Source organism: Collinsella aerofaciens, assembly GCF_028209625.1.
Taxonomy (GTDB): domain Bacteria; phylum Actinomycetota; class Coriobacteriia; order Coriobacteriales; family Coriobacteriaceae; genus Collinsella; species Collinsella aerofaciens_AM.
The window spans coordinates 1-57,671 of sequence record NZ_JAQLDU010000006.1; the positions used below are offsets into that span (position 1 = coordinate 1).

At 57.6% G+C, this 57,671-nt stretch carries 56 protein-coding genes (1 of these 56 running past the window's edge); 18 read left to right on the forward strand and 38 right to left on the reverse strand.

The window, feature by feature from the left end:
• Positions 1-168: 168 nt before the first annotated feature.
• The 7 genes from PMW70_RS03955 to PMW70_RS03985 all read right to left on the reverse strand — a co-directional run bounded on the left by PMW70_RS03955 (position 169) and on the right by PMW70_RS03985 (position 8,994).
• Positions 169-1,119: an L-lactate dehydrogenase gene (locus PMW70_RS03955; RefSeq protein ID WP_215693637.1), complete on the reverse strand. Its 951-nt coding sequence runs from the start codon at positions 1,117-1,119 to the stop codon at positions 169-171.
• Positions 1,120-1,320: 201 nt separating this feature from the next.
• Positions 1,321-2,484, reverse strand: coding sequence for a pyridoxal phosphate-dependent aminotransferase (locus tag PMW70_RS03960; protein WP_118260583.1), 1,164 nt, complete (start codon positions 2,482-2,484; stop codon positions 1,321-1,323).
• Positions 2,485-2,602: 118 nt separating this feature from the next.
• A complete protein-coding gene (locus PMW70_RS03965) occupies positions 2,603-4,603 on the reverse strand; it encodes an NAD(+) synthase (RefSeq protein ID WP_271743944.1) in 2,001 nt (666 codons plus the stop codon).
• A 312-nt stretch (positions 4,604-4,915) separates the two neighbouring features.
• On the reverse strand, positions 4,916-6,679 hold the full coding sequence (locus PMW70_RS03970; RefSeq protein ID WP_271743945.1) for a B12-binding domain-containing radical SAM protein: 1,764 nt from the start codon (positions 6,677-6,679) through the stop codon (positions 4,916-4,918).
• Between the two features lie 564 nt (positions 6,680-7,243).
• Complete coding sequence (locus tag PMW70_RS03975; protein WP_082435530.1) at positions 7,244-8,428, reverse strand: MFS transporter; 1,185 nt, start codon at positions 8,426-8,428, stop codon at positions 7,244-7,246.
• Positions 8,406-8,687, reverse strand: coding sequence for a DUF2087 domain-containing protein (locus PMW70_RS03980; protein WP_055251466.1), 282 nt, complete (start codon positions 8,685-8,687; stop codon positions 8,406-8,408). Before PMW70_RS03980 ends, PMW70_RS03975 begins: the two co-directional genes overlap by 23 nt.
• A 100-nt stretch (positions 8,688-8,787) precedes the next feature.
• Positions 8,788-8,994, reverse strand: a complete 207-nt coding sequence (locus tag PMW70_RS03985; RefSeq protein ID WP_271743946.1) for a hypothetical protein — start codon at positions 8,992-8,994, stop codon at positions 8,788-8,790.
• A gap of 186 nt (positions 8,995-9,180) precedes the next feature.
• Here PMW70_RS03985 and PMW70_RS03990 point away from each other — a divergent pair, with 186 nt between their 5' ends.
• On the forward strand, positions 9,181-10,125 hold the full coding sequence (locus PMW70_RS03990; RefSeq protein WP_117758546.1) for a hypothetical protein: 945 nt from the start codon (positions 9,181-9,183) through the stop codon (positions 10,123-10,125).
• A gap of 138 nt (positions 10,126-10,263) precedes the next feature.
• A complete protein-coding gene (locus tag PMW70_RS03995; protein WP_271743947.1) occupies positions 10,264-11,571 on the forward strand; it encodes a hypothetical protein in 1,308 nt (435 codons plus the stop codon).
• Between the two features lie 213 nt (positions 11,572-11,784).
• On the opposite strand, the gene ettA is transcribed toward PMW70_RS03995, so the two are convergent.
• From ettA to PMW70_RS04010, 3 genes are all read right to left on the reverse strand, one after another.
• A complete protein-coding gene (ettA, locus tag PMW70_RS04000) occupies positions 11,785-13,464 on the reverse strand; it encodes an energy-dependent translational throttle protein EttA (RefSeq protein ID WP_118094517.1) in 1,680 nt (559 codons plus the stop codon).
• Between the two features lie 184 nt (positions 13,465-13,648).
• Positions 13,649-14,353 carry an SdpI family protein gene (locus PMW70_RS04005; RefSeq protein ID WP_271743948.1) on the reverse strand — a complete coding sequence of 235 codons (705 nt, stop codon included), beginning with the start codon at positions 14,351-14,353 and terminating at the stop codon, positions 13,649-13,651.
• Positions 14,346-14,624, reverse strand: a complete 279-nt coding sequence (locus PMW70_RS04010; RefSeq protein ID WP_117776433.1) for an autorepressor SdpR family transcription factor — start codon at positions 14,622-14,624, stop codon at positions 14,346-14,348. The genes PMW70_RS04005 and PMW70_RS04010 overlap by 8 nt, the downstream gene beginning before the upstream one ends.
• A gap of 461 nt (positions 14,625-15,085) precedes the next feature.
• On the opposite strand from PMW70_RS04010, the gene PMW70_RS04015 reads away from it, so the two are divergent.
• Positions 15,086-15,880 carry a tRNA threonylcarbamoyladenosine dehydratase gene (locus PMW70_RS04015; RefSeq protein ID WP_271743949.1) on the forward strand — a complete coding sequence of 265 codons (795 nt, stop codon included), beginning with the start codon at positions 15,086-15,088 and terminating at the stop codon, positions 15,878-15,880.
• Positions 15,881-15,894: 14 nt separating this feature from the next.
• Positions 15,895-16,677 (forward strand): TatD family hydrolase, encoded by a 783-nt coding sequence (locus PMW70_RS04020; RefSeq protein WP_271743950.1) that lies wholly within the window; start codon positions 15,895-15,897, stop codon positions 16,675-16,677.
• Between the two features lie 276 nt (positions 16,678-16,953).
• On the opposite strand, the gene PMW70_RS04025 is transcribed toward PMW70_RS04020, so the two are convergent.
• From PMW70_RS04025 to deoC, 9 genes are all read right to left on the reverse strand, one after another.
• Positions 16,954-17,817, reverse strand: coding sequence for a PfkB family carbohydrate kinase (locus tag PMW70_RS04025; protein WP_271743951.1), 864 nt, complete (start codon positions 17,815-17,817; stop codon positions 16,954-16,956).
• A 13-nt stretch (positions 17,818-17,830) separates the two neighbouring features.
• Positions 17,831-18,799 carry an SIS domain-containing protein gene (locus tag PMW70_RS04030; protein WP_271743952.1) on the reverse strand — a complete coding sequence of 323 codons (969 nt, stop codon included), beginning with the start codon at positions 18,797-18,799 and terminating at the stop codon, positions 17,831-17,833.
• Between the two features lie 62 nt (positions 18,800-18,861).
• Positions 18,862-19,713, reverse strand: coding sequence for a sugar phosphate isomerase/epimerase family protein (locus PMW70_RS04035; protein WP_117840177.1), 852 nt, complete (start codon positions 19,711-19,713; stop codon positions 18,862-18,864).
• Between the two features lies 1 nt (position 19,714).
• Complete coding sequence (locus PMW70_RS04040; RefSeq protein WP_271743953.1) at positions 19,715-21,298, reverse strand: amidohydrolase; 1,584 nt, start codon at positions 21,296-21,298, stop codon at positions 19,715-19,717.
• Positions 21,299-21,307: 9 nt separating this feature from the next.
• Complete coding sequence (locus PMW70_RS04045) at positions 21,308-22,771, reverse strand: YfcC family protein (protein ID WP_271743954.1); 1,464 nt, start codon at positions 22,769-22,771, stop codon at positions 21,308-21,310.
• A 218-nt stretch (positions 22,772-22,989) separates the two neighbouring features.
• Positions 22,990-23,733, reverse strand: coding sequence for a GntR family transcriptional regulator (locus PMW70_RS04050; protein ID WP_271743955.1), 744 nt, complete (start codon positions 23,731-23,733; stop codon positions 22,990-22,992).
• A 150-nt stretch (positions 23,734-23,883) separates the two neighbouring features.
• A complete protein-coding gene (locus PMW70_RS04055) occupies positions 23,884-24,543 on the reverse strand; it encodes an HAD family hydrolase (protein ID WP_334203908.1) in 660 nt (219 codons plus the stop codon).
• A 64-nt stretch (positions 24,544-24,607) separates the two neighbouring features.
• Positions 24,608-25,450 (reverse strand): Cof-type HAD-IIB family hydrolase, encoded by an 843-nt coding sequence (locus PMW70_RS04060; RefSeq protein WP_271743957.1) that lies wholly within the window; start codon positions 25,448-25,450, stop codon positions 24,608-24,610.
• 149 nt (positions 25,451-25,599) lie between these two features.
• Entirely contained in the window at positions 25,600-26,274 is a 675-nt protein-coding gene (gene deoC, locus PMW70_RS04065) for a deoxyribose-phosphate aldolase (protein WP_271743958.1), read from the reverse strand.
• 615 nt (positions 26,275-26,889) lie between these two features.
• Between deoC and PMW70_RS04070 the strand changes: the two genes are divergently transcribed.
• The 3 genes from PMW70_RS04070 to PMW70_RS04080 all read left to right on the forward strand — a co-directional run bounded on the left by PMW70_RS04070 (position 26,890) and on the right by PMW70_RS04080 (position 29,920).
• Positions 26,890-27,936: a hypothetical protein gene (locus tag PMW70_RS04070; protein ID WP_271743959.1), complete on the forward strand. Its 1,047-nt coding sequence runs from the start codon at positions 26,890-26,892 to the stop codon at positions 27,934-27,936.
• A gap of 63 nt (positions 27,937-27,999) precedes the next feature.
• Entirely contained in the window at positions 28,000-28,617 is a 618-nt protein-coding gene (locus PMW70_RS04075) for an ATP-dependent Clp protease proteolytic subunit (RefSeq protein WP_271743960.1), read from the forward strand.
• Positions 28,610-29,920: a VirD4-like conjugal transfer protein, CD1115 family gene (locus PMW70_RS04080; protein WP_271743961.1), complete on the forward strand. Its 1,311-nt coding sequence runs from the start codon at positions 28,610-28,612 to the stop codon at positions 29,918-29,920. Before PMW70_RS04075 ends, PMW70_RS04080 begins: the two co-directional genes overlap by 8 nt.
• A gap of 99 nt (positions 29,921-30,019) precedes the next feature.
• Here PMW70_RS04080 and pgi read toward each other — a convergent pair whose 3' ends face one another.
• Positions 30,020-31,714: a glucose-6-phosphate isomerase gene (gene pgi, locus PMW70_RS04085; protein WP_271743962.1), complete on the reverse strand. Its 1,695-nt coding sequence runs from the start codon at positions 31,712-31,714 to the stop codon at positions 30,020-30,022.
• A 200-nt stretch (positions 31,715-31,914) separates the two neighbouring features.
• Positions 31,915-32,439 carry an iron-containing alcohol dehydrogenase gene (locus PMW70_RS04090; protein WP_271743963.1) on the reverse strand — a complete coding sequence of 175 codons (525 nt, stop codon included), beginning with the start codon at positions 32,437-32,439 and terminating at the stop codon, positions 31,915-31,917.
• 200 nt (positions 32,440-32,639) lie between these two features.
• Between PMW70_RS04090 and PMW70_RS04095 the strand changes: the two genes are divergently transcribed.
• Both PMW70_RS04095 and PMW70_RS04100 read left to right on the forward strand, forming a co-directional pair.
• A complete protein-coding gene (locus PMW70_RS04095; protein WP_416378075.1) occupies positions 32,640-34,166 on the forward strand; it encodes a Y-family DNA polymerase in 1,527 nt (508 codons plus the stop codon).
• The gene (locus PMW70_RS04100) at positions 34,159-34,581 is read left to right on the forward strand and encodes a hypothetical protein (protein WP_271743964.1); all 423 of its coding nucleotides are present in this window, start codon (positions 34,159-34,161) and stop codon (positions 34,579-34,581) included. Before PMW70_RS04095 ends, PMW70_RS04100 begins: the two co-directional genes overlap by 8 nt.
• Here PMW70_RS04100 and PMW70_RS04105 read toward each other — a convergent pair.
• The 3 genes from PMW70_RS04105 to PMW70_RS04115 form a co-directional block, all read right to left on the reverse strand.
• Entirely contained in the window at positions 34,578-35,804 is a 1,227-nt protein-coding gene (locus PMW70_RS04105) for a hypothetical protein (protein WP_271743965.1), read from the reverse strand. The genes PMW70_RS04100 and PMW70_RS04105 overlap by 4 nt on opposite strands.
• Positions 35,805-35,834: 30 nt before the next feature.
• Positions 35,835-37,076, reverse strand: coding sequence for a hypothetical protein (locus PMW70_RS04110; protein WP_271743966.1), 1,242 nt, complete (start codon positions 37,074-37,076; stop codon positions 35,835-35,837).
• A 273-nt stretch (positions 37,077-37,349) separates the two neighbouring features.
• The gene (locus PMW70_RS04115; protein WP_271743967.1) at positions 37,350-37,733 is read right to left on the reverse strand and encodes a heavy-metal-associated domain-containing protein; all 384 of its coding nucleotides are present in this window, start codon (positions 37,731-37,733) and stop codon (positions 37,350-37,352) included.
• A gap of 174 nt (positions 37,734-37,907) precedes the next feature.
• Here PMW70_RS04115 and PMW70_RS04120 point away from each other — a divergent pair, with 174 nt between their 5' ends.
• Together PMW70_RS04120 and PMW70_RS04125 are read left to right on the forward strand one after the other, a co-directional pair.
• Positions 37,908-38,612 (forward strand): DUF3793 family protein, encoded by a 705-nt coding sequence (locus PMW70_RS04120; protein WP_271743968.1) that lies wholly within the window; start codon positions 37,908-37,910, stop codon positions 38,610-38,612.
• Between the two features lie 45 nt (positions 38,613-38,657).
• Entirely contained in the window at positions 38,658-39,077 is a 420-nt protein-coding gene (locus PMW70_RS04125) for a flavodoxin (protein ID WP_271743969.1), read from the forward strand.
• Between the two features lie 132 nt (positions 39,078-39,209).
• On the opposite strand, the gene PMW70_RS04130 is transcribed toward PMW70_RS04125, so the two are convergent.
• The 9 genes from PMW70_RS04130 to PMW70_RS04170 form a co-directional block, all read right to left on the reverse strand.
• Complete coding sequence (locus PMW70_RS04130) at positions 39,210-39,962, reverse strand: amino acid ABC transporter ATP-binding protein (protein ID WP_271743970.1); 753 nt, start codon at positions 39,960-39,962, stop codon at positions 39,210-39,212.
• Positions 39,963-39,974: 12 nt separating this feature from the next.
• Complete coding sequence (locus PMW70_RS04135; RefSeq protein WP_271743971.1) at positions 39,975-41,336, reverse strand: ABC transporter permease subunit; 1,362 nt, start codon at positions 41,334-41,336, stop codon at positions 39,975-39,977.
• Between the two features lie 116 nt (positions 41,337-41,452).
• Positions 41,453-42,313 (reverse strand): ABC transporter substrate-binding protein, encoded by an 861-nt coding sequence (locus tag PMW70_RS04140; protein ID WP_271743972.1) that lies wholly within the window; start codon positions 42,311-42,313, stop codon positions 41,453-41,455.
• A 147-nt stretch (positions 42,314-42,460) separates the two neighbouring features.
• Positions 42,461-43,327: a deoxyribonuclease IV gene (locus tag PMW70_RS04145; protein WP_271743973.1), complete on the reverse strand. Its 867-nt coding sequence runs from the start codon at positions 43,325-43,327 to the stop codon at positions 42,461-42,463.
• A gap of 144 nt (positions 43,328-43,471) precedes the next feature.
• The gene (locus tag PMW70_RS04150) at positions 43,472-44,491 is read right to left on the reverse strand and encodes a Gfo/Idh/MocA family protein (protein ID WP_271743974.1); all 1,020 of its coding nucleotides are present in this window, start codon (positions 44,489-44,491) and stop codon (positions 43,472-43,474) included.
• Positions 44,492-44,581: 90 nt separating this feature from the next.
• Positions 44,582-45,772, reverse strand: a complete 1,191-nt coding sequence (locus PMW70_RS04155; RefSeq protein ID WP_271743975.1) for an aldo/keto reductase — start codon at positions 45,770-45,772, stop codon at positions 44,582-44,584.
• 363 nt (positions 45,773-46,135) lie between these two features.
• Positions 46,136-46,336: a hypothetical protein gene (locus tag PMW70_RS04160; protein WP_118205956.1), complete on the reverse strand. Its 201-nt coding sequence runs from the start codon at positions 46,334-46,336 to the stop codon at positions 46,136-46,138.
• Between the two features lie 187 nt (positions 46,337-46,523).
• The gene (locus PMW70_RS04165) at positions 46,524-47,300 is read right to left on the reverse strand and encodes a hypothetical protein (RefSeq protein ID WP_117716544.1); all 777 of its coding nucleotides are present in this window, start codon (positions 47,298-47,300) and stop codon (positions 46,524-46,526) included.
• Between the two features lie 312 nt (positions 47,301-47,612).
• On the reverse strand, positions 47,613-48,923 hold the full coding sequence (locus PMW70_RS04170; RefSeq protein ID WP_117716543.1) for an O-acetylhomoserine aminocarboxypropyltransferase/cysteine synthase family protein: 1,311 nt from the start codon (positions 48,921-48,923) through the stop codon (positions 47,613-47,615).
• Positions 48,924-49,198: 275 nt separating this feature from the next.
• Here PMW70_RS04170 and PMW70_RS04175 point away from each other — a divergent pair, with 275 nt between their 5' ends.
• The 5 genes from PMW70_RS04175 (at position 49,199) to PMW70_RS04195 (ending at position 52,722) form a co-directional block, all read left to right on the forward strand.
• On the forward strand, positions 49,199-50,101 hold the full coding sequence (locus PMW70_RS04175; RefSeq protein ID WP_117766079.1) for a LysR family transcriptional regulator: 903 nt from the start codon (positions 49,199-49,201) through the stop codon (positions 50,099-50,101).
• Positions 50,102-50,200: 99 nt separating this feature from the next.
• On the forward strand, positions 50,201-50,686 hold the full coding sequence (gene rnhA, locus PMW70_RS04180; protein ID WP_271743976.1) for a ribonuclease HI: 486 nt from the start codon (positions 50,201-50,203) through the stop codon (positions 50,684-50,686).
• A gap of 74 nt (positions 50,687-50,760) precedes the next feature.
• The gene (locus PMW70_RS04185) at positions 50,761-51,867 is read left to right on the forward strand and encodes a Gfo/Idh/MocA family protein (protein WP_271743977.1); all 1,107 of its coding nucleotides are present in this window, start codon (positions 50,761-50,763) and stop codon (positions 51,865-51,867) included.
• Between the two features lie 2 nt (positions 51,868-51,869).
• On the forward strand, positions 51,870-52,280 hold the full coding sequence (locus tag PMW70_RS04190) for an acylphosphatase (protein ID WP_271743978.1): 411 nt from the start codon (positions 51,870-51,872) through the stop codon (positions 52,278-52,280).
• Between the two features lie 61 nt (positions 52,281-52,341).
• Positions 52,342-52,722, forward strand: a complete 381-nt coding sequence (locus PMW70_RS04195) for a Fur family transcriptional regulator (protein WP_271743979.1) — start codon at positions 52,342-52,344, stop codon at positions 52,720-52,722.
• A gap of 77 nt (positions 52,723-52,799) precedes the next feature.
• Here the strand turns inward: PMW70_RS04195 and PMW70_RS04200 are convergent, their stop codons facing one another.
• From PMW70_RS04200 to PMW70_RS04210, 3 genes are all read right to left on the reverse strand, one after another.
• A complete protein-coding gene (locus PMW70_RS04200) occupies positions 52,800-53,597 on the reverse strand; it encodes an HAD-IIB family hydrolase (RefSeq protein ID WP_271743980.1) in 798 nt (265 codons plus the stop codon).
• 82 nt (positions 53,598-53,679) lie between these two features.
• On the reverse strand, positions 53,680-54,258 hold the full coding sequence (locus PMW70_RS04205; protein ID WP_271743981.1) for an urease accessory protein UreE: 579 nt from the start codon (positions 54,256-54,258) through the stop codon (positions 53,680-53,682).
• Positions 54,259-54,261: 3 nt separating this feature from the next.
• Entirely contained in the window at positions 54,262-54,690 is a 429-nt protein-coding gene (locus PMW70_RS04210) for an FKBP-type peptidyl-prolyl cis-trans isomerase (protein WP_271743982.1), read from the reverse strand.
• 120 nt (positions 54,691-54,810) lie between these two features.
• Between PMW70_RS04210 and PMW70_RS04215 the strand changes: the two genes are divergently transcribed.
• Complete coding sequence (locus tag PMW70_RS04215) at positions 54,811-55,824, forward strand: dipeptidase (protein ID WP_271743983.1); 1,014 nt, start codon at positions 54,811-54,813, stop codon at positions 55,822-55,824.
• 74 nt (positions 55,825-55,898) lie between these two features.
• The gene (locus tag PMW70_RS04220; RefSeq protein ID WP_271743984.1) at positions 55,899-56,675 is read left to right on the forward strand and encodes a M48 family metallopeptidase; all 777 of its coding nucleotides are present in this window, start codon (positions 55,899-55,901) and stop codon (positions 56,673-56,675) included.
• A 6-nt stretch (positions 56,676-56,681) separates the two neighbouring features.
• Here PMW70_RS04220 and folB read toward each other — a convergent pair whose 3' ends face one another.
• Together folB and PMW70_RS04230 are read right to left on the reverse strand one after the other, a co-directional pair.
• Entirely contained in the window at positions 56,682-57,167 is a 486-nt protein-coding gene (gene folB, locus PMW70_RS04225) for a dihydroneopterin aldolase (protein ID WP_271743985.1), read from the reverse strand.
• Positions 57,168-57,210: 43 nt separating this feature from the next.
• On the reverse strand, positions 57,211-57,671 hold the 3' portion of the coding sequence (locus PMW70_RS04230; protein WP_271743986.1) for an HD domain-containing protein. The gene runs 121 nt beyond the window's last position; the window shows 461 of its 582 coding nt (coding positions 122-582); the start codon falls outside the window, past its right edge; the stop codon is at positions 57,211-57,213.

Below are 57,671 nucleotides of genomic sequence, written 5' to 3' on the forward strand. Positions count from 1 at the left end.
GAGTTTCGGAAACGGCTATTGAAAGCGTCCTAGTGTTCGCTTCTAATAAAGAAGGCCAAGATTCGGGACGCAGTTCAAAACAAACCTGTCCCCAATGCACCAAAAAGGCGCCCGGGTCACATGAATCCGGGCGCCTTCATTGTAGCTTTTCGCTCTAGCGAGCTTGATTTAGCAGGAGAAGTCGACGCTGTCGATGATGTCCTTAAGGGCCTTTGCAGAGACGGTGAGCTCATGCTGCTCGTCATCGTCCAGCGGGACGGGGACGCGGCAGACAACGCCGTCGCGGCCAACGACAGTCGGCATAGAAATGGCAAGATCGGACAGGCCATACTCGCCCACCATGAGCGAGGAGACGGGCAGAACGGTCTGCTCATCGCGCATGACGGCGGTGCAGATGCGCTTGACGGCCATGGCGACGCCATAGTAGGTGGCGTGCTTCTTCTCGATGATGGTGTAGGCGGAGTTCTTGACGTCCTCGGCGATGCGCTTCTCGGCAGCTTCATGCTCCAGATGACCGTGAAGCTCGCAGAAGGTGTTCAGCGGAACGCCGGCAACCTGGGCGCTGGACCAAGCGACAAACTCGGAGTCGCCGTGCTCGCCCATGACATAGGCCTGGACATCGCGCGGGTCAACCTCGACGTGGGCACCAAGCATCTGCTGCAGACGGCCGGTGTCGAGCACGGTGCCGGAACCGATGACGTGGCCCTCGGGCAGGCCGGACATCTTGATGGCGGCGTAGGTCAGAACATCGACCGGGTTGGAGACGATGAGCAGAATGCCGTCGAAGCCGGACTTCTTAATCTCGGGGATAATGGACTTAAAGATGTTGACGTTCTTGTTGACCAGGTCCAGGCGGGTCTCACCGGGCTTCTGAGCAGCACCAGCGGTGACGACGATCATGGCAGCGTCGGCGACATCGGAATAATCGCCGGCGTAGATCTTCATCGGCTCGGCAAACGTCATGCCGTGCGCGATATCCAGGGCCTCGCCCTCGGCGCGGTTCTTGTCCACGTCGATGAGGACCATCTCGGAGAACAGACCACTCTGCATCAGCGCGAACGCCGAAGACGAACCGACGAAACCGCAGCCGACAATAGCGACCTTCTTCTCGTTAACCATTAGAAACTCCCATCTCTCTCCACAAACAAGCCGCCCGGGAACGACCCGAGCGGCTTGCCGTAATCCCAATACATCCAATCGGGACTTTGATTATGCTCCTATTCGCAGCCAAATATCGACCGTTTACCGAAATTATTTGCAGGATTCGTAAAATAACTGCACGAAATCGGTTTCGAGCTATTGACGAGTCGAAACAGGTTTCTAATACAGACCCGCCTCGCGGATGGCCTCGACAGCCAAAGCAATCTGATCGGGCGGCAGGACCAGCGCCATGCGCACGTGTCCCTCGCCCGAAGGACCAAAGCTCGCGCCCGGCGTCACCACAACGCCGGCCTTCTCCATGAGCTCCTCGCAAAACGCCATGGAATCGGTGCGACCACCGGGAAGCTTGGCCCACACAAACATAGAGCCATGCGCGTTGGGACGCTCCCAGCCCAGGCCCTCAAGACCGTCGCACAGGGCATCGCGGCGCTCCTGGTACTTCAGACGCTGCGCCTCGACCTCATCGCGCGGACCGTTCAGGCAGGCGATAGCAGCCTTCTGGATCGGGAAGAACATACCAAAGTCGATCTGGCCGCGCAGCTTGGCAAAGGCCGAGACCACATCCTCGCGACCGACCAAAAAGCCGATACGCGCACCGGTGACGTTAAACGACTTGGAGAGCGAGAAGAACTCAACGCCCACCTCGAGCGCGCCGGGATACTGCAAGAAGCTGCCGCCCGGCTCGCCGTCGAACACAATGTCCGAGTATGCGTTGTCGTGAACGATGAGCAGGTCGTGCTCGCGGGCGAAAGCGATGACCTCCTCGTAGACCTCGGGCGTGCCCACCGAGCCCACCGGGTTGGCGGGCAGCGACACAATCATGTACTTGGCACGATCGGCCACCTCGGGATCGATACCCGCCACATAGGGCAGGTAATTGTGCTCCGCCACCAGCGGATAGTACTCGAGCTTGGCATCGGCGATCTTGGCACCCGCCTCAAAGACCGGGTAGCACGGATCGGGAACCAGGATGGTGTCACCCGGATCGAGCAGGGCCAGGCCCAAATGGCCCACGCCCTCCTGCGTGCCGTTGCACGACTGCACCATGGACGGTGTAATGCCCGAAACGCCAAAGCGACGCTCATAGTAATCGCACACGGCTTGTTTGAGTTCGGGCAGGTCGCGCAGGGCATACTTCCACATCTCGGGATCTTGGGCTGCATGCGTGAGCGCCTCGACCACATGGTCGTACGGCTTAAAGTCGGGCGTGCCCACGCTCATGTTGTAAATGGTCTTGCCCTGAGCCTTCAGCGCGAGAAGTTCGTTGTTGAGAGAGGCAAAGACCTCCGCGCCAAAGCGGTCGAGACGCTGCGATGCCTGCATGGTGCCACCTTTCGATATGAAAAACGCGGCGCTCCGACAAGAGCGCCGCGCGATACGGGCCATCAGATTGCAAAAGTGTAACGCTTGCAACCCCCGCATTGGTTCAATTTAGCCAACCTTAGTCAATTGCATTAAGCGCGTCGATCTGCGCAAGCCACAGTCGCGAGCTGGCGTCACTCGGCATACGCCAATCGCCGCGCGGACTGAGCGTCACCGAGCCCACCTTGGGACCATCGGGCAGGCAGCTGCGCTTAAACTGCTGGGCAAAGAAGCGACGATAGAACGTACGCAGCCACGTGTGAACGGTCTTGGCATCGTAGACGCCCTCGAAGCTCTTGAGCGCCATGCGGTAGATCTTGCCCGGCTCAAAGCCAAAACGCAGTAGGTAGTAGAGGAAGTAGTCGTGCAGCTCGTACGGGCCCACCAAATCCTCGGTCTTCTGCGCAATCTCGCCGTCGCCCGTGGGCGGCAGAAGCTCGGGGGACACCGGCGTATCGAGGATGTCGAGCAGCGTCTCGGCAATACGCCCGCCAAAGACATCAGCCGCATAACGCACCAGATGACGCACAAGCGTCTTGGGCACGCTCGCATTGACGGCATACATGCTCATGTGGTCTCCGTTATAGGTAGCCCAGCCGAGCGCCAGCTCCGACAGGTCGCCGGTGCCGATGACAAAGCCGCCAGCCTGGTTGGCCAAGTCCATCAGAATCTGCGTACGCTCGCGGGCTTGGCTGTTCTCGTAAGTCACGTCCTGCACGGCCGGATCGTGCTCAATGTCCTTGAAGTGCTGCTCCACGGCCGCGTGGATCGAAACCTCGCGGAAGCTCACACCCAGGTCGCGGGCAAGCGACTCGGCATTCGACTTGGTGCGATGCGTCGTGCCAAAGCCGGGCATGGAGACCGCCGTGATACCCGTGCGCGGCAGCCCTAGCGCATCGAAGGCACGCACGGTTACAAGCAGTGCCAGCGTGGAGTCCAGGCCGCCCGAAAGACCGATGACTGCAGCCTTGGTACCCGTATGGGCAAGGCGGGTCTTGAGGCCCGCAGTCTGCAGATTGAGAATAGTCTCGCAACGCTCGGCCAGATCACCGTGGTCGGCCGGCACAAAAGGCGCGCGAGGGAAGACGCGGTCGATATCGCAGGCATCGCGCAGGACAGGCTCTTCGGCCAACACGCCCTCAAACGAAAACTCAACGGTCGTGGCCTCCGGCGCATCGTCTGCGCGGGTCCACGTCGTCGAGCGACGGCGCTCGGCAACCAGGCGGTCAAGGTCAACATCGGCGACGGCCATATCGCAGGTAAGCAGTTTAGTCGCGGCGAGCTTGGAGCCGTTTTCGTAGACGAGGTTCTCGCCCGCAAAGACCATGTCGGTCGTGGACTCGCCCTCGCTCGCATCTGCATAGGCATAGGCGCAGTACAGGCGCGCGCTTTGATTAGAGATAAGGCTGCGGCGGTAATCTGCCTTACCGATAATCTCGTCCGAGGCCGACGGGTTGAGAATCACCGTCGCACCGGCAAGCGCCATCTCGGTCGAAGGGGGCGCCGGCACCCACAGGTCCTCACAGACCTCAACGCCCAGCACCAGGTCCTCGGCGCCCTCATCACAGCAACGGTAGACAAGCCCCGAACCCAGCGGGACCGGACCCTGACCGGCAAATTCAACCCACACGGAATCCGCAGGCGCCGGAGCAAACCAACGGCGCTCATAGAACTCGCCATAGTTGGGCAGATACTTCTTGGCCGTGAGGCCCAAAAGCTCGCCCGCGCAGCACACGGCGGCACAGTTGTAGATATTCTCGGCAACTGCAACGGGAAGACCGATGGTAAAGACGACCGGCAACTCACGGGTTTCATCAAGGATGTGCACAAGTGCCGCCTCGCAGGCATGCAGCAGTGTGCGGTTATGGAACAGATCGGCCGCGGTATAGCCGCACAGATTAAGCTCGGGCAACACCAACGCGCGAATGCCGCGCTCGGCAGCTCTGCGAACAGCTGCCAGCGCAACCTCGGCATTACCCTCGACATCGGCCACGCGAATCTGCGGCGACGCCGCCGCCACACGCAAAAAGCCATCGTTCTTATTAGCCGAAACGCAGCATTGCCTTGTTGATCTGGACACTGGAGGCCCCTTCTACCCTGAGATTCAGTCTAACGGACGTTCACATATCTCTAACTAGCCAAAGCAACCTCTCAGTTTACTGAGACGCCAACCTGTGCTAAGAGCATGTATTCCAAAAATATCTTTAATTAAAAAAGGAGAAATCGATAATCGACTTCTCCTTTAAGCGAGGCAAGTTAATTCCGAAACTAATGGCAGAATTAATCCATGTAGTCCTCAAAGTCGAACACTTCTACCACGACGCCCTCTTCCTGAGACTCTTTCAGTTGCTCCAAGAGATCTTTGTTAATAACGTCCATGCAGAAACCTCCTCTATCTAATCAATTGTAGTATATCTGCTTTCATGCAATTATCAACCAACTTGTTTAATTGCTCCTCGTTTGTCGATAGTCCCTCTTTTTTCAAAATGTCGCGCACCTCGTTCTTAGTAATCGGCTTTTCAAACAACGAAAGCAAAGCGAACGAAAAATCATTAACCGCACACATTCTATGGGTGGCACAACTCAGCAGTACTCTTAACCCCTCTTTTGAGCGTCCGACTTCTTTAACAAACGAACTTTTAACCAATTGAAAACCGTTATCGTGCATTACATAATCGGCATCGATATTTGTATTCAGCAATCCATAATGCAACAGTTCTTCTATCGCCCTTGTCAGCTCGAGGTCGCCCTGATCAAGAATAAGAGAAATGCTACAATCGGCCTCCAATAAACGGGCCAACTTAAGGTATACCAACTGGGAAACAGCATAGACATGATGGTATTCAGAATTATAGAAGTAGGCAAATGGCTCAACGAGCACGACAGAGGTCTTGGAATCCAGCCAGATTCGATCAGCTGGATTTAGACTAGTTAGCCGTCGCTTTACTTTGGTCAAATGTCCCTTATACCTGACAGCGTGAATAGAATCTAGGATCCAGGTCACCTCTGAAATATGAAGCCGCTGGGGCAAGTCAATTGTGTCGCTACCGTTTATGACCTCTTGCATATAAAAATCAATATGATGCTCATCAGATAAGGATTTTGCTTCATTTAAAGTTAAACCAGTGCCTGAAACATAATCCACTTCGAGGCGCAAATCCTCATATTGGGACTTCGGCATTACAGAGACACCATACTTATCGGGATGATTCCAAACATCCGACCCCATAACGAGACCAAAATTCGTAAATCCTCTCGTGGAATATGGAACACCACATACCTGTTTTGAATAATTCAAAACATTCTCTGTATAAGCTAAGGTGTTCAGAGCCTCTTCTTTAGTTTCGGTCGGAAAGCCAATCATAAAAAATAGATGAACAGGAATACCCGCATTGAGACAATCATGGACATTGCGATCAATCCAATCAACTCTCGTGTTCTTCTTCATTAGATCAAGAACTCTTTGGTTGTATGACTCGAGGCCAAACTGAATCTGCCTACATCCACTTTGGTATATCTTGTTAAAAACTTCTGTACTTAGGGTTGGAGAGAACCTCGTTTCTCCATGCCAGAAAAACGTTTTTCCCGATGCGTTTATTTCATCCGCGAGTTGCTCCATTCTTTTGCCTTCGAATGTTTCATCCACAAAAGAGAAAACTCTCGTGCCGTATTTTTCATTTAACCGACACATTATTTCAAATACTCTCGATATAGGCATCTTTCGGTAACAACCACCGGTGGCACCGGGAATGGTGCAGAAGGCGCAATGATTAAAACACTGCCTAGAGGAATAAACCGGCAATATTAACTCAGGCATGAAGTATTTAGAAAGGGCGAAGCCATCGAAATCGGGAACTGTATCGTTGATAAATGTTTGCTCAATCCGATGGTTTTTATATATCTTTCCACCTTTAGCATGGCAAAGGTTTGGAACACAGTCGAGATTGTCATCACCAGAGTCAAGAGCCTCAAGAAGACGTGCAAGCGGCTCTTCGCCGTCATACATCATTATCGAATCAATGTATTCAAAAAAGGGATGCCATTCTTTCATGCAGTCATCTGCTAAACGAGTAATGTAATTGCCGCCCAATGAGACGTGTTTAACAGATGGACATTCTTCCTTAATCAGTTTCGCTAACGTAACTGCAGAAATCAATTGGAAACAGCCGCTCACCGAAATCCCAATAAACTCGAATTATTCCCTCTGAATACGCTTAAGAAAGGCAGTTTCATAGAAGGAAATAAACGGATTATGCAAGGTATCCGCAAGCGATTTCATTATTTCTGGTGTCGAATAATAATCATAGGGCAGATCTATGGAGTTGAACGTGTATTTAACTCCATATGAGACGTGATTTATGATATAGAGTGCATTTCTAAAAATGTTTTCAGCATATTGTCTTTCTTTTAGATTAAAGTATCTCTTCGATCTGAAAATATCTTTTGCCTCGTCAACATTAAGTGCCGACTTTTGTATCAACTCGATTGTTAATTGAACATTCGAACTAAACGAATCCTTTGATTCCCGATACCTTTTACAGCACTCTTCGACATGTCTAAAAGATAGGAGGTCATCGTAAAATTCCACGTTTAAGTCAACAATGTCAACTTTGTATTGTTCAACCTCTTGAAGATATGACTTCAAAACAGGCAAGGCAAGATACGGCCCCACTGGACTCCATCCTGGGGGAAATACTAAAAGCGTTTAGGCATATCAACGTCACATCTTTCGCAAATAATTCAATTGAAACACAACTACCATCATAATTGAAAATACACCAAGTCCTGTAACGAGAATTGAGAACATCGCGATGCTCGTGAACAGCGAAACAAGAAGTGTTGAAATAACAACAGCAACCGATTGCAAAGACTCCCTAATTGAAAACAGGCTTATCGATTCAGATCCGTCTCTCGCCAAATCCTGCAGCGATGTTATGAGAAGCACATCTTGAATGGCGTTTCCGGCACCGACGATAAAAAGGAAAATAAACGATATCCCAGACGCATAGCGATAGCCAAACGCCAGATACGCACCGAGCGCAAGATACGTCACAAAACAATATGATTTAACGCAATCGGAACCACTGATTAAACGACCATATATTGTATTTCCGAACAACAGTCCGATTGTAAGACTACTCTGAAGGAATCCGTATTGTATCGATGACGAGTCAAATTGCAATTGCGCTATAGCTGGCAAAAGAGAATTCAGAGAGCCGAATGCCACGCCACTAGAAATATCGATTAATAGGAAACCAATTGCCAAGTGCTTCGCGCTAAGATCACTAAATGCAGTCCTGTTTTTTTCATTTTTGCTTATTCCCTCTTTATCATTAACCTCGATAACCGACGGAACATCTCGCAGCAACCAGAACGACGCGGCAAAAGAAAGCGCGTCTAATGCAAGAACAGCCTCCGCCCCAAATTGAGCGACAACAAAACCGCCGGCAACTGGCCCCAGAACCATCATCAAATTCTGCAGGAACCCAAACGAATTATTAATTACGTCGCGATTGATACTATTCGTATTGGCTCTTAACAACGAGTAAAAGCAGGGCATTTCTACCGTTCGGCAAAGCGATACCGCGCACGTAATAGCAAACATACTCCATTTACTATCAACAAAAATATAGCAAACGAATAATCCCGCGCGAATTAAGTCTGCCAATCTCATGGCCTGCAGTGTCCCGATACCCATCTTCTGAGGCAGCTGCGCGAGCGCAACTGAAAACAGAGAGGGGGCAAATCTGCAGCAGACCATCAAAGCAGTTGCAGAAACATCGTGAGTTACCTCGTAAATCAGCATTGGCAAAGCAATATTCGCACACCAATTGCCTATTTCGCTTATCCCTCTAGCAATATATAGGACCCGAACCGGACGGCTAGCTCTCAATACCGTGAACATCACGATTAACCTCGTATTTCAGGCCTCGTTCATCCCTTAATAGGAATCCATAATCAACCAAGTACCGCCTCAACACGGCATAATCAGGATAGAGCTGTGACAGCACACGATTAACCTGAAGCTCCGTATAACTTGTATTTAATTCAAAGAAAGAGACGGCCCATAGCAGCATGATTCTTTTATAGCTTTCCTTTTTTGGAATTGAAACCAGCTCGCCATTCTTGAGAAATCGTTTTTTAAAGTCTATTAGCTCATCCATTCACATCCTCCATTTCATACGCATCTAATACTAAAAATGCATACGCTTTAGGTCATCGCATTCAGCTTCTTTATTCGAACTAAACTCGAACTAATCTAAATTATTTGCTCAGACACTCTTCGAAAGCTCGTTTTTCACTCTGAGTAAAATGCCCTTCCCAGTCAGTCCACGAACAGGAAGGCAACTCACAACGAGCGGAGTCGAAGCCCTCTGCCGTCGGTCGCTCAAAATGCACGATAACCTTTTCAATATCGCCATCTGTAATCAGGTCAGAATGAATGACCTCGGTTCCATCTTCGAATGTCATATACGGGTACATCACGTAAACCACCTCGCAAACATAAATCCAGTTTAGCATCAAGCTATTGCACCAAAGACAGCAGGCCCCCTTGATGAGTTGATGGTATCTGTTAAATGTCACGTATGATTCACATCTGGTGGGTACCCTGATGGCTACACGAAACGAAGCAGATTTACACCGGGAGGACCCCGTATGACAACCAAGTACACCGACGCGCCGCGCACGCGCGTCATGACGCCGGCATCGCTCAACAACGGCGTGCACGAGAACCATTCCATCGGACAGACCATGGCCATCGCGCCCAAAAAGGGCCTGTTCGATGACATTTCCATTCCCCAGATCATCGCCGGCGCCGCAGCTGCCGCCACGAGCGTGGCGCTTGCCTCCAAGATTGGTATCGCTGGTTCAGTAATTGGTGCCGCCGTGAGCTCGGTCATCACCGTTGTGTCCTCGCAGGTCTACCGCCACTTTATCTCTGCCAGCGCCGAAGCCCTCAAAGGTACGCACGCCGCCGTCGACTACCCCGCCGGCGCCTATGAGCCCGTTGAGCTTAATGCCGAGGAGCACCTGGGCGGCGCCGCGACTACGCAGGAGATGCGTCAGGTCGCGGGACGCGCGACCACGGCGCGCGTCGCCCCCAACAGCCTGCGCGCCAAGGCGGCGGAAGAGCGCAGCCAGACGCAAAAGAAGGTCATCATCTTCTCGATCGCCATCGCCATCGTCGCGGTTATCGCCTGCGCCGGCGCCATCCTTATAACCACCGCCGGTGAGGGTCTGGGCGAGCGCCCCGAGCCAATCCTTTCGTCGCGCACGACCGAGCAAGACGCGGACAGCGCCGGCCAATCGCAAAGCCAGCAGAACGACTCACAGGCCAACTCCGCACCCACCGATTCTTCCTCGACCACCCCTGATCAGTCGCAAGGCACCGATTCCTCTTCGAACAGCGGCGGCACACAATCCGGAACGACCGACTCCAGCCAAACGACCGACGGCTCTCAGCAGAGCACGGGTGACCAGACGAGCGGCAATGCATCGGGCACGGGCTCAACCGACAACAGCAACACAAACAGCTCGAGCGGAACCGCATCCGGCACGGCATCCGACAGCTCGAGCCAAGGCACGACATCGGGCAACTAAGCACGATCGCCTCTCACAGATAACCGACCTGTATAACGGGCGCGAACCGGCAACGGTCGCGCCCGTTTGCTTTGGGCGCCGAGGTGGCAAGCCCTGCGCGATGGTAAGATGCTTTGGTGTGTAAAGAGGAGATTTGCCATGAGCAAGACAATAGTTAAGCCCACGCTATCGCTGGGCAACCACATCTATCTGTATCGCCTGCTGCGCGATGCGATTGGATGCGGCAAGCAAACGTTTATGACACAGGTCGAGGAGACACTCGCCGCTGGCGATATGACCGCTTATGACCTGGGCTTCGAGTCCACGCGCGAGCTGCTCGAGGAACTCGACGACTGCATTAAGCTGACCGTCTTTAAGGGCGGACGTCTGTATGCCACCGTCATCGCCAATGAGGCCTGGGATGCTGCCCTTGCCAAGGGCGAGGACAAGCCCAAGGCCGCCAAGGGCGCCAAGCAGTCCTACAAAAAGAAAAAGCGCGGCGAGAAGGACCTGAAGGCCGTGCGTCCCAAGCACGTTAAGCGTCCCGAGCCCGAGTCCGTGGCCGAAGTCGCTCCGGAGCCCGAGCCCGAGGTAGAGGCTGAAGTCACTGCTGAAGTAACGGCAGAGGTCGAAACTGAAATCGCTGCCACGACCGAGCCCGAAGTCATGGCTGAGCAGGAAGCCGCCGTTGAGCTCAACGAGGTTCCCAAGTCGAAAGCCGAAGAAACCGCCGGCCAACCCGAGACGCCTGCGTTCCAAAACAGCGATGTCTTTGGCGACAACGCCGAGGACGACCAGTCCGACGAGCCCGCGAATCAAGACGCTACCGAGGCGACGCCGGAACCCGAGACGCCGCAGCCCGCCATCTCGCTCACGGTTGTCTATGACCCCGAGAACGCCAACGCCGGCATCACCACCATGGTATCCACGCCGGTCGAGGCAAAGTCGAGCGTCGAGAATGAGAACGCGACGCAGGTTGAGGTTGAAACCGCAGTTGCAGACGCACCCGTCACCGTGAAGCCCGCAGATTCCGAGATCAAGCCGAAAGTAACGCCGGAGCCCGCACCCGTCATCGAATCCATGCCCGCCGCCGCTTGCGACCAAATACCCGCATCCGCACCGGCTTCGCTACCCGCAGCGGCCCCAGCCCCCGCACCTGCAGCGCCCGCCATCCCCAAGGACTTCCCCGTCGATTTCGCAACCGAGGTCTTCTGCCCCGGCCCGCTTCTGCACCAGTTGTCGACCTATCTCCCCTACGGCGCCGACACGCTCGGCATCGTCGGCGAGTACTACTGGATCGCCCGCGAGCGCGGTACCATCGAGGCCGCGCGAAACCGCGCAAGCTTCCCCCTGCGCTACACGCAGGCCGGCGAGCGCCACGAAGTCACCGTGCGCATCCGCCGCAACACCACCGGCGGTCTCGGAGCCACCTGGACCATCGACAAGGTTGAAGAATCCAACGAATAGCAAAACGCGGCGAACGTCACAAAAACGTTCACCGCGTTTTTATTCTCTCAGGTTGAGCAAAAGTCAGCGAAAACGCCCCTAAGCGAGCAAGGTGACGTGAAAGAGGAGGGAAGCGTACTTTGGTACGCGACCGACGATTGAACGTCAGATTGCCGCTTAGGGGCGTTTGCAGCGTCAACTCGTTACGCGGTTTGGAAAAACCGCGTAACAAAACTAGTCACGCGTCAGCTTGCGGTGGATACGATGCGGCTGGGCTGCGTCCTCGCCCAGGCGCTCGATGCGATTGGCCTGGTAGGCCTCAAAGTTGCCCTCGAACCAATACCAGTTGCCCGGATTCTCGTCGGTGCCCTCCCACGCCAGAATGTGCGTGGCGACGCGGTCCAGGAACATACGGTCGTGGCTAATGACCACCGAGCAGCCCGGGAACTCGAGCAGCGCCGCCTCGAGCGAGGACAGCGTCTCGACGTCGAGGTCGTTCGTGGGCTCGTCGAGGAGCAGCAGGTTGCCGCCCTGCTTGAGCGTAAGCGCCAAGTTCAGACGGTTGCGCTCGCCACCGGAGAGTACGCCAGCGCGCTTCTGCTGGTCCTGGCCCTTAAAGCCAAAGCTCGCCACGTACGCGCGGCTCGGAACCTCGGTCTCGCCGACCATCATGTGGTCCAGGCCGTCCGAGACGACCTCCCACAGGTTCTTATCGGGGTCGATGCCGGAACGGTTCTGGTCGACGTAAGAAATCTTGACGGTCTCGCCCACCTCGAGCTCACCCGAAGTCAGCGGCTCCAGACCCACAATCGTCTTGAACAGCGTGGTCTTACCGACACCGTTGGGGCCGATGACGCCCACGATGCCGTTGCGCGGCAGGGTGAACGAAAGGTCATCGATGAGCACGCGGCCATCGAACTCCTTGTGCAGATGATGGGCCTCGAGCACCTTGTTGCCCAAACGCGGGCCCACAGGGATGCGGATGTCGGTCCAGTCGAGCTTCTGGCTGGCGCGGGCCTCGGCCTCCATCTCCTCGTAGCGAGCCAGACGGGCCTTGTTCTTGGCCTGACGGGCCTTGGGCGAGCTGCGTACCCACTCGAGCTCGGCCTCCATGCGCTTGGCGAGCTTGGCGTCGCGGTTACCCTGAGCCTCGATACGGGCGGCCTTGGTCTCCAGATACGTGGAGTAGTTGCCCTTGTAGGGATAAAGGTGGCCGCGGTCGACCTCGCAGATCCACTCGGCAACGTTATCCAAGAAGTAGCGATCGTGCGTGACGGCAAGCACCGCGCCCTGGTAGTTGTGCAGGAAGTGCTCGAGCCACAGGATCGACTCGGCGTCCAGGTGGTTCGTGGGCTCGTCGAGCAGCAGCAGGTCGGGAGCTTCGAGCAGTAGCTTGCACAGGGCCACGCGGCGACGCTCGCCGCCAGAGAGCACGTTAACCGGCATGTCGGAATCGGGCAGCTGCAGGGCGTCCATGGCCTGGCCGAGCTTGGAATCGATATCCCAGCCGTCGGCGGTGTCGATCTCGTCCTGGAGCTTGCCCATCTCGGCCATGAGGGCGTCCATGTCGCAGTCCGGGTCGCACATCTCCTCACCGATCTTGTTGAAGCGATCGACCTTGGCGATCATGTCGCCAAACGCCATGCGCACGTTCTCGATGACGGTCTTGTCGTCATCGAGCGGCGGCTCCTGCTGCAGGATGCCCACGGTGTAGCCGGGGGTAAGCCTGGCATCGCCGTTGGAGACTTCCTCGATACCGGCCATAATCTTGAGCAGGGTCGACTTACCCATGCCGTTGGGGCCCACGACGCCGATCTTGGCCCCGGGGTAGAAGCTCAGGGTCACGTCGTCAAGGATTACCTTGTCGCCATGGGCCTTGCGAGCCTGATACATCTGGTAGATAAACTCTGCCATTTGCCTGTTCTATCCTTTCTACCTGCTGTTTCCCTATTCTTGTTTCGCTTTAGTGGAAACGAAATGAGGAAACCAGCTCTGAAACTTAACGAAAAAGGGGCATGGTTGCCCACGCCCCCTAATACTACCTGGGAAAAGTCCCCCGGAACATACTATGAACTGCGTACGCTAGTTTTCCGCAACCTTAGCGAGCGGCTCGCTGCGATTTGCGCCACAGCAGATACGAATAGACGTAGGCAGCTCCAGCTGAACCAAACGCCAGAACCGCAATCACCGCGGCGACGACTTCACTCGAAAGCACGCTGCCCGCCACGCCCATCACAATCAGGCCAACGCCCAGCACCATAAAGCAGGCACCGCCAAAGCGCTGCGTACGGCGCCAGTTCTCGGGATCGGCAAGCGCCCAGGGCGTCTTGATACCGAGCGTATAGTTCTGCTTCACACGCGGCAAGTAGTTGCCTACGCCGATGAACAGCAAACCGATGGCACCGGAAATCAGCACGTTGACCGAACCGAACGCCGGCACCACGCCCCAGACCGTAAGCTCACCCAACCAGCTTATGGCACACATGAACAAGGTGAAGGCGATTACGAAGCCCTGATAGAACTTGCCCGAGGTTCGATATGCCTCACCTTTGGGGTCAATGCGTGGCACCACGTAGAACATTGCAAGAAGTGCCAGAGGCAGCACGCCGAGCGCGGAGGCCATCCAGCTAGGGCCCCAACCGTCGACGGCGCCGTTCGCTCCCCAGTGCGTGGGAATCTGTGCAGGCAAGCTCGGCATCACCATAAGGTGCGCCGCGACATTAATAGCGCAGACCACAACAAGCATGGCCCATACACGCGGCGATACCCCCGTGGCGTGAATGCCCTTGTTTTCGTTATTCATCCTCATCACCTTCAGTGTCTGTAAAGCCCATAAACCAGCCAATCAAGTCCTGCATGACGGTGGTGTTTAAGCTGTAAACGATGTTTTGGCCATGGCGCTCGTCGGTCACCAACCCGGCGTTTTTGAGCGTCGCCAAATGATGGCTAAGCGACGGTTTGCTGATGTCAAAATGCTCGGCAAGCTCCCCGGCCGTGCAATTGCCCTCGCGCAGCAGTTCCAAAATGCGCCGCCGCGTTGGATCGGCCAGCGCTTTAAATCCCTCTCCCGGCATAGAACCTCCTCTCACTTTCTTTCACGACGTGCACACTATACTCATTATTTAGATGTTTGTCTAATTATCTAATAGCAATGTTATGTATAGAACATTCGTTCGTTTTTAGATACAATGGGTCCAGAAGCAGATGGGCCAGCTCCCTCTTCCCAAGAAGGAGATGGACTATGAGTATTAACGATGTCCTAACGTTGTTATTGCTTGTAATCGCGGCTGTGGAACTCGGCATCCACATTGGAGGTCGAATGAAATAGCCGCCCCCGCGTAATGCGAAGACGGCCACTTCTCACGCCATAAACGTGTTTCGGAGTTGGCTAACCCGCGGCAACGGGTGCCATCTGCTTCATCTTATGCGAATCCCTGCCTCATTTCAACAAGCCCCTAGGGCTCAAATGGGATCGCGATAATACCTATAATGGCGATAGCTAAACCACGACCCGCTTCCCCATCGGAGGATATCTATGACCGAAACCGCTGCGGCTCCCATCGAGACACGCGACACCAAACTCGAGATCATCATGGGCCGTGAGGCACTCGATAGACTCGCCAACGCCACGGTGTTGGTGCTCGGCTGCGGAGGCGTGGGCTCTAACTGCTGCGAGGCACTTGTCCGCGGCGGCATCGGTCATTTTGTGATTCTGGACAAGGATATCGTCGCGCCCAGCAATATCAATCGCCAGGCCATCGCCTTTCACAGCACCGTCGGCAAGCGCAAGGTGGACGTGATGGAAGCCATGATCCACGATATCAATCCCGCCGCCAGCGTTATCAAACGCACCGAATACCTGCTGAGCGACAATATCGATGATTTCTTCGCGAGCGTTTTGGAGCAGACGGGTGGCAAGCTCGACTACGTCGTCGACGCCATCGACACCATCTCGGCCAAGCTCACCATTGCCAAATATGCTCAAGACCACGACATTCGTTTGGTTAGCTCTATGGGCGGGGCCAACAAGCTCCATCCCGAGTGCCTGCGTTTTGCCGACATCTTCGATACGGTACGTGACCCCATGAGCCGCATTATGCGCAAAGAATGTAAGAAGCGCGGAATCAAAAGCCTACATGTTCTGTTTAGCTGCGAGGAATCGGTTAAGACACAGCCCCGCGACCCTTCCAACATCCACGAGCGTACCGAGCTGGGAACCGCGAGCTTTATGCCGCCTATCATGGGTCAGATGATCGCTGGCGAGGTTATCCGCCAGATCAGCGGGCGCGGCACCGAACGCGTACGCTCCGATGGCCAGCGCCTGGACTAGCAGGATGCCCTGCGATGGAACCGCGATTCTTTGACACGCATTGTCATCTTGATTTGATGCTCAGCCCCGATGCTGCAGCCAGTGAGTCGGCGGCGTTGGGTCTGGGGCTCTTTGACTGCGGGGTCGACCCACGCGACTTCGCGGCAGCAAAAAAGCGGGCCAGCCGCTACCCAAACATTATCGCGGGCGCCGGCCTCCATCCCTGGTGGCTCGCCGACGGCCGCTGCGGTCCTGCCGAAGTCAATCTGCTTTGCGAAGTTGCTGACCAAGAGCGCTATATCGGCGAGATCGGGCTCGACTTTTCCGCACGCTTTGCTGGAAGCGAGCCGTTACAAATACAAGCACTTGAACGGCTCTGCGATGCACTTGTGCAGCATCCTCTTGCCGGGCGCGTGATATCAATTCACGCCGTTCGTTCGGCAGGAACCGTACTGGACGTCCTCGAGTCGCACGGATTGCTCGCCCCAAGGCCCGACTCCCCCGCTATCATCTTCCACTGGTTTAGCGGCACCTCGGACGAACTCGTCCGCGCGCGTAATGCGGGCTGCTTTTTTTCCGTCAACGAACGCATGCTCGCCACCAAGCGCGGTCGTGAATACGCACGACAGATTCCACTCGACCGTCTACTGCTCGAGACCGATGCGCCAGCCCAGCCGCAAGCAGATGCAAACGCACAGCAGCTCATCACATCGCTGAAAAGCGTCTCCCGGCACATCGCCGAACTTAAAAACCGCTCCGTGGGGGGCGTCGAATCGATCGTTTTAGGAAATTCGCACTCCATGTTTGACTTCCGCTGACCCCGGTGGGCAAAAAACATCAAATATGAGTACTGTTGCAAAGCTAGTAGCATTATTTTGCGACATAAGAATGCCTTGATAATGAACGGATGTACATTATCAAGGCATTCTTGCATTGTGCTAGGCGCATTTGCAGGTTTTAATCGCCCACAGACACTCGATTAGGGCCTCAAAGGACTGATTTCGCTGTTACTAAATTAGTGACAGTACTCATATTTGGCATTTTTTGCACACCGAGCCCCGGGGAGGCGCCTGCACCTCCCCGGGACCGCTCGGCTATTCGACGATTGGTGCTCCGTGGCCCCAAGAACCTTCCATGCCGCACACGGTCGAGGCAAACCCAGCAGCAAAGTCGAGCGCGCGCTCGATGGCCTCGGCGCCATCCTCACCACGCTTGGCGGAATCGAGATAGCACATCAAAAACGAGGTGAGGAACGAGTCGCCCGCCCCCATGGTGTCCTTCATGTCCGTTACCGGTTTAGCCAGCTGGCGGTAATAACGCTCGCCGTCGTAAGCAATGCAGCCCTCGGCGCCCGCCGTAGCCGACACAAAACGCGGACCCAAGCCCTTCACCCATGCCAGACGCTCGTGAATCTCGTCCTCACTCGCGGCATCCGCCGCACTAAAGAAAGCGAAATCGACGTAGGGCGCAATCTGCTCGTAGTACTCGTCGGTGGAGTCGTCCGAAAAGTCAAAAGAGACCGTGACGCCCGCAGCCTTCAACTTGGGCAGCTCGCGCTCGGTAAAGCAATAGTTGCCCGAATGAACCACATCGAACTGCTTCATGTACGCAAGGTCAAAGCGATCGAGGACATAGCGCGCATCGCCACGGATACCGCCCTCGTTGGAGCCAAGGAAGACACGGTCACCGTCAACGACGGTCACGCGAGCCGCTCCGTTCTCGCCAATCATCTGCTCGCACTTGTCAAGCTCGATACCCTCATCCTCGAGGCTTGCAATGACATGCTCGGCAGCGGCGTCATTGCCAAAAATGCCCATGTATGCAGAGCGTGCGGCACCGCATTTCTTGGCATAAACGGCGAAGTTCACCGCATTGCCGCCAGGATACATGGTGTGGATATGCTCGTAGCGATCGACGACGTTGTCGCCAAATCCGAGCGCGTTAACGTTAAATGCCATGGCCTTTGTCCCTCTAGTACTCGACGACGCCCATGTAGCGACGGAAATCGGGATCGTGATCAAACACCTTGCCGCGTGCAGCACGCAGCTCGCAGTTCATGGCGTAGAACAGCACCGGGTCCAGATAAGCACGGACGCTCGCCGGTACGGCTTCCATACCGTACTCCTTGGCATCGAGCACCATCAGCGTATCGGTATGCGTCTTAAGGAACGCCAGGGCGCGCTCGTCCATAGCACGGCACTCGCTGGAGCCCATCTGCAGGAAGTAAAAAACGCCATCCTGAGTAGCCTCGAAGGGGCCATGGAAGTACTCGGCAGAGTGGATGTAGCTGCAGTGCTGCCACTGCATCTCCATAAGAGAGCAGATAGCGAAACCGTAGGTCTGGCTAAAGTTGGGACCGCTGCCCAGAATGTAGAAGAACTCGTGCTCCTGGCAAAGCTTGGCAAAACGATCGCCCAGCTCGGCATTTACCTTCTCACGTGCCGGGGGAAGGATCTTATCCATCTCGGCGATACCGGCATACATATCGGCAAGATCGGCGTAGCCCTCCTGCTGATCGAGTAGCTCGGCCGCAAGCGACAGCGAAATGCCAGCGGGGACCTCGGCCTGCGGCACGCCCTCGCCCCACGGGTAGACCCACGTGGTCCACTTGCCGGAGTCAATCTTGGATCCAGCGTTGTCGGTCTGGGCGATCATCGTAGCGCCGGCAGCAAGGGCAATCTCGCAGCCCTCGACGACCTCGGGGGTGTTGCCACTGTGGCTGCAAGCAATGACCAGGGACTTCTCGCCCAGACGGCGCGGGCGCATGATATCAAACTCGCGAGCCGTATAGATATACGAAGTGAAGGTGGTTGCCTCGCGCTGCAGAAGCTCATGAGCCGGGATCAAATCGATCATGGAGCCACCGCAAGCAATCCAGTAGACGCTGTCGAACTTGCCCTTCTCGGCAATTGCCTCTTTGATCAGATCGTGTGCGTTCATATCCAGTTCCTTTCTTGTTTGGTCCGCAATCAATGACGTTGGTTACGTGGCCGATAGTTGTTTTAGTCAATCAGATATTTCTCGAATGCGGCCATGTTCTTGGCATCTGCCGCCGCCGGGTCATCGTAGTAACGACCGTCCGTGATTTCCTGGCCCAGCATGCCGTCGAAACCATGGGCGTTGAGCGTGGCGACGAAGGCGTCCATATCGTGCTTGCCATCGCCCCACACCAGATGGCCATACGGGTCACCGTCGATAAAGTGCATCTCGTGAATTGCCCCATCACCAAAGGCGGCAAACCAGTCCTCGAGCGTCTCGCCCGCAACGCCCATCGCGGTTGTATCAACCATGGGCTGTAAGTACGGGCTCGCGACCTCGTCAATCATACGCTTCGCATCGGAAACCGTCGTCACAAGGTTGCTCTCCTCGGGACGCAGGCTTTCCATCGTAAGCACCAGACCGTGCTCGCCGGCATACTCCGCCAGAATGGACAAGTGCTCGCGGCTGCGCTTCCAGGCTTCCTCGCGGTCCTCGTCCCAGTCGCCCCAGCCCGAATTGACGGACATACGGTCACACCCAAGTACCTCGGCAAGCTCAATGCCGTGCTTAAAGTACGCCAGGCTGCGCTGTTCATGCAGCGGTTTGCGTGCACAGTACTGCCAAGGATAGACAACATTCTCGGGGCACAGAGTACGATACCTAAGTCCACGGTCTGCAGCCTTTTTCGCCAGGACCTCAGCCTCAAAGTAGCCCGTGTGGTCGAGCGTCACATGCGGCTCCGCACACCACAGCTCAATGGACTCAAAGCCCAAGCGCTGCTGCACATCAAGGAAGTAATCGAGCGACCACATGATGTAGTGGATATTCATGCCCGCAATCTGCTCGCGGCGCAGCGTCGGTTTGGATTCAGGCATCTTATGCCTCCTTATTTCGATCGAACACGATTCGTCCGTCCGACATCGTCATATCAACCGCAAGATCGCGTGCGTCGCGATAATCGAGGTCGAACACATCCCGATCGAGCACGCAGATATCGGCAAGCTTGCCGGCCTCGAGCGTACCCAGCTCGTCTTCGCGCATCAGATCGTACGCGCCCCCGGCAGTCCAAGCGCGCAAGAGCTCGACAAGCGTCAGCGCGTTGGCCTCATTCACGGGCAGTCCGTCGGCGAAGAATCCGCCGCACGCGCTGTAGATTGACTCGCCCAGGCTCGGAATCAGCAGCGGCAAATCCGTGCCGCAACACACTGTGCATCCGGAATCTTCCATGCCGCGGCGATTCCAGCTGTGCAAAAGTCGCGTCTCGCCAATTTGTCGACGCATCATCGACAGGCAATCCTCGCGCCGGTCCAGCGTCAGAATCTGCGGATAGACCTCGCAAATTCCACCTAACTTGCCAAACTCGACAAGATCGGTCGGGTCAGAGTTCTCGAGATCGGTAATCGCATGGCGGCGAAGCATCCGTCCATGCTCGTCTCGAGGCAGCGAGGCATAAAGCGCCACGGTGCGACGAACGGCGCCATCGCCCTGGCAATGCAGGGAATATCGGAAGCCGTCAGCATCAATTGCACGCAGCTCGCTCTCAATCAGATCCCACTCTGGCTCCTCGACGACCGTCTTGCCGGCAGCGCCCGCATCGGCCGTGTCTTCATAGGGGTCAATCATCTCGGCAAGCCCCGCCCATACACCGCGATCGGTCATACGGTTGAAGCCAGAAAAACGAACGAACGGTCCCCGGAAGCGCTCTCGTGCCTCGCGGGCATATGCCAGATTTGCACCGGCACCCACCGGCTGCGACATCATAGAGACGCGAACCGTCAGCTCACCAGATTCCTCACGGCGAGCCATTTCGTCGGCAAAGCCGTAGTAGTCATCAAACGCCATCTCCTTGATGGCGGTAACGCCGCGTTCGTTAAGCATGCTCATGTAGTCCGAATACCCTGCACGTACCTCGGGCAGCGCGAGGAAATCGCTCATCATGTGCCAGATCTTCTCGGCATAGCACGCCTGGGGTGTGAAGCCGTATCGCGCACTGGCGGCAGCATTGAGAACACAGGTATCCGCGCCCGGTGTAAAGCAGACGACAGGGATATCGCCAAAACACTCGTCAAACACAGCTGCTGTATTTGCGTTCTCGGCATCCGATGCCAACGTTTCGGGTAGGTTGTGGCCAAAAGCCGCCGCGCAATCCGGATGATCTTCTTTCCATGCTCGCAAGAGCGACACGGCCTCTTTGGCATCAGCGATGCCGGACAGATCAGGCCCCAACGTCCGCAGCGCCCAGCCTGTATAGAAGGTATGCACATCGATCAGGCCAGGCATGACGGTGCGGTCGCCCAGGTCAACTACCTCGTCCGCCTGGGTCAAATACGAAGCTATCTCACACTTGGTGCCAACAGCCTCAATTCGATTGCCACGGACCGCTACGAAACCTTCAAACGGCAGGTCCCCCGTACCGGTAAAGACGCTCTTAGACGTCAGGACCGTCAAACGATCAGACATCACAACCACCTACGCCGGAAGCATGCCAGAAATTGCCGTTACGATCAGGCCAAAGACGACCATGAAAATGAAGAACTTCCAAATGGTCTTCCACCATTGGCCAAACGAAATCTTAGCCACGGCAAGGCCGGCGACCGTCATGCCCGCCACGGGGCTGATGGTGTTGATGGTCTGGTTGGCAAACTGGAGCGCGGTGACGGCCGCCTCGGGATTGAGGCCCATGAGCTCGGTCAGGGGGCCCATAACGGGCATGGTGAGTGCCGCCAGGCCAGAACTCGAGGGAACCAGCAAAGAGAGCAGGCCAAGGACGACATACATAAACGTGGTGTAGACGGCGGCGGGTGCACCGGCGAGCGCGGTAGCGAGCGCCTGGAGGATGGTGTCGATGATCATGCCGCCCTCGGCGATGACCAGAATACCGCGAGCGATACCGATAACGATGGCAGCGTACGCAAAGTCGGCGAGACCCTTAACGAACTCCTCTGCGATCGTCTGCTGGTCAAGACCGCCCAGGATACCGGCAAGCAAGCCCATGCCAAGGAACACGGCGGAAATCTCATTCATGTACCAGCCCTGGGTAACAAGACCCCAGACGATAATGCCCATGCCGCAAGCAAAATCGATAAGCACGAGCTTCTGACGGATAGTGAACTCTTCCTCGATGGAGGCATCGGTCACGGAAAACTCAATACGCTTGAGCTTATCGTCCTCGTATACAATGGACGACTCGGGGTTTTTCTTGACGCGCATGGCGTAGCGCATGGCCCATGCGATACCGACGGCAGTGAAGATGACCCAAGAAACGGCGCGCAGCCACAGTTGCGGATTGCCCTCGATGCCAATGATGCCTTGGGCGATCAAAACATTAAACGGGTCGATGGTCGAGGCACAATATCCCAGGTTAGGACCAAGGAAGCAGATGATAAATGCCGTCATCGAGTCATAACCGATACCCATCATGATGGGAATGAAGATGGCGTAGAACGGCAGGGCTTCCTCAGACATACCAAACGTAGTGCCGCAAATGGACAGCAACGTCATCGTGATGGGAATGATGAGGATGTCCTTGTTCTTGAGCTTTTTAATCACACGGCTCATGCCGGCATTCAAAGCGTTGGTCTTGGTGATGATTGCGAACGATCCGCCAATCAATAAGACGAACGCAACGACGTCGGCAGCCTCTTGGATACCCTTGGTGGGCGCTTGCAGAACCGCGAAGATATCCTGGCCCAGATTGATGGTCTCGCCGGTCTCGGAATCGGTGTAGTTCTTATCGACCTGTTCATAGGTTCCAGCAACGGCGACTTCACGCTCGCCCGCCGCTGTCGAAATCATCTTGCGCTGATACTGACCAGAGGGAACGATCCAAGTCAGGACCGCAAAGACAACGATCAGCAAGAACATGATCGTATAGACATGCGGTAATTTGAACTTAAAACGTCTGTTTGTCTTCTTCGCCTTCGTATCTGACATAGATACCTCCAAAGAACTCGAGACTGCATCGCATCTCGCTTCAACGTTTGCACAATGCAAACGTTCTATGACGTCCCATAGATTACCAGCAGCTTTTTCCTTCATCAAGATAATTTCAAACTGATTGCCGCGACACGGTTGAACGGTTGCGTTCGCGCCGTGAACGGTATGGAAGCGCCCGGTGAGATGATCCACCGGGCGCTTCCATTCGCAATGTCCTAGATGTCAAAAACGTAGCGAGACCCAACGATCCGCTGACGACCGATGATAAACGGCCGCCGCTGCTCATCGAAAAAGAAGGCTTCCATATAAAACATGGGTTCGCCAACGGGAACTGCCAACAGCCGAGCGACCTCGGGCGATGCGCACGCGATCTCGAGCGTGCACGGGTCGGTAAACGCGGGCGTGCGGCCCGTCCGGTTGCGCACGAACTCAAAAATGGATTGGTTAGATAGAGGTGCCGTTGATAGATAGGCGTTGTCCTCGTAAACATATATGTTGTTCTCGAGCATGACAGGGACGCCATCGGCAGTACGCACGCGCTCAACGCAAATCAAGTCAGTTCCAACGGGAACACCAAAGAACTGTGCTTCGGTGGAATCCGACGGCAGTATCTTTCTCGAAATGACACGCGCCCCCGGTTCCATTCCATTAACGCGGCATGCGTCCGAAAAACTCTGGACGTCATCCTTCTGGCGAATCTTACGCTTGAGCTTGGGGGCATTGACAAACGTGCCTTTCCCCTGTCGCTTCGTTAGATAGCCCTGCTGGACGAGCTCCTCAATAGCGCGTCGCACGGTAACGCGGCCAACTTTATAGCTCTCAGCTAATTCAAATTCGTTGGGTATCCGCTCGCCCGCCTTGTAGGCACCGGAGTTGATTTCGTTTTTAATAATATCGATAACCTGTTGGTACAGCGGTATCGCTGCTTTACCGTCAGTTAGCCCTTCAGTCGGTGGCATATACCCTCTCCCAGCACAATTAAGTCTAAAGCGGGCTCAAGGGCATTCAACAAGCCCTTGAGCCCGCATTAGCATAAAGCATGCTTGCTGACGCACTAAAATGTCGGGCATTTACTCATCAGACCCGAAAAACGCGCAACTGCCACGCTCCTAAGAAAGTGTGAGCAGTTCCGGCAGCTGGTCGATGATCTTGTCCGCGGCATCCTGGCTAAAGCCAAAGCGCTCCTCGCGCTTGGCAATGACTGTCAGGCCGGCTCGCTTGCCGGCAGTGATGCCAGGCACCGAATCCTCAACGCAGCAGCAGCGATTCGCGGGCAGCCCCAGTAGGTCCAGCGCATGCAGGTAGATGTCGGGCTCGGGCTTGCTCTCCTTAAACTGCTCGCCGCTCACCACATACTCAAAGGCATCCGACAACCCGCACGCATTGAGCACTTCCTCGATGCTATCCATGGGAGACGAGCTGGCAAGCGCCACGCGAACGCCGCGGCGCGGCAGCTCTCGAATCGTATCAACGGCGCCCGGGTTAATCAAAGCCTGATAGTCGCGCGGACGCTTATGCGCCCACTCGTCCCAACGGGCCAACGCTTCCTCGCCAGTGAAATGCCCCTTACCGGCACGCTCAAACCAATCGATCAGCATATGCAGGAAGAACTGATGCGAGGTACCAACCTGCCCATTCAACTCCTCTTGAGTCAGGTTAAGCCCAAGCTCCTTGGCAAACGCGGCAGTCTCGCCCAGGTAGTAATACTCGGTATCGACAATGACACCGTCCATGTCAAAGATAACGGCGTCGAACGGAAATGCGGACACGGCACCCTCCCTAACAAAAGGGCGCCCGCAAGCAGGCGCCCAAACCATGCATTAATCGGCGATTCTAACCCAGCAGCTTATCCAGCGCCACCGCAATGCCATCTTCGTTGTTATTGGCGGTCACCATCTGGGCAACTGCCTTAACCTCATCGACGGCGTTGCCCATGGCAACACCGGTGCCGGCCCACTCAATCATGGACTTGTCGTTCTGGCCGTCGCCAAACGAGACGACCTCGCTGGCATCGATGCCGAGCTTGGGCAGGGCACCCTCAAGCGCGTGGGCCTTGTCGATACCGGGCGCCGTGTACTCAAAGTACCAGTCAGCCGTAAACATGCCCGAAAGCGCCTGCTTAAAGGGCGCATACATCTCCTCGTAATGCGCCTGCAGGTAGGCCGGATCGCCCGCCGTCAGCAGCTTGTCCACGGGATAAGCGTCCACGACCTCATGCAAGCTCTCGACCTCGCGGATCTTAAGGTCGCAGGCATCGCGCTCGTATTTGACGATGTTTTTCCGCGAGCCATCCGGCAGCGTAATCATGCAGCGGTACGAATCCTCAACATGCAAATTGCGACCAAGCGAGATCATGGGGATCACATCATAGTTTTGCAGGTAATCAATCAGGCGATGCAATTCGTCGGCAGGCATAGCCTGATCGAACAGCACCTCATCGGTCTGGGCATCGACGACGTGAGCGCCGTTAAAGGCCACCAGCAAACCATCATGGTTCTGAAGGTCGAGCTCCTGCGCCAAGGCGTGCAGCCCCCATGCGGGGCGACCCGAAGCCAAGATGAGCTTAATGCCCGACTCCTGCGCCGCGAGCAGCTTCTCACGCGTGCGCGGGCTGATGACCTTTTGGTCGTTGGTGAGCGTACCGTCGATATCCATTGCGATGGCTTTAATTGCCATATATGCCTCCCTGTCATTGAGCAACCTTGTCTGAGCCATCATACAGAACACCCACGGCGGCGCTGTTTGCAACGGGTAAAAAGTCATATTGTCCCGAACATGAACGGCGCGTAGTCGTGAAGCTTTATCGCACAGGTCAAATACGTCTGCTAGCGGCGCTCCCCCGTCGGTGCACCCTCGACGATCGCGATGCCCGCCGATGCACCCAACGCGCTGGCGCCGGCCTCGATGAATGCGCAAGCCTCTTCGTAATTATGGATACCGCCCGCCGCCTTGATTGCCACGGCATCGCCGAGCACCTCGTGCATCAGCCGCACGTCCTCGAGCTTAGCGCCGCCAAAGCTTCTGCCAGTCGATGTCTTAAGGAATCCCGGCTTAGCCTCCAGCGCAATCTCACACACACGGTGCTTGGCGGCATCGTCGCCGTCCAGCTTGCACATCTCGACGATCACCTTGTCAGTGATGCCATGCGCGCGACAAAAATCAGCAATGGCAGTCATCTCGCGCTCGATGGCATCAAAATCGCGGTTCTCGACCGACTCCTGATTCAAAACGTAGTCAATCTCGGTAAAGCCGCACGCAGCGTATTCCTCAAACCTCGCAAGCTTCTCCTCGAGCGTCATAGTGCCCTGGGGAAAGTCGATAGCGCCGGCAAGGATGATGTCAGAGCCCTCGAGCATTGCGCGACCCGTCTCGTACTCCTGCAGGTTCGCAAATACACAACGGAAGTTGTACTTTAGCGCCTTCTCGACATACTGCTCAAATGTGTCCTCGGGAGCGTCGATATAGTCGATGTATTTATTGATGGGTTTGGCAAGCGTCATGCTGAACCTCCTTGTTCAGGACCGACAACCGATTTGTGGTTTCACGCGAAAAACCACGTTCAATGTACGCCCGATACGCAAGGACAGCGTCCACATTCCGGTAAGTGGTATGAAATTAGCCGTAGAAGTATATTTACGGAAAGCGAGTGGCGCCGCATGCGGATGCCGACAGCCAGGCGCCCCCCTCAATACACCCTCATGCCCATTCAAATAGCAAGGGGCCCGTATCCGTTGGGATACGGGCCCCTTTCGGCCATGACCTATCTCAGCAACAAAGACTACTTGCGGTGAGCGCGGTAGAACTCGATCGCACCATCTTATCCGAGCCGGGGCACGTTCGCATAGCGTGGCGCGTGACGGTTGCAAAACCACCCCATTTGAAACAAACGCAAAAAAGTACTTGCAAAGACGCGTTCCGACATATAAGTTGATAAAAGACCGCCGTTGCGGTTTTAAGTAGATCGAGCATATGAAGTTTGAGTTTTAGCGTGTAAGAGAAGGAAGATCGGCAAAGTACAACCCCAAACGCAATGACAACTTAATGAGGTAACTGCCACATGTGAGGTATCCCGGGCATTGCTGTCTCGATTTTGAGCACGATGCCTTCCGCCTTGCATGGGCCGTTCCATCCCGCCCCTGCAGCAACTGCCTCACGGGCACATTGAAAACCGCATAGCACCCCAACGTCAGCACATCACCCACGGCAAGCACATCACTCACGACAACCAACACATCAACAAACAGCACGAACATCAACCGATTGGAGAAGCTATGACAAACCACCACGCTGAAGACGGCGATAAGAAAAGCATTCTGGATGCCCGCATTGAGAGAGCATATGCAAACGAATATGACGTCGCCTTTGCCGCCGCGACCATCAAGAACTACGCGTCGCTACCGCTCGCGACGATCTTGGCCGGCAAGCCTCAACTGCTGAAGCGCTGCACAAAGATCATGGGCGACCCCGACATTCGCAAGCTGACAGACCCCTATGCCCCAAAACGCGACAACGATTCGTACGTTCTTACCGTAGGCTGCCTAGCCCATATGCTTACGGCGCTCGACACGAAACTCAAGCTCGAATGGGAACCCGACGAACGTCATGAACTCGAAAGCAAGCGGAACACCCTGCGCACCGCACTGTTCCTTCCGTTGGACGGCCTCAAGCGCTGCAACGTCGAGCTCAATACACAGGCGCGGCAAAAGCCCGGGACCACGGAGCAGAAAACTCCAAGACCCCATGTGACCATCGTCGACCGCAACCGATATAACCGCATGACCGCGCACTTTTCCGCCGAGGGAGCAGTCATAAGGACGCTGATCGACCTGCTGTGCCTCCTGAGCATCAACGAGCTATTTGAGGGCTATCTCGCCCTTGTTCCCGCGACGGCACCCAAGTCGGCAGCAAAGATCATCGAGACCTGCAGACGCCAGTTTGAGCGCCATCGCAATGGCAGCGAGATGAACGCCAGCATCGCGCAGTACTACGCGGCTCATTACAAAAATGACGGATGTGCCCCTGTCGAGCATCAGCTGCGGCTCGCCTACACCACGCCCGCCGCAACTCTCCATCGCTTTGGAGCCCTTGGCGCTTGCGAGCCGCACGAACAGGCAGCCTGCCCCACAACCGAGCTCGATCTCAGACTCGGACGAACCCTGTAGCCCGCCAGCCCCTCCGCGGGCAACAATCCTATTCCACAACGCAACCAACAGAAAGGAGTCCTCATGGACACCAATCATTCCCCCATCATCAGCCCCCTCACCATGCGTGAATCCGCCCGAGGTATCACGCTCACCAGCATTTACGATGAGATGCTCGCCCGTCGCGAGCTCTCCGTCATGGGAAACATCGAAACCCCGATGGCCCACGACCTATGCCAACAGATCCGCCTGCTCGATGCCACCGACCCCAGCCGCCCCATCACCATATTTGTCGCCAGCGCCGGCGGAAGCGTGCGATCGGGTCTTGCGATCTATGACGCCATACGCCTCGCTTCGTGCCCCATCCGCACCGTCTGCCTGGAATTCGCCGCGTCCATGGGCGCCGTGATCTTTATGGGCGGCGACGATCGCCGTATGGCGCCCCATGCAGAGCTCATGATTCACGACCCGCTGATCCCCCAGGGGGCAGGCGGCTCGGCACTTGCGCTGCAGGAAACCAGCCGGCGTCTCATGCAGACCCGCAAGGCCCTCACGCAAATCCTCTCGGACCGCAGCGGCCTCACGCCCAAGCGCATCCAGTCCCTCACTGCAAAAGACACCTACCTTTCGGCCGAGCGCGCCGTCGAGCTCGGCTTTGCCCACGAAATCCTCTCGACCACCAAGGAGGTCGCCCATGTCTAACCTCGCCAGCTGCCTCGCCGCATCTGAGTCCGCATCGTCCACTATCCTCGCCAAGGATCGAACGCTTTCCTGCGACACCCGCCAAACGGGACTCAACAACAACGCACTTGTGATCGGCCCCTCGGGAGCCGGCAAGACCCGAAACGTCCTCAAGCCCAACCTGCTGCAAATGAACGCAAGCTACATCGTGCTCGACACCAAAGGCACGCTCTGTCGCGAAGTGGGACCCGTGCTGGCAGCCCACGGTTACCGCGTGCAATGTCTCAACTTCGCCGACCTCAACACCGTCCCGGCCCTTGCGCCCGGCATCGAGCGCTGCGGCTACAACCCCCTGAGGCACATTCGCCGCAAGGCGGGCGGCGGGCCCAACCAGCAGGACATCCTCTCGGTGGCAAAGGCCATCTGCCCCATCGAGGACAACAACCAGCCTTTTTGGGATCATGCGGCGGCAAACCTGCTGTCGTGTCTTATCGCCTACGTCACCGAACAGCTACCCGCCGACGAGCAGACGATCAGCTCGGTCATCAAGCTGATCGAGCACCTGCAGGACGGTGCCACGGATCGATTGTTTGACGACCTGATCACGACCGACCCCCAAAGCTATGCCCTCTCGCTATGGCGGCGCTACGCCATTACGCAAAATGCCGAGCGCATGCACGCGAGCATCGTCGGCATCCTTGCCGAAAAGGTCATGTGTCTGGGATTCGACGGTGCGGCACAGCTCTATCGTGAGTGCCATCAGGTGGACTTCGCTTCCATGGGACACACCCCCTGCGCCCTGTTTGTAACCGTGAGCGATATTGACCGCAATCTCGATCCGCTGACCGGCCTCTTTATTTCGCAGGCGTTTATGGGCCTCATTCGTGAGGCCGATAGGCAGCCCGACGGCAGCCTGCCCGTGCCCGTGCGCTTTATGCTCGATGACTTCGCAAATCTGCAGATCCCCCAGATCGACAACGTGCTCTCGATTATCCGAAGCCGCAACATCTGGGCAACGCTGCTGCTGCAGTCGACCAACCAGCTCGATGCGCTCTATGGCGAAGCGCGCGCTCGCTCCATCATGGGCAACTGCGACACGCATCTGGTATTGGCCTTCCAGGATCCCGAGAGTGCCCAGGTGTTTTCCGACCGCGCCGACGCGCTGCCCAGCACGCTCATGGCGACGCCGATCGATCGCTCGTGGCTCTTTGTGCGCGGCCACACTCCCGAGCAGGTCGAACGCTTTAGGCTCGAAGACCATCCGCTGTACGGGGAACTGCCCGAAGCGCAGCGAGACACCACGCAGGTCGAATTAACCCGCTAACAACGCCGCGCAGTCCGCCACACTCGACCGCAAACAGCAAGGGCCCGTATCCCAACGGATACGGGCCCCTTTCGGCATGACCTATCTCAGCAACAAAGACTACTTGCGGTGAGCGCGGTAGAACTCGATGAGTGCCTGGGTCGAAGCGTCCTGCTCGGCCTTGGCGGCATCGTCATGGAAGGCCGGGGTGATCTGCTTGGCAAGCTGCTTGCCCAGCTCAACGCCCCACTGGTCGTAGGAGTCGATGCCCCAGACCGTGCCCTCGACAAACGTGATGTGCTCGTACAGGGCGATGAGCTCGCCGAGCGCAAACGGGGTCAGCGTGTCGCCAAAGATCGAGGTCGTCGGGCGGTTGCCCTCAAAGCAGCGGGCCGGGACGATCTGCTCGGGCGTGCCCTCGGCGCGCACCTCGTCGGCCGTCTTACCAAAGGCGAGCGCCTTGGTCTGGGCCAGGAAGTTGCCCAAGAACAGCTCGTGCACGTCCTGACCGCCATCGGTTGCGGGGTTGGCAGTGTTGGCGAAAGCGATAAAGTCGGCCGGGACCACCACGGTGCCCTGGTGCAGCAGCTGGTAGAAGGCGTGCTGACCGTTGGTGCCGGGCTCGCCCCAGAAGATCTCACCGGTATCGGAGGTCACAGCGCTGCCGTCCCAGCGGACGTGCTTGCCGTTGGACTCCATGGTGAGCTGCTGCAGGTAGGCCGGGAAACGGTGCAGGTACTGGCAGTACGGCAGCACGGCGTGGCTCTTGGAACCGAAGAAGTTGACGTACCAGACGTTGAGCAGGCCCATCAGCGCGACGGCGTTGTTCTCGAGCGGGGTGTTGCAGAAGTACTCGTCGATGGCGTGGAAGCCCTCAAGGAACTGCTGGAAGCGCTCGGGGCCGAGCACGACGATCAGCGACAGGCCCACGGCGGAGTCGACGGAGTAGCGGCCGCCGACCCAGTTCCAGAAACCAAAGGCGTTGGCCGGGTCGATACCGAAAGCCTCGACCTTCTCGAGTGCGGTGGAAACGGCGACGAAGTGCTTTGCCACAGCCTCGGCGTTCTGCTCATCGGAGCCGTCGATGGCGCCCTGGGCCTTGAGCTGCTCGAGCATCCAGGTCTTGACCTCGCGAGCGTTGGTGAGGGTCTCGAGCGTGGTGAAGGTCTTGGAGACGATGATCACGAGCGTGGTCTCGGGATCCAGACCCTTGAGCTTCTCGGCCTGGTCGTTGGGGTCGATGTTGGAGATGTAGCGGCAATCGATACCGGCGTCGGCATAGGGACGCAGAGCCTCATAAGCCATGACCGGGCCCAGGTCGGAGCCGCCGATGCCGATGGACACCAGGTGCTCGATCTTCTTGCCGGTAACGCCCTTCCACTCACCGGAGCGCACGCGCTCGGCAAAGGCATACATGCGGTCGAGGACCTCGTGCACGTCGGCGACGACATCCTGGCCGTCGACGATGAGCTGGCCCTTCTCGCTTGCCGGACGGCGAAGCGCGGTGTGCAGAACAGCGCGGTCCTCGGTGGTGTTGATGTGCTCGCCGGAGAACATGGCATCGCGGCGCTCCTCGAGCTTCACCTCGCGGGCAAGATCGCACAGCAGCTTGACGGTCTCATCGGTCACCAGGTTCTTCGACAGATCGAAGTGCAGGTCACCAGCGTCAAAGCTCAGCTTGTTCACACGCTCGGCGTCGGCGGCAAACCAGGCCTTGAGGTCGATACCCTCGGCCTCGAGCTTCTCCTGATGGGCCTCGAGCGCCTTCCAAGCGGCGGTCGACGTAGCGTCGATAGGTGCGGCAACAGTTGCCATAAAGTCCTCCTCAGCATACGGGCGCACACCTCCATGCGCGCCCGGATATTCAGATGCCACTATTCTAGCGCAGGTCAAGACTACAATCAGCGAGCGTTATCAATCTGCCCCCAAACGGCAACCGACCAAAAAGGGACAGGTTTATTTTGGCAGGTCAAACGCTTTACCTACCAAAAAACCCGTCCCTTCCTGGCAGGTCATTACGCCGCGGCACACACGCTACCGAGTAGCTCGCGCAAGGGGGACCCGATGCCCTCCAGCAGTTCAGGCGCGATGATGGCAAAAACGGGGACCTCGCCGGCGCCCACCGCAGCAGGCACCTTGCCCTCCGAAACAATGCATCCGTAAGGGACAAAGCCGTCTTCGCCGGCATCGAGCGCCGCCATGCGACGGGCGAGTTCGCGTGCAAAGCCGGCAGTATCGGCATCGCCAATCGCCAGGACAAAGTCCACGCCCTCGTCGGTCGCCAGGGCCACGGCCTCGTCAACCAGCCCGTCTCCCCCGGCACCCTCAACCGAGCCGCAGCGGAAAAGTACACGCTCGAGTAGGGCTCGATCAAGCGAGCCGAGTGCCGCCGAGACGAGCTCATCGCGCGTATGCTTGTCGCCGCCCAGCACCACCAGCGCCTTGGTGCCACCGTAGTGAGCAACCAATCGCCCGCACCAGCGAGCCACGTCCCCATCCGCAACCAAGCGCGTCGGCATACCAAATCCATAGTTGACCATCTTTCCCACAACCCTTCCGTGCGTATAGGCGGTATCAATCGTTAGGCTCATGCTACGAAGCAAGGTTTTCCGAGCTGTTTCGCACTCTTTAGAGCTGCGTTAAAACCCGATGCAGCCGCACGACCATACCTGCCAAAAAGGGACAGGTTTTGACGGTGTCCGGACGAGCAGGTATTATCGAACAAGTATTCGATAAGAACATGTGTTTGATGGGAGGACGCGTGGGGCACGAGCGTCACACCTATATCTGCATCGACCTTAAGACGTTCTACGCCAGCGTCGAGTGCGTCGACCGCGGACTCGACCCACTCACTACGTGCCTGGTCGTTGCCGACGAATCGCGCGGACGCACGACCATCTGCCTCGCCATCACACAAGCCATGAAGGACCTCGGCATCCACAACCGCTGCCGTCTGTTCGAGATACCCGACGGCATCGACTACATCAAGGCCGTGCCGCGCATGCAGCACTACATGGAGGTGTCGGCGCAAATCTACGGCATCTATCTGGAATACGTGAGCCCGCAAGACATTCACGTCTATTCAATCGATGAATGCTTTATCGACGTGAGGCCCTATCTAGACCTCTACCACACCAATGCCGAAGGGTTCGCCTGCATGCTGCGCGACGAGGTCCTCGCGCGCACCGGCATCACGGCAACCGTCGGCATCGGCCCCAACCTATTCCAGGCCAAGGTGGCGCTCGACATTACCGCCAAGCACGTACCCAGCCGCATCGGCAAACTCGACGACGAGACCTTTCGCAAGGAGATCTGGCCCCATCGCCCCATCACCGACATCTGGGGCATCGGGCCTGGCGTGGCAGCCCGCCTCGAAAAGTACGGGGTATACGATCTGATGGGCGTCGCCGCGCTCGACGAAAACCTGCTATACGATGAGCTCGGTGTCAATGCCGAGTATCTCATCGACCACGCCTTTGGGCGCGAGCCGACAACCATCGCCGATATCCAAGCCTATCGCCCGCAAGCAACTTCAACTACCACAGGACAGGTGCTATCGAAAGGCTATGCCTACGAACAGGCCTACACCGTCTTGCGCGAGATGGTCGACAACGCTGTGCTGGGCTTAGTCGATAAGCACGTGGTGTGCGACAGCATCTCGCTCTTTGTAGGCTACGCGAGCGAGCGCGCCGACATACGCCGCCTCGACGCCAGCGGCACAGCGCAATATGTGGACGGATGCGGGCACCTGCGTTCGAGCACGTCGAGCATCGAACCCACCGCGACCGCCGGTCCTAAGCTCGCACCCCGTGCGCCCAAGCCCGTCCAGCGCAATGACGAACGGCGCCGACTGGTACGTGAGGCGCAGGCAATCGATGGCATCTTTGTGGGAGAGCATGGCGGTAAACCGCGCGGTGGCTACGCCGCACTCTTTGCACACTCTAACGCCTCGCGAAAGCTGCCCGAGCGCACCAATTCGTTTAAGAAAATCATGGGCTATTTCGATGAGCTCTGGGCGCAGACTGTCGATCCCAAACGACCGGTCAAGCGCATCAACCTGGGATTTGGCAACCTCATGCCCGAGGAATTTGCCACCATCGATTTATTCAGCGATGTCGAGGCCGATGAGCGCGAGCGCGAGCTGGCCCGTGCCGTCCTGGCCGTAAAGGGCAAATACGGCAAAAACGCGCTCGTCAAGGGGCTGAGCTTTACCGCTGGCGCCACCGCACGCGAACGCAACGACCAGGTCGGAGGACACCGTGCCTAAACCCAAGCAACCCATGCGCCCGCCCACCGCCTTTGAACGCCTGGCCGACCCCGAGGGGAGACGTCGCTCCGCCGACCCCAACCTCACGGCCAACGGCGCCGTTCGCGCCGGCCGCGCCGCGCAGTTTATGCCCTTCGCCGCCCTCACGGGATACTACGAGCTCGTACGCAAGCAAGAAATCACCGTCGAGCCCAAATGCGAACTTACGGAAGAAAAAGCCCTCGAGCTTTCGAAAAAGCTCGAGGGCCTCAAGCGCGGAGACCTGCTCCGCGTGACCTATTACGATACGTACGGCTATCGCTCCCGCACCGGCATCCTGGTCGAGGTGCTGCCGGCATACAAGCTGCTCAAACTCAGGGATATCGCCATTAACTTCGACGACATTCAAGAAATCGAGCTACGCGGCCGAGCCTAGCGGCCAGAGCGCTTGCGCAGGCCAAACGCAACGGCGAGCACGGCGACAGCGGCAATCAAAAGACCTGCGACCAGCGCTGCGGTCGAGTCACCTGTGCCAGGCAGGGACGACTTCTCGGCCTTCTTCGTGGTCTTCGAAACCGTGGTCGTGCTGCTGGTAGACCCGTTGGGCTTATCCGTGGAACCCGGATTCGACGGGTTGCTCGGGTTGGGGTTGCTCGGGTTGGGTTTGCTCGGCTCGGTCGGATCCGGATCGGGATCGACCGGGTTTTCGGAGTTCTCCTTGCGCTGAATCCAAACCTGGCAACCATTGAATGGGTTGGCCGTGCCAAGGCACAGACCCTGATTGGTCACGGCAAAGGTGCGCAGACCATGGTTGTACGGATCGTTAAAACCGTTGGTCGTCAACGTCGTGAAGTTCACGCCATCGGCCGTAACATACATATCAAAGCCGCGCTCCGCATCGCGCAGGTAGTACATGCACGTAAGGACACTCTGAAGCTTCTTGAGGTTCTCCGCACTCAGCAGCTTATCGAGCGCATCCTGAATATCGCCCGGCAGCTCGGTGCCATAGGCATCCTCGTACTGCTGCTTCAGGCTCTCATAGCTATCGAGCATGTCCTGATACTGGTCGGCAAAGGACTTGAAGTACGCGATCTCGTCATCGATCTTCTGGACATAAGCTGCGTCGTCCTCAAAGTCCTGGGACATCGTCGCGGTCTGATCGCAAAGATCGCCCGTGGCATCCTCCAGCGCATCGCTCAGATCGCCAAAGCCCTTAGCAACCTCAGTCTTCTCGTCATCGGCCTCGACGGCCTCGTTTGAATCATCGTCCGCAGGCGTGTTCACGGGAACGATGGGGTCGTCAGGCGATTTCTTGTCGAGCAGGTGATCGAGCAGGTCCCTAAGGCGCTGAACCTGAGAGTCCCACTCCTCGGGCGTCATATCGATAATGTCGCCATTGGAGAACTGGCCGATCGGCTCAAGCAGGCTCGCGGTATCAAAGGTACCGATATACAGCTTGCCGTCGAACTTCTGCATGCGCCAAATGTACTGGTTCTCGTTTCGGCCAAAGCCCGAAGTCAGGCCGGAAATACCGCCCTCGGGGAACATGTCGGTGCGATCGCCAACGACGAGCTCCATGTTCTCGTCCTTGTCCATGCGATAGATGTTGACCGACTGCTCAAGATTGGCATTCACAAACGAGCAGTCAACGCCGCCCATGCCGCTCTTGCCGCTCTCGTCAGATTTGGACTAATTAAAGAGAATGCGCTCGAGGGCAATCTCCTCGTCGTTATATTCACCGATATAGAGGTAGCCATTGTAGACAATAAGGTTAGCAGCGCCAGAACGGGTACGGGCAGGATCGATGCCAAAGCAGTACTTTGCACCGTCCGTCTCCTGATCGCCAACAATGGGAGTCCACGAATAGCTGCCGTCGGCGTTCTTGTCGCCACGGACCATAGCGAACGACTGCATGGAATTATCATCGGGAGCGTTCTCGGGCGTACCGGTGCAGATGGTCGCATAGAGATGGCCATTGTACGAGACCATATCCCAAATGGCGCCGCCGTAGATGCTGTCCTGATAGCGAATCGCCGGATAGCCAAACAGCGTGCCCGAGTTGGCAATCTCGGTGAAGCTGTCCTGGCCCTTCGACGGGTCAGACGACGTCAGGATTGTCGACACAAAGTTACCGGCCGCGTCTTTACCCACATTACTGATGACGAGCTGGCCATCATGGACACACATGCCGCGGATACCGGTAGAAATGCCCTGCTTGTAGGCAGCACCGTAATCCTGCATGCTCGAAAGGCCCTGATAGACAACTTTGTACTCATCCGTCTTAGGGTCGATCTCGTATACAGCAGGCAGGCCGCTTTTGCCGCCATTGGTCCTGACGCTGCCGCAGAAATAGAGCTTACCCTTATAGCTCACGGCATTGCGGAACAAAGGACCGACGCCGTTGAGCGATTCAGAGAGCAGCAGCTTGGTCTCGCCGGTCTTGGTATTGATCTTGACCAGGATGCCGCCGCTGTCCTTGTCGGCCGTGCCGTCCTCCTTCTGCTGTCCATAGAAGAAGGTGCCGTTAAACATGGCCTCCAGCGTCAGGCGCATGGTCTCGACATCAAAGGAATCGCCCAGTGTTCCGTTCATGAGCGTAAGCGTGTTGCCCATCGCCGCATAGCAGGTGCCCACATAAAGCCAGTCACCATAGCTCGCAGCCGCCCAAGTGTAGCTCTGGCCGCGATCGCCTTCATTGTTGGCCGTGTTACCGTCGGCGCCCGGAACGGCAACGGCGCCGTCACCCTGGTAGTCGACGATACCATCCGGCTGCGACGTTCCTACCGTAGGATGCGAGAGCTTCTCAAAGGAATACCCATTTCCCGCATTGTAGGTAACGGCACCCGAAGCGTCTTCGGCATGCGCCGGCAGCGGCGATACCAAGATAGCGGCAAGCGCTGCCACCAAGCCAAGTGTTCCCACTCGTCTCATAAGGCTATAGCCTCCCCTGTCCTAAAGCCCAGTTTTAGCATTTTTCATTTCTGTCCACGGTTAATTGCAATCTGAGCACAGCAATAATCAGCATATAAATATACACCTGTAATTTTTTGGACGGGTTAATAGATGCTCGATTGGTCGCGAATTCCGCGCAAACCGTCACCAAACTCCACTTTTGCCGCATCTAAAGGTTATTTTTTGCGCAAATTATTGGATGCCGATAGACACAATGGGCAGGAGGCTGGTACCCACCGGAGAGGGCAACGCCTACATTTTCATAACGTAATAGCCCGCGCCCCTCACCGCCGACTCGAGTGTGTCGCGATCAACCGGGCGCTTAGAGCGCACGCGTGCCGTGTGGTCCGTATACGTCACCGTTGCCCACACGCCGTCCAGCGCATTGAGGGCATTGGCTACGTTCTGAGCGCAGCCGTCACAGCTCATGCCGCCGATGAGCAGCTCATCGCTATAGGGATAGTGTGACGCATCGGTATCCGTCACAACAACCTTTTTGGCCTTCTTGCCGCTCGCACCATCGCTGCAACAACTCTTCCCGTGTGTCGAAGCGGCAATGCGACGCAGTCCAAAAAACATGCCGACGGCAATGACGGCCAGTACGATGAGATTCGCAGGGTTGAGCAAGTCACTCATGCGTTCCCCTTTCAAGTAGCCCTATCTAGATACCCCCATGGGGTGTCCCCATCTTAACGCAAAATCATGTCCGTTCGATCAATTAGTTTCCCTCTTCAAACTTTTTAGTTGACCAAGGCTTACTTTCGTGTATAAGTTTTCCTTGGCTAACAGTTTAAATCGGTAAGGAGCACCGTGACTCGAACCATAGACATCCCAACGTTTCAGGCGGCAGTCGTGCGCAATTGCTCCCCCACGCTCGCGGGCATCAAACCGGCATCGCTCTTTACCTATCCCGGCGTCTACGCCCATCAGGACGGTTCGAGCGCGACCTCGCCAATCGCAGATCGCCGAGCACGCCTGCTCAACGTCATCACCCAGTGCAATCACGAGCTTGCTCCGCTCGGCATCCACTTGAGCGTTTTAGTCTGGCGCCCCTGCGGAGCGCTCGTGTACGCGTACCGGCCCCAAGCCCTCGCTGCGTACCTTGCAGACCCGCGCGCCAAAACGGCACTCGCCAAGGAGGGCTACGATACCGGTAATCTGCCCCTATGCCTTGCACACCTGGCATCACGCATCACACTCGCGAGCAATAACGCCGCGGAATGCGCATGCGGCCAAACCCGATGCGCACTGGACTATCAAGCCCACTGCGACAACGACTGCGCCTGCGAGTTTCCGCACGAAATAGGCTACTTCCTTGGATATCCCTACGACGACGTGCACGAGTTTATCGTCCAGCGCGGCGAGAACTACAAGGTCTTTGGGGCCTGGAAGGTCTACGCAAATGTCGAGCAAGCGCTTGCGACGTTTGATGCCTACCGTGCCTGCACCCAATACTTCACTTTTATCTATCAGCAGGGCTGCAGCCTGGCGCAACTTGCCCAGGCAACCCGATAGAACGTACAAACCGCGGCAAGCGCCGCACGACCGAAAGGACAAAACATGAGCAAGATTGCAGTCGTCTACTGGAGCGGCACGGGCAACACCGAGGCCATGGCCAACTTCGTCGCCGAGGGTGCGACGTCGGCCGGAGCCGAGGCCGAGGTCATCTCCTGCGCCGACTTCTCCGCCGACAAGGCCACCGGCTATGACGCCTTCGCCTTCGGCTGCCCCGCCATGGGCTCCGAGGAACTCGAGTACGATGAGTTCCAGCCGATGTGGGACGAGGTCAAGGAGACTCTCGGCGACAAGAAGGTCGTCCTCTTTGGCTCCTATTCGTGGGCCGAGGGCGAGTGGATGGACAACTGGAAGGCCGACGCCGACGAGGCGGGTGTCAACGTCGTCGATTCCGTCATTTGCTACGACGCCCCCGACGATGAGGGCGAGGCGGCCTGCAGGGCTCTGGGAGCGGAGCTGGCCTAACGAAGCCATCAGAAAGTCGCAAGGCAACTGACAGCCGAGCACCGCACAACAATAGTCGCTCATGCCCAAACAAAAACGGGGGCCGGATACCATCCGGTCCCCGTTTGTTATATCGACAACCTCGACGCGCCGCTACGAGATATTGCCCAAGAACGCCTTAGTGCGCTCGCTCTTGGGGTGGTCGAAGACCTCGCTCGGCGTGCCCTCTTCCACGATAACGCCGCCGTCCATAAAGACAACGCGGTCGGCGACATCGCGGGCAAAGCCCATCTCGTGCGTCACCACGATCATAGTCATGCCATCACGTGCCAAATCGCGCATAACGCCCAGCACGTCGCGGACGAGTTCGGGGTCAAGCGCAGACGTGGCCTCATCAAAAAGCATCACGTGCGGGTTCATCGACAGGGCGCGAGCAATGGCCACGCGCTGCTGCTGGCCGCCCGAAAGCTGGCTCGGCATAAAGTCGATACGCTCGGCAAGACCGACCTTGGTCAGCTCCTCGATGGCAATCCTCTCGGCCTCTTCCTTGCTGCGCTTGAGTACCTTTTGCTGCGCGAGCATGACGTTCTTTTTGACTGACAGATGCGGGAACAAATTGAACTGCTGGAACACCATGCCCAAATGCGTACGTACCTTGTTAAGGTCGACGCCCTTGGCGCACACGTCCACGCCCTCAACGACAATCGAGCCGCTCGTGGGATGCTCCAGACGATTGATGCAGCGAAGCATCGTCGACTTGCCCGAGCCCGAAGGACCTAGGACTACGACGACCTCGCCCTTATGCACATCAAGATCGATGTCGCGCAAGACCACGTTGTCGCCAAAGGCCTTCTGGAGGTTCTTGATACTGACGACGACCTCGTTCGAGTTATTGGTTTCGCTCATGATAGGACCTCCTTACAGACCAGCGATGTGATCGGCGGGCGTCGCGACGACCTGTCCGGCGCTCTTGGCGGGACGCTTCTTCTTGGTTTCGGCCGTACCCAGCAGCCTCGCCTCAAGACCGCTCACCAAGCGAGCGAGCGGCAGGGTGATGACCAGATAGAACAGGGCGGCAACCACATACGGCGTGATGGAGCCCGTCGTGGCCACGATGGTTCGGGCATTCATGACGATCTCGACCACGCCCACGGCCGCGAGCAGCGACGTATCCTTGTAAAGCAGGATAAACTCGCTGGTCAGCGTAGGCAAAACATTGCGGAACGTCTGCGGAATCATCACGTAGAGCAGTGTCTGGAAGGCATTCATGCCCAGCGAGCGCGCGGCCTCGTTTTGGCCCTTGGGGATCGACTGAATACCGGCACGGAAGATCTCGCACAGATACGCGGACGAGTTCATGGCCATGACGATGACGCCCAGGACATAATCGTCCACCTTGACGCCAGCCAGCGGCAGGCCGAAGAACGCGATATAGATCTGCAGGAACGCCGGCGTGCCGCGGATGATATTCACGTAGATGCCGGCAAGGCAGCGCAGGATGCGCGACTTGGAGATGCGCATGAGCGACAACGCAAAGCCAAAGGGAATTGCCAGCGGAAACGCCACGAGCACGATCGAGAGCGACATGAGGAAGCCCTTGAAGACGATCGGCAAGCTCTGGACCAAAATAACCGGGTTCAAGAACAAGCGCAGGAACATATTTGAGTTCCACGCCTCGACCCACGGCTGCTCCTTAAGGTCGGCCAGGAAGTTATCGAATGCCGTCACGCCCTTAATCTCCACCGAGGGCATCTTGGAGATCTTCTTGGTTGAGCCGTCGGCCAAGGTATAGGTGCCGCTAAAGGCCTCGTCGCCGCCCTCGACGGGGAAGGTCACGCCGTAAACCTCGACTCGGAAAAAGCCGCCGGCAGGCGCCGTCTCGCCAAAGTCGATCTTGAGCGTCTGGCCATCGGCCTTGCACGTGGGTTTCATGGGCGTACGGTCCATGAGGTCCTCGCCCGAGAGCATCGTCAGGCGCGTGTCATCGGCACCAAACGTCGTACCGTCGGCAAACGTCAGCGAAAGCCCACTCAGCTCCTCATCGGCATCGGCCTGGACCTCCCAGGTAATGCGCGTCTCGGTACCGCCGACCACGTCGCTACCCGAACCGGTATTGGGTCGGGCAGTAATCTTTGCGGTCTCAAGCGCCTGGGCGGTCGAGGGTGTATACGCCCCCGCGCACACCAGCGCGAGCGCCACGGCCATGGCGCAGGCTAGCTTATGGAGTAAGGCGGGCAGTGGAGAGTACTGCTCCGTGGCCCCTTTGTTCAATCGAGACAAGGTGGCTCCTATCGTAGAAGTTGCCGGCAAAACAAGACGGAAACGCGATCCGTCGAGAGAAGCGCAAAGGCCCTCTCCGCAAAACGGAAAGGGCCCATGCGCAATCAAGCATCTATTTACTTGATGTTGTACTTAGACATGAGGGCGTCGACGGTACCGTCATCGGTCAGGTCCTTGATGGCCTGGTTGATGTCGTCCTTGAGCTTGGTGTTGCCCTGGTTGATGGCGATGGCGTACTCCTCGCCGGTGCTGATCTGCTTGATGGTCTGGCAGGTGTTGAACTGCTCGGCGGTCAGCTGGCTGGCAACGGAGCGGTTGGTGACTACGGCGTCGCCTTTATCGGACTGCAGGGCGCTGAAGCACTCGGTAGCGTCCTTGTAGGGGACGATCTTGGCCTTCGGGAAGTTCTCCTGGGCAAAGGCCTCGGCGGTCGAGCCAGACTGGACGATGATGGTAGCGTCGGCGTTGTTGAGCTTCTCGCTGAAGTTATCGGCCGTAATGTCGGTGTTATCGACCTTGGTCACGATAGCCTGATCGTCCATGTAGTAAGAGTCGGAGAACGCGACTTCCTTCTCACGCTCGGGCGTGTCAGTGATAGCCGCGATGGCGGCATCGTACTTGGCGCCCGAAGCAACGCCAGGGACGAGCGTGTCGAAGTCGTTGTTGACGTACTCGACATCCAGACCCAGCTTGTCACCGATAGCCTTGATGAGCTCAAGGTCAAAGCCCTGGTAATCGCCGTTGTCATCCTTGTACTCAAACGGCGCGTACTCGGCAGAGGTGCCGACGGTGAGTGTACCGTCCTTGACGAGTGCATACTCCTTGGAGCCGTCGACCTTCTCGACCTTCACGTCATCAGAGCTGCTGGAACCGGCATCGGAACCAGAGGTGGCGTTGGACGAGCCGCAGCCCGTCAGTGCGAGGGCGAGCGCCATGGCGCCCGTGGCGGCAAATGCGCCAAGCTTCTTGAGCTTCATAATCAGTCTCCTTCCGGTGACCCCGTTTGATTCAGAGGTCTGCAAAAACTGTTGGCTATTATGCACCCGGAATTACGAATCTGCAATGAGAAAACTGATTGAAACAATCCCATAACGTGAATGGAACACTCCACTTTGTGACAGTTGTTACTGCTGTAACGACCTTAATAGCGTAATTTCCGCTGCATAACCTGTAAGTTCGTTCGGCGTCTCCAAAATAAATGGAAGTGCACGCAAGCAGCTATTCGATACAATATTCTGCATAACCTGCATACCGCCGCCAAATTCCTCGCTGCCAAGGTATCCCTTGCCGATGCACTCGTGACGATCTTTATGGGCGCCACAAGGGTTCTTCGAATCGTTGATGTGTACGGCATGCAGGCGATCGATGCCCACCACGCGGTCGAACTCGTCGAGTACGCCGTCCAGATCATGGATGATGTCGTAGCCGGCATCGCTCACATGGCAGGTGTCCAAACAAACGCCCAGCTTATCGGACAGCTCTGGACACTTGGCGGCAACGCCCTCGATAATGCACGCCAGCTCTTCAAAGCTACGGCCCACCTCGGTGCCCTTACCCGCCATGGTCTCGAGCAATACCGTCGTCTGCTGGCCCTCAAACATCACCTGGCACAGCGTGTCGACAATCATCTGAATGCCGGTGTCTGCCCCCTGTCCCACATGCGCACCGGGATGGAAGTTGTAGTAGTTGCCGGGCAGTGTTTCCAGACGCCGCAAATCTTCTGCCATAGCCTCCAAGGCAAACTCGCGCGCTCGCTCCTTAGCGGAGCAGGGGTTATAGGTATACGGGGCATGCGCCACCAGCGGTCCAAAGTCGTTTTGCGCCATAAGCTCGCGCAGAGCCGCCACGTCATCCATGTCAAGGTCTTTTGCCTTGCCACCGCGCGGGTTGCGCGTAAAGAACGCAAAGGTATTGGCGCCAATGGACAACGCCGTCTCCCCCATCGCCCGATAGCCCTTCGTCGTCGAAAGATGACACCCGATCGTCAGCATCTCCAACTCCCCCTCATCAGTTGCGGTGAAATACGGTCTATTGGTGCCTTATTTTGGCGCAAACAGACCGTATTCCACCGCAAGATATAAAAGGGGCATCAGGGGCAAGGTCCGCCGAGCCCCCTTAAGCACCAGCACCGCAGCCTAGAGCGTCAAGCGAATCGCATCGATTATCTGCGCGCAGCGCTGCGTGGCGGCAAGAGGCATAACGGGGCTTTCAAGCTCTCCCGTCTGGACGAGCTGCGTCGCATGCTGAATTTCGCCGTAGAAATCATCGACATCAAACGGGGCATTAATTTCGAGCATTCGTCCGTCGGAGTACTTCACATGGGCGAGCTCGGGGCGATGGAGGCGCTCGATTTCCACCGAACCCCGTTCGCAAGCAATCATTAAGCGGCTTTCATATACTGCTTTGCCGTCGCACACCATATGAATGGGTATACCGCCGACACTCATATTGATCTCATCGGCCCAATCCACGCGGCCGCCTAATACGTCACGCCAGCGAACTTCACGAGACGAAACATCGCACGCACCCGCAAGCAGATCCTCAAACCACCCGACCGCATAGCAGCCCATGTCATATAGACAGCCACCCTGCAACGGATCGAGCAGATAACTCGAAGGGGACTCACCATAATCGAGTTTTTGCACGCTTTCGATCGAGACGATACAGCCGAGCTCGCCCGACGCAAGCAAACCCTTCACGCGAGTATGCATCGGACAAAACCGATTTTTCATCGCCTCCATAAACAGTACGCCGCGCTCGCGAGAGGTGGAGGCAATCGATAGAGCCTCTTCCTCACTCAAAACGGCCGGTTTTTCGCACAGCACGGCCTTTCCCGCGCGCAGTGCCCGACAGACCCAATGCGCATGCATGCCATGTGGAAGAGCCAAGTAGATTGCGTCGACATCGGGGTCGGCAATCAGCGCATCATAAGCCGCATCGCCGCTATCGTCAGTCGTGGCATAGCTGTGCGCGGCATCAATCGAAAACGCCCTGCAAAACTCCTCAACATGCGAAGGGGCGCGACCGGCGGCAGCCACAAGCCGCGCCCCGTCCACCTCCTTGAGCGACGATGCAAATCGATGCGAAATGTGCCCAGCGCCCAAAACGCCCCAACGAACCTCGCGCAAATCATCACATGAATCCCGATGGCCCACGACAGCCCCCTTCAGTTGCGGTGGAATAGTTCCTGTTTAAGCCCCATTCTGCCGCAAACAGGAACTATTCCACCGCAAGTTATAAAAGGGTCATGAGGAGCGCGTTTTGCCGAAGGCCTTGAGCACCGCCGTCACGGGGCCAGGCTGGAAACGTCGGCGCGCGTCGTCGAGACGCTCGGGGATATCGATGTGTTGCGGGCAGTGACGCGCACATTTGCCGCACTTGACGCAATTGCTCACGAGCTTGGGCTCGCTCGTGCGCACCGCGCTCGCCGTAAAGTATTGCGACAGCCCCGTAAACCAGCTGTGCGCATAGCTCGCGTTGTAGGCGGCAAAGCAGCCGGGAATGTTAATACCCTTGGGACATGGCATGCAGTAGCCGCATCCCGTGCAGGGCACGCGATTCGATTTTTCAAACTCCGCCAGCACGCGTGCGATGGTATCGAGCTGAGCGGCTGTCATCGAATCCGGCAGGGCCCGATCGGCCAGCACCGCGTTCTCGTCCACCTGCGCGGTATCGGTCATGCCCGAAAGCAGCATCGTGACTTGAGGATGGTTCCACACCCACGAAAGGCCCCAAGCAGCCGGCGTCTTCAGGTACGGATCGCGTACGTCATCGAGCACGGCGCGGGCCCGCGGAGGCAGCTTGCCCGCCAGGCGTCCGCCCAAAAGCGGTTCCATCACAAACACCGCGAGCCCGCGCTCGGCGGCTGCTATAAGTCCCGCCGTTCCCGCTTGGTAGCGCTCTCCAGCGTAGTTGTACTGAATCTGGCAAAAATCCCAGTCATACGCGTCGAGCATCGTCAGGAAGTCCGTCGCACTGCCGTGATACGAAAAACCTATCTGGCGAATACGCCCCGCAGCCTTTTGGTGCGCAATCCAGTCTTCGATGCCCAACGCCACCACGTGCTCCCACTGGGCGGGCGAAGTGATGTTGTGCATAAGGTAATAGTCGATATGGTCGGTCCGCAGGCGGCGCAGTTGCTCGTCGAAGAACCGGTCGAAATCCTCCGCGCACTTGCACGAAGCGTGCGGCAACTTAGTCGCGAGCAACACGCGGTCGCGCAGACCCAGGCGCTCAAGTGAGGCGCCCACGCACACCTCGTTACCGGGATAGAGATACGCGGTATCCAGATAATTAATCCCCTGCTCCACCGCACGGGAAATGATGGCATCGGCTGTCTTCGCATCCGGACGTCCCGGCGCACCGGGAAATCTCATGCAGCCCAGACCCAGAGCAGATATTCGGTTACCACTTTTGGGGTCAACGCGGTATTGCACGGCCCCTCCTTTCGCCATCAGCACCCCGGCAAGACGAAACACAATGGTCACGCGGCCGAAACATCGTGGAATCGCAATCGAGAACGTATCGTAACGCAGCAGAAATCGAGCTGTCACGGCACCGCTTTAACATCAGCAAAAAGCCCGATGAAAGGAGCCGCCCATGCCCGCGCTCGACCTTTGGAACCTCGCCTCCCAGCTCAAAAGCAACGATTATCGCTGGGTCGACCTCACCCACACGCTCTCGTGCGACACCCCACACTGGTTTGGCTTTAAGCCGTGAGTTCCCATGCGTTTGTTCTTCTAAATACCGCTATCCGGAGCACGCAACACGCTCCGGTAAAACCAGAGTTGAGGCTAACTTTAGGACCCCACGATCTCGTCCTCATCATCACGGCAAAGGACGACGCCGGCGCTTCCCAGCGCAGCGACAGCAATCAGGGCCCCCACAACGATAGGAGCAGCTCCGCACGTGCCCTGCATACCCGCGACGAGCGCGGCCGTAGGACCAAGGCAGCCAAGCGTCAATGCAACGGCGGCAACGGCGATATCTCGAGCGTTCACAAGACCACTTCCTCCACGAGAACGACTTTGTTTCTCGTGACTTAGTGTGCCCCGCGCCCATATGCGCGGCGTACGGCCACGGTAAGTGCTCTGTTAACTCAAGCACGCACAAAAAACGGACGCCCTTACGTTGCCCAAAGGCTCGGTAAAGACGCCCGCCCGTCATGTCCTATTGGCTTATGGCAGATTACCAACCGGTATAGTAGTCGGTGGTTCCGGCAGCACAGCCGGAGTCATAGACCTTGCACTCGCCCTTAGAGCCCGTAAAAGTCGAGCCCTGGGCCTTATCGCCCGCGGCAACGACGTAGTAGCCATCGGAATCGCGCCAAAAGCCCTCGGAATCCTGCGTCCATTCGCCCGTGCGGTGGTGATACAACACGTTGCTGCTGTAATAAGTCTCGCGGCGGCCGTTATAGTTATTGACGCCGCTCGAGCGCGTCAGACCCGAGCCGTTCGCGCAATACGCAGCAGACGTGTAAGACGAGCCGGAGCCGGCGTTGTAATACGAAGCCTGAACGGCCTCAGCGGCCTCGGCTTCGGCTGCGGCAGCCTCGAGCGCCTCGCGCTTGGCATCCTCAAGCGTGGAGCGAAGCTCGTCGAGCTCGGTCGACTTGGCGTCGACCTCATCCATCGTCAAAAGACTGCCCGCACCGTCGATGCAACCCTGTAGTACAGCGCGCTCGTCATCGGTGGCATAGTCACCGTACATGTTCATAATGATCTGAGCGCGCATCTCCAGGGAATCGCGCTTTGCCCCCATCGAGGCGTTCCACTCCTGCATAGAGCCATAACCGTCGCCGCGGTAGTCGACGGGCTGCACCAGCGTCGCCTCGGACGACGTAGATCCGACCGTATCGGATAGTGTCGTCGCGTGGGCATCAGTTGCGCCGGCGCCCGCCAAAAGTGCCACGGTCAGAGCGGCGGAAAGGGCGGCGGCTTTCGGTTTTCGTGAATCGATCCTCATGTAGCTGGAAACCTCCGTAGTACGTTTTTGCTGCGTTTAAGCTGCGTGTGATTCGATCGCGCTGCATAGTACCCCGAGCAAATCGCGACCTGCGGTTTTTCTCAAAAGGTGCACGTCAATTGCGTAAAACTCACATCCTCTCAACAGGAGTTTTCCATAACTCGAATGCATAAAGCGTGTCAAAAACCCTGTTTTTGCACCCTCTCTATGCAAAAAAGGCGTCTGTGCAACCATTGCTTGCGCAGACGCCTTGAGCAGGCATTTTATGCAGTTATACCTATCGAGTCGAAAGAGGTCCTTGCACAAGTCGCCCTACTCGTCCAGTGCGGCAAAGGCCTGCTTCAGGTCCCAAATGATGTCCTCGGCGTTCTCGGTACCGATAGAAAGACGGATCGTGGAGGGTGTGATGTTCTGCTCGGCGAGCTCCTCAGCAGAGAGCTGGGAGTGCGTGGTGGTAGCCGGGTGCACGACGAGCGACTTGACGTCGGCCACGTTGGCGAGCAGCGAGAACACCTGCAAGTGATCGATGAACTTCCATGCAGCCTCCTGGCCGCCCTTGATCTCAAAGGTAAAGATCGAGGCGCCGCCACGGGGGAAGTACTTCTGATAGAGCTCGTGATCGGGGTGCTCAGGCAGGCTCGGGTGGTTCACCTTGGCGACGTGGCTGTCACCAGCCAGGAACTCAACGACCTTCTTGGTGTTCTCGACATGACGGTCAACGCGCAGCGACAGGGTCTCGGTGCCCTGGAGCAGGACCCAGGCGTTGAACGGGCTGATGCAGGCACCCTCGTCACGCAGCAGGATGGCGCGGACATAGGTTGCGAAGGCGGCGGGACCGGCAGCCTCGGCAAACGAGACGCCATGGTAGGAGGGGTTGGGTTCAGCGATCTGGGCGTACTTTCCGCTCGCCTTCCAATCGAAGTTACCGCCGTCGACGATCACACCGCCCAGCGAGGTGCCGTGGCCGCCGATGAACTTGGTTGCGGAGTGGACAACGATGTTGGCGCCATGCTCCAGCGGACGGAACAGATACGGGGTGCCGAAAGTGTTGTCGACGACAACCGGCAGACCGTGCTTCTTGGCGATCTCGGAGATGGCGTCGATGTTGGGGATGTCAGAGTTGGGGTTGCCGAGCGTCTCGAGATAGATGACCGTGGTGTTGTCCTTGATGGCACCCTCAACCTCTTCCAGGTTGTGGGCATCGACAAACGTGGTCTCGACGCCAAACTGGGAGAGCGTATGCTCGAGCAGGTTGTAGGAACCGCCGTAGATGGTCTTCTGAGCCACCACGTGGTCACCAGCCTGGGCAAGAGCCTGCAGGGTATAGGTGATGGCAGCGGCACCGGAGGCGACGGCAAGACCGGCCACGCCACCCTCGAGCGCGGCGATACGGTCCTCAAAGACGCCCTGGGTGGAGTTGGTCAGACGGCCGTAGATGTTACCGGCGTCGGCAAGACCAAAGCGATCGGCGGCGTGCTGGGAGTTGCGGAACACATAGCTCGTGGTCTGGTAGATAGGCACGGCGCGGGAGTCGGATGCGGGGTCGGCGCTCTCCTGGCCAACATGAAGCTGCAGGGTATCGAAACCAAAGGTGTGCTCGGGGTTGTTGATGAACTGGCTCATGATGATCTCCTTGATCGAACGAAAGTAAATAAATAAGAGAGAAGTAAGTCGCTGTCTCCTGATCACGCCGACGGGCGCAAACAGGAGCCCGGCATTCGACTTGGTAAGCAGTTCATATGCGGTCCTCCTTTTGACATCCCGGTTCCGTGGTCGGCTTAATTACCTACCGCCTTTGTGTGTTTTGAATAGTACGAGCATTGTTTCGCTCGGTCAATCACTTAAAAGCGCTAACCTGTTATCGGTTTTTTAGATAGCTATCGAAAGGACGGGCACCGATGACACTCCAGCAGCTTCGTTTTCTTATCGCCGTGGCAGAGTCCGGCTCAATCAACGCCGCAGCTCAGCGCCTCTATACCGCTCAGTCCAACATCTCAAACGCCGTCAAAAGCCTAGAACAAGAGCTCCATCTGGAGATCTTTACGCGCTCCAGCCGCGGCGTCACGCTCACCAACGACGGCACCGAGCTTTTGGGCTATGCGCGCCAGGTCGTAGAGCAGGCCGACATGCTCGAGGCACGCTACGAGGACGGTGGCACCCCGCAAGCCCGCCTCGCCATTTCCGCCCAGCACTACGCCTTTTCGGTCGAGGCCTTTGTCAACGTAGTCGAGCGCTGCCGCGACAGCAAGTTCGAGTTCATCATGCGCGAGACCACCACGTCGCAGATCATCGACGACGTCCGCGCATTTCGCAGCGACATCGGCATTCTGTATCTGGATGACTTTAACGCCCGCGTCCTGCAGAAGGCCTTCGCCGATGCTCGCGCAAGTTTCCATCCCCTCTTCGACGCAACGGTCCACGTCTTCGTGAGCGAGCGCCACCCGCTCGCACGTCGTCCCCAGCTATCGCTTGCTGACCTCACGCCCTATACGCGCTACAGCTTTGAGCAGGGAACCTCAAACTCCTTCTATTACGCCGAGGAACCTTTTAGCTATATCCCTTGCGACCGCAACATACGAATCTCGGACCGCGGAACACTTACTAACTTACTTATCACGTCGAACGGTTACACCCTGTCGACCGGTGTCCTCTCCAATGAAATGCAATGGGGTATGGCATCGATCCCGTTAGCAGACGCCCCAACGATGCACGTAGGCTATATCATGCACGACGAGCGCAAGCCCTCTCCCCTCTTGCAGCAATACCTCGACGAGCTCAACCGCATCATCCATGCCAACTAACAGTCGGAAGACGGGGTAGAAATCGTAGATTGCTAGCCCCCGGCGGGCATGGCGCTACAATGGTCACTCATATGAAATGCACTCGACGAAAGGAAGTCCGTGAAGGTCATCATCTATACCGACGGCTCGGCCCGATCAAATCCGGGACGCGGTGGCTACGGCGCCGTACTCAAATACACCAACCCCGCCGGCAAGACCTTCACCTCCGAGCTTTCGCGCGGCTACGCCAAGACCACCAACAACCGCATGGAGCTCATGGCCGTTATCGTGGCGCTCGAGGCGCTCAACCGCCCCTGCGAGGTCGAAATCCATTCCGACTCGCAGTACGTCGTCAACGCCTTCAACAAGCACTGGATCGACGGCTGGAAAAAGCGCGGGTGGAAAACCTCCAACAAGCAGCCCGTTAAGAACCGCGACCTGTGGGAGCGTCTGCTTGCCGCCAAAAGCAAGCACAAGGTTGAGTTCATCTGGGTTAAGGGTCACGCCGGCCATGAGCTCAACGAGCGCTGCGACGAGCTTGCCACCACCGCAGCCGACGGAGCCAACCTCGATATCGACGCCGGCTTTAACGAGAGCGACCTGTAGCGGCGTTTTCGCACGCTTTTGCGTCCCCCTCGCGCTACACTCGTCCTGTAGACCAAACAATGCAAGGGGGACACATGCTGCGCATAGCGACCATCGGCACATCCATGATCACCGACGACTTTATCCAAGTCGTCAATGCAAACGACCAGGCCGTATTCGTAGGCACGCTCTCGCGCAACGCCGAGCGCGGCGCTGCCTTTACCGCTGAGCGCGGCGGCGAGCGCAACTTCACCGCACTCGACGAGCTCGCGTCCGCCGCCGACGTCGATGCCGTCTACATCGGCAGCCCCAACGCGCTCCATTACGAGCAGGCGCTCGCCTGCATCGCCGGCGGCAAGCACGTTATCGTCGAAAAGCCCTTCTGCGCCACCGAAGCGCAGGCGCTGGAAGTCTTCCGCGCTGCCGAGGCAGCTGGCGTCGTAGCCCTCGAGGCCATGCGCCCGCTCCACGACCCCGCTTTCCACGCCATCGAGGACGCCCTGGGCGAGATCGCCCCCATCCGCCGTGCCTCATTGCGCTTTGGCAAATATTCCTCGCGCTACAACGAGATTCTCGCGGGACGCGCCACCAATATCTTCGACTGCAATATGGCATCGGGTTCCCTCATGGACATCGGCGTCTACACCGTCGAGCCCATGGTCGAAATTTTCGGCATGCCCTCCGGCCTTACGAGCATGACTACTCTGCTCGACCCCACCACGCGACAGCTCACGCACGGCCCCATCGACGGCTGCGGTTCCATCCTCGCCAGCTACGGCGGTGGCCGTATCTCCGTCGAGCTTGCGCACTCCAAAATTACGAATGACCTGCTGCCCTCGCAGATCGAAGGCGAGCGTGGCACTATCCAGATCGACCATCTGTCCACGCCCTGCAACGTCCGCATCGACTATCGCGGCGACGTCGTACGTGGCTCGGCGACCGAGGCACCGCGCGAACAGGGCAACAACGGCCGCGTGCTCGACCTTCCCAAATCGAGCAACACTATGGAATACGAACTCGCAGACTTTATCAGCGCCATCGGCGGTATCGATAACGCAAAGGAAGAGATTTGGGAGACCCCGGCGGGACGCCACGAGCTCGGCCACTACCGCGATGTCACGCTCGTCTCGCTGCGCATCATGGATGCCGTACGCCAGCAGGCCGGCATTTCCTTCCCGGCCGACGCAGGCAAGCAGGCCTAGCGATGGGCTTCTTCGATACGTTCTTCTCCAGCGTCACCGGCGGCAGTCGAGAGCCTCAAAAACCATCAAACGTTGAGCTCGAGCTGCGACGTAGGCTTACCGTGCTAGCAAGCGACGAGGCCACCCAAAACGCTCCCCAGCGCTATTTTCTACGGTGGGAGGGCCAAGTCCAGGGCGTCGGCTTTCGCTTTACCAACACCAACCTCGCGCAGGCACGCGCACTCACCGGCTGGGTGCGTAACATGGAGGACGGTTCGGTCGAGATGGAGGTACAGGGCGCGCCTGCGAATATCCTGTCTCACCTCGAAGCGCTCCATGCCTCCTACAAGCGGATGGGCATTCGTTTTCGCCTCGTGGACGCACAAGCCCGCGCCACGCTTGCCGACGAAGATGGTTTCAACCCTCGCTATTAGTATTGTGTGCTAAATACGGTATCATTTACTTACCTACATTGATGGAAAAGAGGCGAGGCGCATGACCGTGCAAAGAAGAAACACCAAGCAGCGAAAGCTGGTTCTCGACGCCGTGCGCCAAAGCTATAACCATCCCACCGCCGATGAGATCTACAACGCCGTGCGCGAGCAGGACGACAGAATCAGCCGCGGCACGGTGTACCGCAACCTCAACCTCTTGGCCGATGCCGGGGAGATCCTCTCCATCAAGACGCCGGGCGGCAGCCGCTTCGATCGCACCATCGAGCCGCATGCGCATATCATCTGTACCTCGTGCAGCCGCGTCATCGACGTGCCGCTCCCCTTCGACGATCAGCTCGATACCAAGGCATCCGAGCAAATCGGCTGGGACGTCACCTCGCACTACACCATCTTCGAGGGCCTCTGCCCCAACTGTAGGTAGACATTTGGGACATGCCTTAAAATCTCCCTTTCCACCGATGGCGGCAAAAGGTAGATTTCTAGGCATGTCCCAAATGTCTACTCGGCAAGCAGGCGACGCAGCTCTTCTTCGACCGTGCGCACGTAGCGGACGCGGTCATTGACACCGCGCATGCTGGGATTGCAGCCCTCCATCAGATAAGGGTGGCCCACCACGTTGAGCATGTCGCGGTCGTTTTCGTTATCGCCAAACGCCATCATCTCGTCAGGGGAGATTCCCAGCGCACGACCATAATCGGCAAGCGCGGACCCCTTGCCCGAGTCAAAGCCGATAAAGTCAGTCCATTCGGTTCCCGACGTCATCACATCGACTCGGTCGCTAAAGCGACCCGCAAAATATTCCAGCGCCGCCGGCTGCACTGCCTCGGGTGTTTGGAACGCGATCTTAATGACGTCCTCGTCAATGTCCTCGGGGCAATCAACCACAGCCACATCGCAGTGGACCTCATAGCGCAAATGGTCGACGAACGCATCGTTGCCGCTTACGGTATAAAGGTGACCCTCGCAGGAAAGGGTTACGTCGGCATGAGGATAGGCGACCACGGCATTCGCGATATCCATCGCCAGGTCACGCTCCATAGCACGCTTGACGACAGCGCGCCCCTCACTCATGACCAGGGCGCCGTTTTCGCACACATAGGCAAGCTCGTCGGCCACCGGGGCAAACAGGTAGCGCAAGCTCGCATACTGACGACCGCTCGCCGGCATAAACACAATGCCGCGACGATGTAGCTCATCGATGAGCTCAAACGCCTCGGAACGCGGCTCGCGCTCCCCCGGATGCAGCAACGTGCCATCCAAATCGCAGGCGATCAGCTTGATTCCCTCAAGACCCATATGTTTCCCCCAAAACATCTCATCAACAGCAAGACGGACTTTGAATCGTTGCCTCTCAAAGTCCGTCTTGCATATATGCGCGTTAACCACGCGCCGCCTTTACGATTGTAAAGTCGGGAGCCATACTCACGACAACATCCGCCGCGCTCGACGCAAAGCGCCGACTGGCATCGAGCTCGCGCGTGACTACCGAGAGCCGAACGCCCTCGATACCCCGCAGCATGCGGCCCAAAACAGGCTGCACCGGCGTATACATGCGCACGGCATGCTCGTCCGAGTCGCCCCGGAAGAGCGGTGCGTGCATGTTGCCGATCTCCCAGCACGCATGCGCAAGCGCAATCGGATCCATGCGGTCGACTTCGACCAAATAGACCTCGGCGCTGCGCAGGCGCACGACAACCACCACGGACACCGCGCCCGTGCGGTCGACAGCGAGCACGTCGCCGTCGGCAAGACGCTCAACATCCGCGGCATCCAGCCGGACATTCAACGTGCGCCCCAGCTCCGTCACGCCCACAAACGCGCGCGCATCAGCCTGGTCCCAATCGAGCAGCAGCTCGTCAATCTCAAAGATGCCGCCCAGCTCCCGACGAAGCAGGAGCTCATAGGACGGGTCGTTGAGATTTCCCAAGCGCTGCGTAGATACCAGGTCCGTGGGCATCAACTAGTCCTCGACCTCGACGAGCTCGATATTAAAGTTGAGGTCCTTGCCGGCCAGCTCGTGGTTAGCGTCGAGCGTCACGGCCTCGGGCGTTACGTCGATGACCACGGCGGGGACGGGCATACCGCTCGGCGTGGACAGGAAGAGCTTCATGCCCTTCTCGATCTGCTCGATGTTGGGAACCTGTTCGGCCGGGAAGGTCAGGACCATCTCGGGGTTGTACTCGCCGTAGGCATCGGCAGCAGGAATGTGCACGGTCTTCTTCTCGCCCACCTGCATGTCGACAACAGCGGCATCGAAGCCCTTGATCATCTGACCGGCGCCGCAGGTGAACTCCAGCGGCTCGCCGCGATCGTAGGAGCTATCGAACTGCGTGCCGTCGTCGAGCGTGCCGCGATAATGAGTCTTAACCTTCTTGCCCTGGTTGGACATGGCAACCTCCGTGATAAGGGCGGCACACAACGCGGGCCGCCGTGAACATATGGCGCTAACTATACCCTAGTCATACAATTCAAAGACAGTTTGCAAAGAAACGCTGCAACCGGAGGAACCATGGCATATCCCGTATTTGACCTACACTGCGACACCGCCGACCGCATCGGCTGGGCCACGCTCGATCTCGACCTGCGCTTTACCGCCGGCACCGACGGTTATTTCCCCGGCGACGAAACGCATCCGCAAGATTTCGACCTCATCGAGGGTAACGCCTGCGCCATCTCGCTCGCAAAGATCGGCAACACGCCGTGGGCACAATGTTTCGCCACGTTTGTCCCCGACGAGATTCCCGCCGCCCACGCCGCGCGCTTCCAGGCGCAAATCATGGCGCATATGAGCGGCCAGGCAATGCTCAATCACGACCGCATGGTCAACGTGCGCAGCGCCGCAGACATTCGTCCCGCGCTCAAGGAGGGCAAGGTCGCCTGCATCCACACCATCGAAAACGCCACGTTCTTTGCCGAGGACCCCGCACTGATCGAGGTGCTCAAGAGCTTGGGCGTGCTCATGTCATCACTCAGCTGGAATGCGCAGGGACCGCTCGCGAGCGGGCACGATACCCACGCCGGCCTCACCGCCGCCGGCATCGAGGCGCTTACGCAGATGGAGCACGCCGGCATGGTGCTTGACGTCTCCCATCTTAACGACGAGTGCTTTGACGAAGTTGCCGCCCGCGCAACGCGCCCCTTCGTCGCCAGCCACTCCAACTCCCGCGCGGTTTGCGGCGTCAAGCGCAACCTTACCGACGACCAGCTCCGCACCATTCGCGACATGGGCGGCATCGTCGGCCTCAACTACTGCAGCGAGTTCCTATCTAACGAAGCAACCGACAAGACCGCCGCAGATGTCACCTTCGACCAGCTGGCGGCCCATATCGAGCACTGGCTCGACCTGGGCGGCGAAGACGTCATCGCACTCGGTGGCGACTGGGACGGCGCCACGGTACCCGCCTTCCTCTCCGATGCTAGCAAGATGCCCGAATTCCAGAACATGCTCTCCAAGCATTTTGGCAAGACCGTGATGCAGAAACTCTGCAGTGACAACGCCCTTGCCTTCTTCGAGCGTTATTAATTTCACATCCCTTGAGCGGGCCGGCATGCCGAACGGTCGACATGCCGGCCCGTCAGCAATCTGAAGGACCGCTTTTGACGCAGCAGTTTACGATTTCCGTATCTCGACCGGATGGGACGCCCATCTCCATCGTCGTTACCAAAAAGCGCGTCAAGAACTTCAACCTACGCGTCACATCGAGCGGTGAGGTCCATGCTAGCGCACCGCTCGGCGCCAGCCGCGAACGTATCGAAGCGTTTGTGAAGCGCAACAGTGCCTGGATTATCAGCCGACTTGCCCAGCGCGAGCAACGTCAGGCGACGGCGCGAGAGCCGCTCAGCCCCTCGTCCATCATTGCGCTTTGGGGCAAGCCCATCACGGTACAGGATGCACTCGATCACAACTTTGCATCGCCCACACCGCGGCCCAAGCAGGCCACCTTCGCAAGTTTTATGGGTACCGACGAATCGGACGAAGGCCCACAGGCCAAGCGGCGCGCAATCCTCGACGGCCTAACGTCCGACGAGCTCCAAGCCCACATCGACCAGCTCTATACGTCCGAGGTCACATCGGCGCTGCGCGATATGGTGCACGCGTACGAAATCGCAATGTGTGTCGCCGTTTCCCGCATTTCCGTACGCAGCATGAAAACGCGTTGGGGCTCATGCACGCCCAAATCCGGCGGCATTCGCATCGCGCGCGAGCTCGCCGCCTACCCCGTCGAATGCCTCGACATGGTTGTCGCCCACGAGCTCGTTCACTTGCTCGAGCCAAGCCACAATCAGCGTTTTCACGCCTTGCTCGACACGTACTGCCCCAACAATAGAGCTCTGTCGCAGCGGCTCAAGCAGCCACCCATAGAGACGTATTAGAACCGGTTACCGCACGCGCTCGATCTCGACACCGCAGCTTGCCAGGGGCAGGCCAACAGGAGCCCACGGCTTATCGAGCTTTATGCGCACACCAAGCAGCAGGGGGTAACGACGCAGCAGCATCTGGGCCACACCCTCGGCTGCCGCCTCGATGAGTTTAAACGTATGCTCGCGCAGATAACCATCGACATCGTGGCACACCGAGCCGTAGTCAATCGAGGCATCCAGGTTATCGTGCTCCCCCGCTGCACGCAAGTCGGCATAGAGCACCAGAGAAACGATGAACTTCTGACCCAGCGCGTTCTCCTCGGGATACACGCCATGGTTGGCAAAAACCTCAAGGCTGTCAATGACAATACGATCGGCATGGCGCAGATCGTCATAGCTCACGTGAGGCACCGCCGTTGCGGTGGATATTTCGCCCCTTCCACGGCGAGCGAGCTCGGCGCCTTCAGTCTTGGTTGCATTCTCGGGCAGTTTCTTGTTACTCATCGCGATCGTCTCCTTCGTTTAGAACCCCGACCGCGCAAATTAACTACACGCGAATCGACAGGTTCTTTTTATCATCGCTCCAGTTGCAAGCATTGCGCGCGGGGCATGCAAAGCAGGCGCGCGACGCTTTGTCGGCTGCATAGAGCAGACGCTCAAGCGGTTGGCTGTTCACGCGCAGCTTTCGATGGCCCAGAATGGCCGTCTTAATGGCTGCGGCATCGGCCGGCTCAAACGCCACGTCATCGGGCATGCCACCGAGAATCGCATCAGCGACGCGTTCACTTGCAACATCATGGGATATACCCGATTCATACTGTTCATCTTTGCCGATATCGTGAAGAAGTGCCGTGGCATAGATGACCTCGCGGTCAAATTCGAGCTGCTCCTCGAGATTCTTGATCCACATAATGCGAGCGACATCGAGCAGATGGTCAATACCGTGGCGGCAGAAGATGCGCCCCGATTCCAACTGTACGATGTTACCCAGGTGCCGCCGGAACAGCC

What these genes read in the sequence shown, in the direction of transcription:
- PMW70_RS04090 (WP_271743963.1), bottom strand. Translation starts at nt 32,439, where the DNA reads ATGGTCAACTATGGATTTGGTATGCCGACGCGCTTGGTTGCGGATGGG.
- PMW70_RS04195 (WP_271743979.1), top strand. Translation starts at nt 52,342, where the DNA reads ATGACCGTGCAAAGAAGAAACACCAAGCAGCGAAAGCTGGTTCTCGAC.
- PMW70_RS04200 (WP_271743980.1), bottom strand. Translation starts at nt 53,597, where the DNA reads ATGGGTCTTGAGGGAATCAAGCTGATCGCCTGCGATTTGGATGGCACG.
- PMW70_RS04040 (WP_271743953.1), bottom strand. Translation starts at nt 21,298, where the DNA reads ATGTCTGATCGTTTGACGGTCCTGACGTCTAAGAGCGTCTTTACCGGT.
- PMW70_RS04025 (WP_271743951.1), bottom strand. Translation starts at nt 17,817, where the DNA reads ATGGCATTTAACGTTAACGCGCTCGGATTTGGCGACAACGTCGTCGAT.
- PMW70_RS04125 (WP_271743969.1), top strand. Translation starts at nt 38,658, where the DNA reads ATGAGCAAGATTGCAGTCGTCTACTGGAGCGGCACGGGCAACACCGAG.
- PMW70_RS04110 (WP_271743966.1), bottom strand. Translation starts at nt 37,076, where the DNA reads ATGAGACGAGTGGGAACACTTGGCTTGGTGGCAGCGCTTGCCGCTATC.
- PMW70_RS04035 (WP_117840177.1), bottom strand. Translation starts at nt 19,713, where the DNA reads ATGCCTGAATCCAAACCGACGCTGCGCCGCGAGCAGATTGCGGGCATG.
- PMW70_RS03995 (WP_271743947.1), top strand. Translation starts at nt 10,264, where the DNA reads ATGAGCAAGACAATAGTTAAGCCCACGCTATCGCTGGGCAACCACATC.
- PMW70_RS04030 (WP_271743952.1), bottom strand. Translation starts at nt 18,799, where the DNA reads ATGAACGCACACGATCTGATCAAAGAGGCAATTGCCGAGAAGGGCAAG.
- PMW70_RS04060 (WP_271743957.1), bottom strand. Translation starts at nt 25,450, where the DNA reads ATGGCAATTAAAGCCATCGCAATGGATATCGACGGTACGCTCACCAAC.
- PMW70_RS04170 (WP_117716543.1), bottom strand. Translation starts at nt 48,923, where the DNA reads ATGAGCCAGTTCATCAACAACCCCGAGCACACCTTTGGTTTCGATACC.
- PMW70_RS03985 (WP_271743946.1), bottom strand. Translation starts at nt 8,994, where the DNA reads ATGACATTCGAAGATGGAACCGAGGTCATTCATTCTGACCTGATTACA.
- PMW70_RS04005 (WP_271743948.1), bottom strand. Translation starts at nt 14,353, where the DNA reads ATGAATAACGAAAACAAGGGCATTCACGCCACGGGGGTATCGCCGCGT.
- PMW70_RS04070 (WP_271743959.1), top strand. Translation starts at nt 26,890, where the DNA reads ATGGGCCGTTCCATCCCGCCCCTGCAGCAACTGCCTCACGGGCACATT.
- PMW70_RS04105 (WP_271743965.1), bottom strand. Translation starts at nt 35,804, where the DNA reads ATGGGCGGCGTTGACTGCTCGTTTGTGAATGCCAATCTTGAGCAGTCG.
- PMW70_RS04015 (WP_271743949.1), top strand. Translation starts at nt 15,086, where the DNA reads ATGACCGAAACCGCTGCGGCTCCCATCGAGACACGCGACACCAAACTC.
- PMW70_RS04185 (WP_271743977.1), top strand. Translation starts at nt 50,761, where the DNA reads ATGCTGCGCATAGCGACCATCGGCACATCCATGATCACCGACGACTTT.
- PMW70_RS04080 (WP_271743961.1), top strand. Translation starts at nt 28,610, where the DNA reads ATGTCTAACCTCGCCAGCTGCCTCGCCGCATCTGAGTCCGCATCGTCC.
- folB (WP_271743985.1), bottom strand. Translation starts at nt 57,167, where the DNA reads ATGAGTAACAAGAAACTGCCCGAGAATGCAACCAAGACTGAAGGCGCC.
- PMW70_RS04215 (WP_271743983.1), top strand. Translation starts at nt 54,811, where the DNA reads ATGGCATATCCCGTATTTGACCTACACTGCGACACCGCCGACCGCATC.
- PMW70_RS03980 (WP_055251466.1), bottom strand. Translation starts at nt 8,687, where the DNA reads ATGGATGAGCTAATAGACTTTAAAAAACGATTTCTCAAGAATGGCGAG.
- PMW70_RS03990 (WP_117758546.1), top strand. Translation starts at nt 9,181, where the DNA reads ATGACAACCAAGTACACCGACGCGCCGCGCACGCGCGTCATGACGCCG.
- PMW70_RS04045 (WP_271743954.1), bottom strand. Translation starts at nt 22,771, where the DNA reads ATGTCAGATACGAAGGCGAAGAAGACAAACAGACGTTTTAAGTTCAAA.
- PMW70_RS04050 (WP_271743955.1), bottom strand. Translation starts at nt 23,733, where the DNA reads ATGCCACCGACTGAAGGGCTAACTGACGGTAAAGCAGCGATACCGCTG.
- PMW70_RS04010 (WP_117776433.1), bottom strand. Translation starts at nt 14,624, where the DNA reads ATGCCGGGAGAGGGATTTAAAGCGCTGGCCGATCCAACGCGGCGGCGC.
- PMW70_RS04095 (WP_416378075.1), top strand. Translation starts at nt 32,640, where the DNA reads ATGTGTTTGATGGGAGGACGCGTGGGGCACGAGCGTCACACCTATATC.
- PMW70_RS04130 (WP_271743970.1), bottom strand. Translation starts at nt 39,962, where the DNA reads ATGAGCGAAACCAATAACTCGAACGAGGTCGTCGTCAGTATCAAGAAC.
- PMW70_RS04020 (WP_271743950.1), top strand. Translation starts at nt 15,895, where the DNA reads ATGGAACCGCGATTCTTTGACACGCATTGTCATCTTGATTTGATGCTC.
- PMW70_RS04115 (WP_271743967.1), bottom strand. Translation starts at nt 37,733, where the DNA reads ATGAGTGACTTGCTCAACCCTGCGAATCTCATCGTACTGGCCGTCATT.
- PMW70_RS04205 (WP_271743981.1), bottom strand. Translation starts at nt 54,258, where the DNA reads ATGCCCACGGACCTGGTATCTACGCAGCGCTTGGGAAATCTCAACGAC.
- PMW70_RS03955 (WP_215693637.1), bottom strand. Translation starts at nt 1,119, where the DNA reads ATGGTTAACGAGAAGAAGGTCGCTATTGTCGGCTGCGGTTTCGTCGGT.
- pgi (WP_271743962.1), bottom strand. Translation starts at nt 31,714, where the DNA reads ATGGCAACTGTTGCCGCACCTATCGACGCTACGTCGACCGCCGCTTGG.
- PMW70_RS04165 (WP_117716544.1), bottom strand. Translation starts at nt 47,300, where the DNA reads ATGAGGATCGATTCACGAAAACCGAAAGCCGCCGCCCTTTCCGCCGCT.
- ettA (WP_118094517.1), bottom strand. Translation starts at nt 13,464, where the DNA reads ATGGCAGAGTTTATCTACCAGATGTATCAGGCTCGCAAGGCCCATGGC.
- PMW70_RS03975 (WP_082435530.1), bottom strand. Translation starts at nt 8,428, where the DNA reads ATGTTCACGGTATTGAGAGCTAGCCGTCCGGTTCGGGTCCTATATATT.
- deoC (WP_271743958.1), bottom strand. Translation starts at nt 26,274, where the DNA reads ATGACGCTTGCCAAACCCATCAATAAATACATCGACTATATCGACGCT.
- PMW70_RS04210 (WP_271743982.1), bottom strand. Translation starts at nt 54,690, where the DNA reads ATGTCCAACCAGGGCAAGAAGGTTAAGACTCATTATCGCGGCACGCTC.
- PMW70_RS04190 (WP_271743978.1), top strand. Translation starts at nt 51,870, where the DNA reads ATGGGCTTCTTCGATACGTTCTTCTCCAGCGTCACCGGCGGCAGTCGA.
- PMW70_RS04175 (WP_117766079.1), top strand. Translation starts at nt 49,199, where the DNA reads ATGACACTCCAGCAGCTTCGTTTTCTTATCGCCGTGGCAGAGTCCGGC.
- PMW70_RS03960 (WP_118260583.1), bottom strand. Translation starts at nt 2,484, where the DNA reads ATGCAGGCATCGCAGCGTCTCGACCGCTTTGGCGCGGAGGTCTTTGCC.
- PMW70_RS04140 (WP_271743972.1), bottom strand. Translation starts at nt 42,313, where the DNA reads ATGAAGCTCAAGAAGCTTGGCGCATTTGCCGCCACGGGCGCCATGGCG.
- PMW70_RS04145 (WP_271743973.1), bottom strand. Translation starts at nt 43,327, where the DNA reads ATGCTGACGATCGGGTGTCATCTTTCGACGACGAAGGGCTATCGGGCG.
- PMW70_RS04075 (WP_271743960.1), top strand. Translation starts at nt 28,000, where the DNA reads ATGGACACCAATCATTCCCCCATCATCAGCCCCCTCACCATGCGTGAA.